Annotated in this window: 44 protein-coding genes and 1 pseudogene; 12 read left to right on the top strand and 33 right to left on the bottom strand. The window is 63.1% G+C overall.

Features of this window, described 5'->3' with window-relative positions; genetic code table 11:
- From ACGLHT_RS24540 to ACGLHT_RS24505, 8 genes are all read right to left on the bottom strand, one after another.
- Positions 1-230: GlpM family protein (locus ACGLHT_RS24540; protein WP_394520514.1), on the bottom strand; the 230-nt coding region annotated here is incomplete at its 3' end.
- Between the two features lie 26 nt (positions 231-256).
- On the bottom strand, positions 257-1585 hold the full coding sequence (locus tag ACGLHT_RS24535; protein ID WP_025340402.1) for a sigma-54 dependent transcriptional regulator: 1329 nt from the start codon (positions 1583-1585) through the stop codon (positions 257-259).
- Complete coding sequence (locus ACGLHT_RS24530; RefSeq protein ID WP_025340401.1) at positions 1582-3486, bottom strand: ATP-binding protein; 1905 nt, start codon at positions 3484-3486, stop codon at positions 1582-1584. The genes ACGLHT_RS24535 and ACGLHT_RS24530 overlap by 4 nt, the downstream gene beginning before the upstream one ends.
- A 73-nt stretch (positions 3487-3559) precedes the next feature.
- Positions 3560-4294, bottom strand: a complete 735-nt coding sequence (locus ACGLHT_RS24525) for an amino acid ABC transporter ATP-binding protein (protein WP_003258023.1) — start codon at positions 4292-4294, stop codon at positions 3560-3562.
- Entirely contained in the window at positions 4291-4962 is a 672-nt protein-coding gene (locus tag ACGLHT_RS24520) for an amino acid ABC transporter permease (RefSeq protein WP_075046155.1), read from the bottom strand. Before ACGLHT_RS24520 ends, ACGLHT_RS24525 begins: the two co-directional genes overlap by 4 nt.
- Positions 4963-5709 carry an amino acid ABC transporter permease gene (locus ACGLHT_RS24515; protein ID WP_025340399.1) on the bottom strand — a complete coding sequence of 249 codons (747 nt, stop codon included), beginning with the start codon at positions 5707-5709 and terminating at the stop codon, positions 4963-4965.
- A 142-nt stretch (positions 5710-5851) separates the two neighbouring features.
- Positions 5852-6769: a glutamate/aspartate ABC transporter substrate-binding protein gene (locus tag ACGLHT_RS24510; RefSeq protein ID WP_025340398.1), complete on the bottom strand. Its 918-nt coding sequence runs from the start codon at positions 6767-6769 to the stop codon at positions 5852-5854.
- Between the two features lie 319 nt (positions 6770-7088).
- Entirely contained in the window at positions 7089-11243 is a 4155-nt protein-coding gene (locus tag ACGLHT_RS24505) for an NEL-type E3 ubiquitin ligase domain-containing protein (RefSeq protein WP_274120320.1), read from the bottom strand.
- 211 nt (positions 11244-11454) lie between these two features.
- Here ACGLHT_RS24505 and ACGLHT_RS24500 point away from each other — a divergent pair, with 211 nt between their 5' ends.
- Together ACGLHT_RS24500 and ACGLHT_RS24495 are read left to right on the top strand one after the other, a co-directional pair.
- A complete protein-coding gene (locus ACGLHT_RS24500) occupies positions 11455-13077 on the top strand; it encodes a dermonecrotic toxin domain-containing protein (RefSeq protein WP_274120319.1) in 1623 nt (540 codons plus the stop codon).
- Positions 13078-13092: 15 nt separating this feature from the next.
- On the top strand, positions 13093-15771 hold the full coding sequence (locus ACGLHT_RS24495; protein WP_274120318.1) for an NEL-type E3 ubiquitin ligase domain-containing protein: 2679 nt from the start codon (positions 13093-13095) through the stop codon (positions 15769-15771).
- 75 nt (positions 15772-15846) lie between these two features.
- Here ACGLHT_RS24495 and glpD read toward each other — a convergent pair whose 3' ends face one another.
- The 4 genes from glpD to ACGLHT_RS24475 all read right to left on the bottom strand — a co-directional run bounded on the left by glpD (position 15847) and on the right by ACGLHT_RS24475 (position 21065).
- Positions 15847-17379 carry a glycerol-3-phosphate dehydrogenase gene (gene glpD / locus ACGLHT_RS24490; RefSeq protein WP_274120317.1) on the bottom strand — a complete coding sequence of 511 codons (1533 nt, stop codon included), beginning with the start codon at positions 17377-17379 and terminating at the stop codon, positions 15847-15849.
- Positions 17380-17631: 252 nt separating this feature from the next.
- Complete coding sequence (glpR, locus tag ACGLHT_RS24485; protein ID WP_046614760.1) at positions 17632-18387, bottom strand: DNA-binding transcriptional repressor GlpR; 756 nt, start codon at positions 18385-18387, stop codon at positions 17632-17634.
- Positions 18388-18662: 275 nt separating this feature from the next.
- A complete protein-coding gene (gene glpK, locus ACGLHT_RS24480; protein ID WP_015271569.1) occupies positions 18663-20162 on the bottom strand; it encodes a glycerol kinase GlpK in 1500 nt (499 codons plus the stop codon).
- 51 nt (positions 20163-20213) lie between these two features.
- Entirely contained in the window at positions 20214-21065 is an 852-nt protein-coding gene (locus ACGLHT_RS24475; RefSeq protein ID WP_025340393.1) for an MIP/aquaporin family protein, read from the bottom strand.
- A gap of 303 nt (positions 21066-21368) precedes the next feature.
- Here ACGLHT_RS24475 and ybaK point away from each other — a divergent pair, with 303 nt between their 5' ends.
- Entirely contained in the window at positions 21369-21839 is a 471-nt protein-coding gene (gene ybaK / locus ACGLHT_RS24470; protein ID WP_085665445.1) for a Cys-tRNA(Pro) deacylase, read from the top strand.
- A 122-nt stretch (positions 21840-21961) separates the two neighbouring features.
- On the opposite strand, the gene ACGLHT_RS24465 is transcribed toward ybaK, so the two are convergent.
- The gene (locus tag ACGLHT_RS24465) at positions 21962-23071 is read right to left on the bottom strand and encodes an ABC transporter ATP-binding protein (protein ID WP_025340392.1); all 1110 of its coding nucleotides are present in this window, start codon (positions 23069-23071) and stop codon (positions 21962-21964) included.
- The gene (argF, locus tag ACGLHT_RS24460; RefSeq protein WP_013973960.1) at positions 23068-23988 is read right to left on the bottom strand and encodes an ornithine carbamoyltransferase; all 921 of its coding nucleotides are present in this window, start codon (positions 23986-23988) and stop codon (positions 23068-23070) included. Before argF ends, ACGLHT_RS24465 begins: the two co-directional genes overlap by 4 nt.
- 397 nt (positions 23989-24385) lie before the next feature.
- Between argF and ACGLHT_RS24455 the strand changes: the two are divergent.
- Positions 24386-26361, top strand: a pseudogene (locus ACGLHT_RS24455) (molybdopterin-dependent oxidoreductase).
- A gap of 91 nt (positions 26362-26452) precedes the next feature.
- Entirely contained in the window at positions 26453-26788 is a 336-nt protein-coding gene (gene grxD / locus ACGLHT_RS24450; RefSeq protein WP_003254949.1) for a Grx4 family monothiol glutaredoxin, read from the top strand.
- 57 nt (positions 26789-26845) lie between these two features.
- Here grxD and bfr read toward each other — a convergent pair whose 3' ends face one another.
- Together bfr and ACGLHT_RS24440 are read right to left on the bottom strand one after the other, a co-directional pair.
- Complete coding sequence (gene bfr, locus ACGLHT_RS24445) at positions 26846-27319, bottom strand: bacterioferritin (RefSeq protein WP_003258014.1); 474 nt, start codon at positions 27317-27319, stop codon at positions 26846-26848.
- A gap of 201 nt (positions 27320-27520) precedes the next feature.
- The gene (locus ACGLHT_RS24440) at positions 27521-27739 is read right to left on the bottom strand and encodes a bacterioferritin-associated ferredoxin (RefSeq protein WP_003254947.1); all 219 of its coding nucleotides are present in this window, start codon (positions 27737-27739) and stop codon (positions 27521-27523) included.
- A gap of 224 nt (positions 27740-27963) precedes the next feature.
- Here ACGLHT_RS24440 and ACGLHT_RS24435 point away from each other — a divergent pair, with 224 nt between their 5' ends.
- Positions 27964-28566, top strand: a complete 603-nt coding sequence (locus ACGLHT_RS24435) for a peroxiredoxin (RefSeq protein WP_003254945.1) — start codon at positions 27964-27966, stop codon at positions 28564-28566.
- A gap of 160 nt (positions 28567-28726) precedes the next feature.
- Here the strand turns inward: ACGLHT_RS24435 and rnt are convergent, their stop codons facing one another.
- Together rnt and pyrC are read right to left on the bottom strand one after the other, a co-directional pair.
- Positions 28727-29338, bottom strand: a complete 612-nt coding sequence (gene rnt / locus ACGLHT_RS24430) for a ribonuclease T (protein WP_230388460.1) — start codon at positions 29336-29338, stop codon at positions 28727-28729.
- A gap of 59 nt (positions 29339-29397) precedes the next feature.
- Positions 29398-30444, bottom strand: a complete 1047-nt coding sequence (gene pyrC / locus ACGLHT_RS24425; RefSeq protein WP_015271562.1) for a dihydroorotase — start codon at positions 30442-30444, stop codon at positions 29398-29400.
- A 130-nt stretch (positions 30445-30574) separates the two neighbouring features.
- Here pyrC and ACGLHT_RS24420 point away from each other — a divergent pair, with 130 nt between their 5' ends.
- Both ACGLHT_RS24420 and ACGLHT_RS24415 read left to right on the top strand, forming a co-directional pair.
- Positions 30575-31492, top strand: coding sequence for an OmpA family protein (locus ACGLHT_RS24420; protein WP_274120316.1), 918 nt, complete (start codon positions 30575-30577; stop codon positions 31490-31492).
- Between the two features lie 273 nt (positions 31493-31765).
- A complete protein-coding gene (locus tag ACGLHT_RS24415) occupies positions 31766-32983 on the top strand; it encodes an argininosuccinate synthase (protein ID WP_013973956.1) in 1218 nt (405 codons plus the stop codon).
- A 57-nt stretch (positions 32984-33040) separates the two neighbouring features.
- On the opposite strand, the gene ACGLHT_RS24410 is transcribed toward ACGLHT_RS24415, so the two are convergent.
- Entirely contained in the window at positions 33041-33523 is a 483-nt protein-coding gene (locus tag ACGLHT_RS24410) for a hypothetical protein (RefSeq protein WP_274079421.1), read from the bottom strand.
- A gap of 366 nt (positions 33524-33889) precedes the next feature.
- Between ACGLHT_RS24410 and ACGLHT_RS24405 the strand changes: the two genes are divergently transcribed.
- The gene (locus ACGLHT_RS24405; RefSeq protein WP_023660944.1) at positions 33890-34510 is read left to right on the top strand and encodes a response regulator transcription factor; all 621 of its coding nucleotides are present in this window, start codon (positions 33890-33892) and stop codon (positions 34508-34510) included.
- 43 nt (positions 34511-34553) lie between these two features.
- Here the strand turns inward: ACGLHT_RS24405 and ACGLHT_RS24400 are convergent, their stop codons facing one another.
- From ACGLHT_RS24400 to metG, 7 genes are all read right to left on the bottom strand, one after another.
- On the bottom strand, positions 34554-34730 hold the full coding sequence (locus ACGLHT_RS24400; RefSeq protein WP_003258006.1) for a PA3496 family putative envelope integrity protein: 177 nt from the start codon (positions 34728-34730) through the stop codon (positions 34554-34556).
- A gap of 104 nt (positions 34731-34834) precedes the next feature.
- Positions 34835-35473: an endonuclease III gene (gene nth, locus ACGLHT_RS24395; protein WP_025340388.1), complete on the bottom strand. Its 639-nt coding sequence runs from the start codon at positions 35471-35473 to the stop codon at positions 34835-34837.
- A 4-nt stretch (positions 35474-35477) separates the two neighbouring features.
- A complete protein-coding gene (locus ACGLHT_RS24390) occupies positions 35478-36002 on the bottom strand; it encodes an NADH:quinone oxidoreductase (RefSeq protein ID WP_274120315.1) in 525 nt (174 codons plus the stop codon).
- Positions 35995-36597, bottom strand: coding sequence for an RnfABCDGE type electron transport complex subunit G (locus ACGLHT_RS24385; RefSeq protein ID WP_137164723.1), 603 nt, complete (start codon positions 36595-36597; stop codon positions 35995-35997). Before ACGLHT_RS24385 ends, ACGLHT_RS24390 begins: the two co-directional genes overlap by 8 nt.
- Positions 36594-37568, bottom strand: a complete 975-nt coding sequence (locus ACGLHT_RS24380; RefSeq protein ID WP_137164722.1) for an RnfABCDGE type electron transport complex subunit D — start codon at positions 37566-37568, stop codon at positions 36594-36596. Before ACGLHT_RS24380 ends, ACGLHT_RS24385 begins: the two co-directional genes overlap by 4 nt.
- A complete protein-coding gene (locus tag ACGLHT_RS24375) occupies positions 37565-38113 on the bottom strand; it encodes an Rnf-Nqr domain containing protein (RefSeq protein ID WP_137164721.1) in 549 nt (182 codons plus the stop codon). The genes ACGLHT_RS24380 and ACGLHT_RS24375 overlap by 4 nt, the downstream gene beginning before the upstream one ends.
- Positions 38114-38278: 165 nt before the next feature.
- Complete coding sequence (gene metG, locus ACGLHT_RS24370; RefSeq protein WP_015271555.1) at positions 38279-40318, bottom strand: methionine--tRNA ligase; 2040 nt, start codon at positions 40316-40318, stop codon at positions 38279-38281.
- A gap of 158 nt (positions 40319-40476) precedes the next feature.
- Here metG and apbC point away from each other — a divergent pair, with 158 nt between their 5' ends.
- The gene (gene apbC, locus ACGLHT_RS24365; RefSeq protein ID WP_016713757.1) at positions 40477-41571 is read left to right on the top strand and encodes an iron-sulfur cluster carrier protein ApbC; all 1095 of its coding nucleotides are present in this window, start codon (positions 40477-40479) and stop codon (positions 41569-41571) included.
- Positions 41572-41756: 185 nt separating this feature from the next.
- Here the strand turns inward: apbC and ACGLHT_RS24360 are convergent, their stop codons facing one another.
- Positions 41757-41966 (bottom strand): cold-shock protein, encoded by a 210-nt coding sequence (locus ACGLHT_RS24360; RefSeq protein WP_003254922.1) that lies wholly within the window; start codon positions 41964-41966, stop codon positions 41757-41759.
- Positions 41967-42294: 328 nt separating this feature from the next.
- Here ACGLHT_RS24360 and dcd point away from each other — a divergent pair, with 328 nt between their 5' ends.
- Positions 42295-42861 carry a dCTP deaminase gene (gene dcd, locus ACGLHT_RS24355; protein ID WP_003258001.1) on the top strand — a complete coding sequence of 189 codons (567 nt, stop codon included), beginning with the start codon at positions 42295-42297 and terminating at the stop codon, positions 42859-42861.
- Positions 42862-42954: 93 nt separating this feature from the next.
- Entirely contained in the window at positions 42955-43182 is a 228-nt protein-coding gene (locus ACGLHT_RS24350) for a hypothetical protein (RefSeq protein WP_003254918.1), read from the top strand.
- Between the two features lie 10 nt (positions 43183-43192).
- Here the strand turns inward: ACGLHT_RS24350 and pdeM are convergent, their stop codons facing one another.
- The 6 genes from pdeM to ACGLHT_RS24320 all read right to left on the bottom strand — a co-directional run bounded on the left by pdeM (position 43193) and on the right by ACGLHT_RS24320 (position 52921).
- On the bottom strand, positions 43193-43846 hold the full coding sequence (gene pdeM, locus ACGLHT_RS24345) for a ligase-associated DNA damage response endonuclease PdeM (protein WP_274120314.1): 654 nt from the start codon (positions 43844-43846) through the stop codon (positions 43193-43195).
- Positions 43843-46296, bottom strand: a complete 2454-nt coding sequence (locus ACGLHT_RS24340) for a ligase-associated DNA damage response DEXH box helicase (protein WP_274120313.1) — start codon at positions 46294-46296, stop codon at positions 43843-43845. Before ACGLHT_RS24340 ends, pdeM begins: the two co-directional genes overlap by 4 nt.
- 67 nt (positions 46297-46363) lie before the next feature.
- Positions 46364-47479 (bottom strand): succinylglutamate desuccinylase/aspartoacylase family protein, encoded by a 1116-nt coding sequence (locus ACGLHT_RS24335; RefSeq protein WP_274079428.1) that lies wholly within the window; start codon positions 47477-47479, stop codon positions 46364-46366.
- A gap of 222 nt (positions 47480-47701) precedes the next feature.
- Positions 47702-49360: an ATP-dependent DNA ligase gene (locus ACGLHT_RS24330; RefSeq protein WP_274079429.1), complete on the bottom strand. Its 1659-nt coding sequence runs from the start codon at positions 49358-49360 to the stop codon at positions 47702-47704.
- Entirely contained in the window at positions 49357-50373 is a 1017-nt protein-coding gene (locus ACGLHT_RS24325; protein ID WP_274079430.1) for a ligase-associated DNA damage response exonuclease, read from the bottom strand. Before ACGLHT_RS24325 ends, ACGLHT_RS24330 begins: the two co-directional genes overlap by 4 nt.
- A gap of 106 nt (positions 50374-50479) precedes the next feature.
- Positions 50480-52921 (bottom strand): penicillin acylase family protein, encoded by a 2442-nt coding sequence (locus ACGLHT_RS24320; RefSeq protein ID WP_274120312.1) that lies wholly within the window; start codon positions 52919-52921, stop codon positions 50480-50482.
- Between the last annotated feature and the right edge of the window lie 186 nt (positions 52922-53107).

Raw genomic sequence — 53107 nt, 5'->3', positions numbered from 1 at the left:
TACAAGGTCGCCAGGTACACGAAGTACGGAATGATCGACCACATGCCGAACAGGATGGTGGTCTTCAGGTCGGCAATGCTGCGCCCTTTGCCGACGATGTAGTGGGCAATCAGGGCGAAGGTGGGGAACAGCGGCACCAGCCCGGCGATGTAGTAATTGCGCGTCTTCGACAGCACCGCCAGCAGCACCACCACGCCAGCGCCCAGGGCAGCTTTGAATACCAGGTCCACGTTGTCTTTCCAGGTTGGGGTTGAGGTCAGCCGAGGCCGTATTTCTTCACTTTGTCGAACAGCGTGGTCTTGGCCATGCCCAGCTCCTGGCTGGCCTGGCTCAGGTTGCCGCCGGTACGTTGCAGGGCATCCCCGAGCAGGTTGCGCTCGAACGCTTCCACCGCCTCGGCAAAGCCCAAGCCTTGGCTGGCACCACCGCTGGGGCCTTTCTTGAACGCTGGCAGGCCGAGGGCGTAGCGTTCGGCGACGTTGCGCAGTTCACGCACGTTGCCCGGCCAGTCGTGGGCCATCAGGCGCGACAAGGTCTGGCTGTCCAGCACAGGCGTTTCGCGGTCGAAGCGCAGGGCCGACTGCTGCAGGAAGTGTTCGAACAGCTGCAGGATGTCTTCGCGGCGCTCGCGCAGCGGCGGCAGCTCCAGGGTCACCACGTTCAGCCGGTAATACAGGTCGCTGCGGAACTGGCCGCTCTGGCCCATGGCATCCAGGTCGGACTTGGTGGCCGCGATCACCCGGCAGTCCACCGGAATGCTCTGGTTCGAGCCCAGCCGCTCCAGGGTGCGCTCCTGCAGCACGCGCAACAGCTTGATCTGCAGGTTGATCGGCATGCTCTCCACCTCGTCGAGGAACAGCGTGCCGCCGTTGGCGTGTTCGATCTTGCCGATGCGGCGTTTGCCGGCACCGGTGAAGGCGTTGGCCTCGTGGCCGAAAATCTCGCTTTCGAACAGGTTTTCCGGCAGGCCGCCACAGTTCAGTGCCACGAACGGCTGGCCCTGGCGGCGGCTGAAGTCGTGCAGGCAGCGGGCGACCAGTTCCTTGCCGGTACCGGTTTCGCCTTCGATCAGCACGTTGGCCGAGGTATCGGCGACGTTGGCGATCAGTTCGCGCAGGTGCTCCATGGCTGGCGAGCGGCCAATGATGCGCCCCTCCAGGCTGCTTTGTTCGGCCAACTGGCGGCGCAGGGCCACGACTTCGCGCGACAGCCCGCGCTGCTCAAGGGCGCGGCGCACCACGTCGACCAGGCGCTCCGGGGAGAAGGGTTTTTCCATGAAGTCGTAGGCGCCATTGCGCATGGCGCCGACCGCCATGTCGATATCGCCGTGGCCGGTGATCAGCACCACCGGCAGGCTGCGGTCGCGGGCCTTGAGGCGGTTGAGCAGCTCCAGGCCATCGATGCCCGGCAGGCGGATATCGCTGACGACGATGCCGGCGAAGTCGTCGCCGATGCGTTCCAGCGCCTGTTCGGCGCTGCCTACGCCTTCGCAGGCGATGTCTTCCAGGGCCAACGCCTGTTGGCAGCCGAGCAGCACATGCGGGTCGTCTTCGACGATCAGGACGGTAAGAGGCGCTTGGTTCATGGGTGCTCTGCCGATTCGCTAGGGGGTGAGACCAGGGGCAGGGCCAGGACGAAGGCCGTGCCGCCGCTGGCGGGGTGCTCGACGTTGAGGCTGCCCTTGGCGGCGGCGGCAAGGCTCGCCGACAGGGTCAGGCCCAGGCCCAGGCCGTGTTCGCCCGGTTTGGTGGTAAAGAAAGGTTCGAACAGGTGCTTGCGCGCCTCGGCGTCGATGCCGTGGCCATTGTCGCGCACCTGCAAACGGTACTTGTCGCCCTGCAGCTCGCCTTCCAACCACAGTTGCGGCAGCGGCTGGGCGGCCATGGCATCCAGGGCGTTGCCGATCAGGTTGACCAGGATCTGCTCCAGGCGGGTCTGGTCGATGGCCAGCTGCTGGTCCTCGAACTGATTGTGCAGCTGCAGGTGGCAGGCGCTGATGCGGTTGGCCAGCACCTGCAGGGTAGCGTCCACCGCCTTGGCCAGCGAGGCCTGGCCGCTGTCGTCACTGCGTCGGGCGAACGAGCGCAGGCTGGCGGTGATGCGGCCCATGCGGTCGATCAGGTCGTTCATGGTGCGCAGGTTGGTGCTGGCGGTTTCCAGTGCCCCGCGCTCGAGGAAGCGCACGGTGTTGCCGGACAACGTGCGCAGCGCGGCCAGCGGCTGGTTCAGTTCGTGGGCAATGCTGGTGGACATCTGCCCGATGGCGGCCAGCTTGCCGGCCTGTACCAGTTCGTCCTGGGCGTGGCGCAGGGTCTGCTCGGCATGCCGGCGCTCGCGAATCTGGCCCTTGAGGCGTTCATTGCTGGCGCGCAGGTCGGCCGTGCGTTCGGTAATCCGTCGTTCCAGCTGGCTGTTGGCTTCCTGCAGGGCCTCGCGGGCTGCCAGGCGGGTGGCGATGACCTTGCGCCGTTCGTTCCAGGCGATGCCGAGGATCGCCAACAAGGCGAAGGCCACGCCCACCAGGATGCCCTGTACCATGGATTCGCGGCGCAGGTCCTGCAGCGGGGTCAGCAGGGTGAAATGCCAGGGCGTGTCGACCAGGCGCCGGGTCTGGGCCAGGTAGGCCATTTCGCGGGCCTTGCCCTGTGCGGTTTCGCTGTTGGCCGGGAAGGTCAGCTTTTCCACACCGTCGGCCAGGGTTTCACGGGCCAGGGGCTGCAGCTCGTTCAGCGGCCACCAGTAGTACTGCAGGCTACGGGCCAGGCGCTCCTTGATCTGCGGGGTCAGCGGGCGTACCGACTTCAGGCGCCGGGCCGGGTCGCTGGAGAGGATGATGATGCCGTTCTCGTCGCTGACGAACGCTTCCAGGCGGGCACGCTGCCAGCGCTCCTCGAGGGTGTCCAGGCGCACTTTGATCACCGCCACGCCAATGATCTTGCCGTGCTCCTCCAGGCCATGGGCCAGGTAATAGCCGGCCTCGCCGGTGGTGCTGCCGATACCGTAGAAACGCCCGGGCTCGCCGCGCACGGCGGTCTGGAAGTAGGCACGGAACGACAGGTCCTCGCCGAGGAACGAGTCGGCATCGCGCCAGTTGCTGGTGGCCTGGACCCGGCCATTGGTGTCGAGGACGAAGATGGCCCGGCTGCGGCTGCGCCGGTTCAGGCCTTCGAGGTATTCGTTGACGATCTGCCGCGAGCCGCCATCAGGGTCGGTGAGCAGGTGCGAGACGCTGTCTTCCAGCTCCAGCAGGCTCGGCAGGTAGGTGTACTTGCTGATTTCGCTCTCGACCGTGCGCGCGTGCAGCTCCAGCTGGCGTTCGCCGTTTTCGCTGAGGGTGCGGATACCGTTGCTCTCGCTGATCAGGTAGCCAGCCATACCCAGGCCGACCATCAGCAGGATGATCAGTGGCGGCAACAGCAATTGGCGGAGCAGGCGGGATTTCACGGCAGGCTTGGCAGGGAGAAGAAGCGAAGGATCGCATTTCATCACAGTGGCCTTGTCACGACCAGCGCCTGCTGCCCGAAAGGGCAGCGGCGCCGACCGCTTCAGTGAAGCAAAATCAGTGTTGCAGGATCTTGCTGAGGAAGTGCTGGGTACGCTCGTGGCGGGCGCTCGGGTTGCCGAAGAAGTCTTCCTTCTGACAATCCTCGATGATGTTGCCCTTGTCCATGAAGATCACGCGGTTGGCCACCTTGCGGGCGAAGCCCATTTCGTGGGTCACGCACATCATGGTCATGCCTTCGTGGGCCAGTTCGACCATCACGTCCAGTACTTCGTTGACCATTTCCGGGTCCAGCGCCGAGGTCGGTTCGTCGAACAGCATGACGATCGGGTCCATCGACAGGGCACGGGCGATGGCCACGCGCTGCTGCTGGCCGCCGGACAGCTGGCCGGGGTGCTTCTTGGCGTGGGCACCGAGGCCGACGCGGTCGAGCAGGGCCAGGCCCTTCTTGGTCGCTTCCGCTTCGCTGCGGCCAAGCACCTTGCGCTGGGCAATGGTCAGGTTCTCGGTGATGGACAGGTGCGGGAACAGCTCGAAGTGCTGGAACACCATGCCAACGCGCGAACGCAGCTTGGGCAGGTTGGTCTTGGGGTCGGCGATCGAGGTGCCGTCGACCACGATGTCACCTTTCTGGAAGGGCTCCAGGGCGTTGACGCACTTGATCAGGGTGGACTTGCCCGAGCCCGACGGGCCGCATACCACCACCACTTCACCCTTCTTGACCTCGGTGCTGCAGTCGGTCAGTACCTGGAAGTCCCCGTACCACTTGTTGACGTTCTTGATGGAAATCATACGGTGATCCTTTTTTGCAGGCGCTTGACCAGCCACGAAGCGGAGAAGCTGATGAGGAAGTACACGACACCGGCGAAGATCAGGAACTCATGGGAGCGCCCGATGATGTCGCCGTTGGAGCGTGCCGAGTTGAGGAAGTCCACCAGGCCCACGGTGTATACCAGCGAGGTGTCCTGGAACAGGATGATGCTCTGCTGCAGCAGCAGCGGGGTCATCTTGCGGAAAGCCTGGGGCAGGATGATCAGGCGCATGGTCTGGCCGTAGGTCATGCCCAGTGCCTGGGCGGCGCCCATCTGGCCCTTGGAGATCGACTGCACGCCAGCGCGGACGATTTCGCAGAAGTACGCGGCCTCGAACATCATGAATGCCACCACGCAGGAGGTGAAGGCACCCACCGGGGTGTCCTCGCCGGTGATCCAGCGCAGCACGAACGGTACCGCCAGGTAGAACCAGGTAATTACCAGCAGCAGCGGGATCGAGCGGAAGTAGTTGACGTAGGCGCCGGCCACGTTCGACAGCAGCTTGCTCGACGACAGGCGCATCAGGGCCAGGATGGTCCCCAGCACAATGCCGCCGACCACGCCCATGACCATCAGCTGCAGGGTCATGACCATGCCTTCCCACAGGGCAGGCAGGGCCGGGATGATTTCGCTGAAATCCATGTCCATTTATTTGCCCCCTACGGAAATCAGGCCGGGCACCGAGACTTTCTTCTCGACCATGCGCATCAGCAGCATCAGGCCCATGTTCAGGGTGAAGTAGATCAGCGTGGCCAGGGTGAAGGCCTCGAACAGGTTGGCCGAGAATTCGGCGGTCTGCTTGGTTTGTGCCAGCAGTTCCATCAGGCCGATCAGCGACGCCACCGACGAGTTCTTGAACACGTTCAGGAATTCCGAGGTGAGCGGCGGAATGATGATCCGGTAGGCTTGCGGCAGCAGCACGTTGGTGTAGATCTGCGACAGGCTGAAGCCCATGGCGCGGGCGGCGGCTTCCTGGCCGCGGGGCAGCGCCTGGATGCCGGTACGCACCTGTTCGCACACGCGGGCGGCGGTGAACAGGCCCAGGCAGATGACCACGCTGATCAGCGCCGAAGTGGTCGGGTTGAGGTCCTGCTTGAACCATTCCTGCAGGCCCTCTGGCAGCAGGTCCGGCACCAGGAAGTACCAGATGAACAGCTGCACCAGCAGCGGTACGTTGCGGAACAGCTCCACGTAGGCGGTGGCGATACCTGCTACCACACGGTTCGGCACGGTACGCATGACACCGAGGACCGAGCCCAGCAGCAAGGCGATGATCCAGGCGGAGATGGCGATGGCGATGGTCCAGCCCAGGCCGGTGACGTACCAGTCCAGATAGGTTTCGCTGCCCACGCCGGTGGACTTGAAGAACACGCCCCAGTCCCAGTTGTAATTCATCGGGATTTCCCCTCAGACGATTGTTTCACGGGCACCTTCGAGCATCCGAGAGCGCTTGGCGCCCTCGGATGAAAGGTTAGACACTAATGAGTGGCCTGCAGTATTGATTGGTGCTGTTGAGCACCAGGCCACTATCTGAGAGTCAGGACTTCTTCTCGTCCGCAGCCTTGTCGGTCGGCTCGGCGATCAGTTTCTTCAGCTCGTCGCTCATCGGGAACTGCAGGTTCAGGCCCTTTGGCGGGATTGGCTGCTGGAACCACTTGTCGTAGCTCTTGTTGACTTCACCCGACTTGAAGTAGCCGACGATGGCGTCATCGACCGCTTTCTTGAAGGCCGCGTCATCCTTGCGCACCATGCAGCCGTAGATTTCGTACGACTGCGGGGTACCGGTGATGACCCAGTCCGACGGCTTGCGAGCCTTGGCCATTTCGCCGGCGAGCAGGGCGTCGTCCATCATGAAGGCCACGGCGCGGCCGCTTTCGAGCATGTTGAAGGCTTCACCGTGGTCCTTGGCGGAAATCACGTTCATCTTCATCTGCTTGTCGGCGTTCATCGCCTTGAGGATGCGCTCGGAGGTGGTACCGGCGGTGGTCACCACGTTCTTGCCGGCCAGGTCCGGGAAGTCCTTGTATGCCGGCTGACCGTCCTTGACCTTGGTCAGCAGGCGGGTACCGACTTCGAAGATGCCGACCGAGAAGCCGACCTGCTGCTGGCGCTCGACGTTGTTGGTGGTGGAGCCGCACTCGAGGTCCACGGTGCCGTTCTGCACCAGCGGGATGCGGGTCTGGGAGGTTACGAGGTTGTAGCGGACCTTGATGTCCGTGCCCAGCTGCTTCTTCAGGGCGTCGACGACAGCCAGCTGGATGTCATGCGAGTAGCCCACGGGCTCGGGCTTGCCGGCCAGGTAGGAAAACGGGATGGAGGAGTCGCGGTGGCCCAGGGTGATGGTGCCCGAATCCTTGATCTTCTTCAGGGTGCCGGTCAGTTCTTCGGCCATGGCCGGCGAAGCGATCACAGCGGCCGCGATGGCGGCGCCCAGCAATTGACGAACGATGCGCATCAAATTTTCCTCGACGTGTTTGTTTTTTTTATGGAGCCGTTGGCGGACTCTTCGTTCAACGAATACAGAAGTAAACGATTGCATTCGGCTACCAAGTGTAGAGCATGAGTCGTGCCAAGCCCTGTGTTCGATGATAACGCCGCGAATTTGCTGGGAATCAATCTTTTTTGACCATTGTATGACGGTGAGTTTCGTGCGCATTTCCGAACGAATTGTTTTCGGCCATTCGGAAATCCGAACGCATATCTCGTCACACGCTGCCGCTACCAACCCGGTCAGGCCACGGTCCAGTCAGCCTGACCGGGGCAGCGTTCGAGGATCAGCGCTGAAGCGGGCGGCCCGCGTCAGCCGACCTGGAACGTGCCCACGCCTCGGCCGTCAAACGGCGAATCAAGGTTGATTCTTCTGCCGCCAGTTCGTGCATCAGTGAGCTGGCGCGTTCTTCGTAGTCGCCTTCCTGGCCCGCCGTGGCCTGCGCTTCGAGCGCTTCCATCCGATCGTGGTAAGGTCCGGTCATCGCCTCGAAACGCTCCGCATAGGTTTCACGCAGGTAGGTCTGCCAATAGGGGCGGGCGGCGAGCGCATCCAGCATGGGTAACGTCTCGTAGGTGCCCAGCACTTCCAGTTGTGCATCGTTCAGGTCTGCGGACGTCACATGCGCGTACGAAGCGAAATGCATTTCATCGGGCGGTACTGGCAGGTCGAGGGCGTCTGCAAGGCGCAAGCGATAGAACAGGCGGACTTCGATTTCATCCGGCCTGCGCCCTGCCTGGCGCAAGCGCTGGACATGGCGATTGGCAATGGCATCCAACAGGTCGAGACGATGCAACTGCTCCCCCAGGTGCAGCAAGCTTGTTTCTCTCATCGCAGCAGGTACGCCTTCGACGCCCTGATAAGCCATGACGCCGACTTCCATCTGGTTGAGCATCAGCAGCAGGCGGTCATCGCAGCTGCGTGGTCCATCGGCCTCGCGAAACAGCTGTTCACGCAGCGCTTCGTTGTTTTCGCAGGCTTCCAGGATATGCCAGGTGCGCCGACGATAATGGCGAGGATTGTCCTGGAAGTCCTCGCTTTGGGCGAAGTCGGCCAGGAACCGGAACATGCTTGCCGAACCAGGCTCTTCGATCAGGCGGTCCCAGGCTGCCTCGCGTTGAGCGCGCAACAGCTCGTTTCTGGAGGCTACCCAATTGGCGCGGGTGTCCTCGTCGACCACCCCGTGGGTGTAGCTGGCGCTGCCCCTGCCACCGGCATCGGTGACGCCGCGCGCTTCGTCGAGATATTCGATACTGCTTTCGCTCAAGGGGTTGTCGTGCAGGTTGAGGCGCTGCAGGCGCAGGCGCAGCCCGCGCATTTCCCGCTGTAGCTCGCTGATCCTGTTGTCGCGCAGATCCACATGGGCGCGCATCGTTATCAGCTGGTGAATCTGGCTGATGTCTGCCTGGCCCGTGGCGCGCAACTGCAGGTCACGCACATGCGGCAACGCGGACAGGTCAGGCAACCCATTGAGCGGGTTGTAACTCAGTATCAGCGTATCGAGGCGCTGCAGTTGGGCCAGGCGGTTGCTTGCCGTCTGGTCCAGCGTGATCCGGTTGTTGCCAAGGTTCACGCGTCGGAGCTGGGTAAGGCTTTCGATACCCTCGGGCACCTGGGTCAGCCGGTTGCCGCTGAGGTCCAGATCGACGATGTTGGGAAAACGCCTGAGGAATTGGGCATCGATGTGTTCCAGATGCATGTCGCGCAATGTCAGGCGGCGCACATGCCCGTATTCGATGCCGGCTGGCAACGCTGGCAGGGTCGGTACGGACTCGCCGTCTATGAACAACTCGTACTGGTCGTTGCCATCCACCAGCTTGCGCCGCCAGCTGCGGCGAATGGCATCGACGATACGGCGGCGACGGATGGCGTCGACCGGCGACTGCCAGTCGGCCTGCCAGGCCCGTAGCGTCTCGCGTAGTTCGCCAAGCTGGCGTTGCAGCATCTGATAATGGCTCCACAGGTTTTCGCCTCGCTGACGCACGGCGTTCAGGTAGGCGTCCAGTTGCAGTTCGCTCAATGTCGGGAAGATCTGATGGATGCCTTGGCGAATGGCCTGCCGGCTGCTTTCGCCGCCACCGCTGAGTGGGTATCCAAGCCTTCCATCGGCAAAGCGCCTGGGCGGCCGCAGATTGGCACCGATCCGGGGTAGCCCGAGGATTTCCGCCGTGCGTTGCCGATCCTGCACCGCGGCCACAAGGAGTTGCTGACGGAGCTGCCTGGCCTGCAAGTTGCGGTTTCCAAGCTTGGTTTTCTGCTGCTCGTCAAAGGTGCGCAGTACCGTTTCGAGCAAGGTACCGCTGGCCAGGTGATTCGCGTCATTGGCCAGCCTGTAGCCGTCTGGTTGTCGCACGATGATCGACACCTGGCTGTTCTGCGTATCTGGGCTTGCATACAACAGGCGACCTTTCTGGTGACCTTCACGCAGTTCCACACGCAATGCGGCCGGCCAGGGTGCTTGGCGCTCGATCAGCCCCATCACCAGTTTTTCGCTGTCGGCTGTACCCAGCGCCGCCAGGCGCATGCCAAGGCAAGCCCGGTCGATACGGCTGTCCCGCTCATACCAGCGGGCACGTTCCGCCATGCCCAACGGCACACGCCCGCTTGCCTGGAGTTTTTTCAGCTGTGAGGAGCTGCTGTGCTCGATGATTTCCTGGGCACCCCTCGGTGAGAGGTACCTGAAGGCATTCATCAATGTTTTCTGCTCATCGGAAACAGCCTGGCGCCGGGCGAGCAATTGCTCCTCGAAGGCCGCGCCGCGTAACCCTGGGTGGTCGGTATGCAGTGCAATACGTTCGTGGATGTCGAGCAGCCGCGCTGGCGGCGGGGCGTGTTCCAGGCACAGCTGGCGTAACTGCTCCGTGGAAAAACCGGTGACATCCTGCAGCATGCTGGCGCTCGACTCCTGAAGTTCACCCAGGTGGTTGCCTTGCAACCCCTGCAGCAGTACCGACGCGTTTTCCTCGGCTGGGAAGTAGTGAGGAGAGCGAGCCAGTTTGATTTTGCCTTCAGGAAGCGGCCTTGGCGCCAACCCATCGACAAAAGGTACCCGCCGTATTGCCTTTATCGCGCCTGCGCTGGCACCGGCGAACACCAGGCCCTGGGCCACGGTGAACAGGTGATCCAGAGCCCCTTGGCGATCACCCAGTTGCCAGTCCTGATAGCCTTCGTAGACCTCGTCCAACAGTTGCGCAGCGCTAAGCACCAGCATCAGGTCGCCTACGACGGGCACGACGAATGCAACCAGCCCCAGCAGGTCCAGCCCTGCGCCGAGCATGGCCTGCAAGCGCCTGTGCCTGCTTAGACGGTCTTCCTGATCGGTCGCTACGGCCAGGTAGGCGGCATCGTCGAAGATCCTGGTAACCAGCAAGGCCTGCACGTGGGCGAACACATCACCACTCACGGCGAGGTTGCGCCCGTCAAGTTCCGGGGCGTGCTCCTTCTGCGATGCAGCCAAAGCCCGTGAGAGCGCCTGGTCGAACTCGCTCCTGTCCTGCGCCTTGATGAAGCGCCGCAGAAAGGTCTGGAACGACCGATGTTCGAGGCGCCTGGCAAGGTCGTCGTAGAGCTCGCGCCACGAGTCGTAGAAACGCACGCTTCGGTCAGGGTCATCGGGGATCCAGACGATGATCTCATCGATGGCGGAATCCGGCAGCGGCCGCCATTCGAGCGCGATGATGCCGACCATGCACTTGCCCAGCAGATACAGTTGGCGCGGGATCAGGCTGCCTTTGCCATGCACCGGCTGGGCAGGGGTCGCAAGCACTGATAGCAACCGCAGCAGATCCTGCTCATCCAGCTGGCCCTTGAGCCTGCCTTCATGAAGCGCGGCTCGCATGCGCGAACGAATACCACGCTGAAACTGCTGTTCCACCTTGATTCGCGCCTGATCCGCTGGTTGGCCTCGGCCTGCTTTGGGTTTGAGGATGCGGTTCAGAAGGGCTTGGTATCGTCCGCCGATGTCCAGCGTGCGGCACAGGCTGGCAAAGCGCTCGAACGTCATCGCCAGGCGCCTGCCCTTTTCGTCCACCAGATGCGCCTTGCGCTGCCACCAAGGCTGGGTTTCGTGTGCTTCGAAGTTGTGTAGCGCGGCGGCTAGCAGGCTCTGTCGTGTGGTGTGAGTGATGCTGGGTTGGTAAAGCTTTTCTGCAGCAGAGGGCAACTGAAACGCTTCGCTGATGACCACGTATGTAGACCGAGGGTCGATCTCGCCAAGCCCTTCTGCAAGCAAGGCGCCTTCGAGCAGAGGGACGGCGAACTGTTCAATACCCGGTATCGAGGCAAGCAGATGCTTGAGGCTGTCGGCTGCCTGTTGCTGTTCGCTCAAGGCTTCGCGATAGGCTTCACGGTGCTGTGCGTCCGCGCGGATCAACCAGTCAGGAAGCTGCTGCGCGATCAGATGGTCGATGGAGTCGGACGGGATACTTTCGATGGGCGGCACGTGGTGATCTCCGGGGCTGAAAAAGCCACCAGAGCATCACGTTGGGAACCCGGCTTGGCGGTAGATAGTGCTGCGCTGAGCTGCCTGTGGTGCCGCCAGGGGGCAATGACGGCCAGCCGGGAAACCAAGGTTCGATCCATGAGCATTATCTAGTGCCCATGCCCGGTGCGCAGGTGTTGAGGTGGCCGCCCATTGCCGCTGGAGACACCACATGACATCCGTTGATTTCCCCCCTGACTCGGTCGATACGCTGATTGCCCGCCAGTTGCCCGATTGGCTCACGCATGCCCCAGCCGACCGGCGGAGCACTTTCCTGAAGGCCTTGCGCAAACAGGAACAGACCACCCGCAACCTGGGCGAGGTGCTACACAAGATTCCATCGCTGGAAGCGTTTGCCCGGCAACTGCTTACCGCTGGCCTGCAGCAAGCCGGGGTCAGCAATGAGCAGGCGTGGCGTTGGCAGGTGTTCCAGCAGGAATCGGAGTTCCAGCCATCCGTGCAACCGGGGATACGCAAGGCATACCCTGTCAGTTGGTCTACACGCAATTTGTTGACCGCCGCGCTGCACAACTATCACGTAAACGAGACAAAGGCTGACTCCCTGCGAAAAGCCTATTTCCTGGACGGGAATGGCAGAAGGCTGCCATTGAAGTTCGAGGTGTTCGCGAAGCTGTGCAGGCAATTGGACGTGGGTGGAAGATACCAGGCCAAGCTCGATACCTGCCTGAAGCCGAGTGATCCACAAGGCGCCGCGCCGGGGCAGGCCGAGCGCGAGGTACACAAACTGTTCGAAGACAATCAGCGCGCGCATTTTCAGGTCGCTGTGTACATGGCTTTGTTCAAGGGCGCGCTGGACGAACGCAGCTACCTGCAACTGTTGCCCGTGTTGGCTGAAACCCCGGTGGTGCCGGCAGTGCCCCAGGTGACCACGGCGCGGCAACTCTATCTGCTGGGGAAATGCATCCGCGGTGTAGTGACCCTCGAAGTGGCACAGGCAGGCGGCGATGGTATCGAGGGGGTCATTGCCTGGATTCCCGGCGATCCGATCACCCCTGTCGCTCGGTTTTCCACCTGGCAAGCGCTATACGCTGCACTGGCCGTTCGTTTGCAGAGCCCAGGCTACCGTGCATTCTTCGCTCGGTTTGTCAGTGAACGGGACCGAGGCCGCTTCTTTACCCTGTTGACCGAGCGCCTGGCGAAGAGGGCGGGTTCGGCTATCGAACTCGACGGTCGCCACCTGGCTGTCAGTGAACCGTTGTACGTACACCTGCGACGCTTGCAGATTGGCAAGATCTACGACGATGCCCGCCTGCTCGCCGTACCCACGGGCGATGAAGACCAGCAGGCGCGCAACGAGCGGTTCAATGCCTATGCATCGCTGGGGTTGGACCTGCTCAACCTGGCGGGCCTGTTCGTGCCGGTGCTTGGGGAGGCATTGCTGGCGGTGGCTGCGGTGCAGGTGGCTTCTGAAGTCTATGAGGGCTACCAGGACTGGCGTATCGGGGATCGCGAGGGTGCGCTGGACCACCTTTTTGGTGTGGCGGAAAACGTCGCCACCGGTCTGCTCCTTGCCAAGGGCGGCGCGGCAGTGATCCAAGGCTTGAAGCGAGTCGCCTTCGTCGATGGCCTCGTGCCGTTATCTGATGGCTTGGGCAAGGTAAGGCTGTGTTCGCCAAATCTCGAAGGATATGGCGTGGATGCTGCCGAGGCGAAATTGGCCGACGCTGGGGGCGCTTCCGATTACCGTCTGCTGCGCAGTGAAGAGTCGGCCTTTCAGGTCTGGGACGATCCGCAGGACGGGATACCGCGTATTCGTCACCCGGACCGCGCCTAGGCACTTGCGCCGTGGGTGGAGGACAACGGCGGTGGTTGGCATCATGCGCTCGAGCAGCCACAGCGTTGGCAGGGCGCTGCTCGCCTGATGCGGCGCCTGGCAGAAGTGCCTGATGAAACGGCGCACCAGCTGTTGCAGATCACCGGCCTGAAGCTGGAGCAGCTTCGCCGGCTGCGTGTAGAGAATGCTCCGGCTCCGAGCCGTTTGCTGGACGCCTTCGAGTTCCATCAATTGCATGAGCAGATGCCATTGTTACGGGGGGCAGCGCTTGATCGCGTCTTCACCGAGCGCCAACCCAAGCCCAGTGCCGAGGCAGCTGCCGTGCTTGTGCGTGACTTCCCCACGTTGTCTGCGCACGCGTTGGACGAGTTGCTTGGCCAGGCTTCTGGTGTGCAACTCGATAACCTGGCCCAAGGTCGGCGAGTACCGCTGGCGCTGGCGGAACGTGCGCGCTGGCTACTGCATGACACTCGTCTCGATCGGGCCTGCGCCGGCGTGCGCCTGCTGCGCGCGGCCAATGCAGACAGCGAGGCCTTGGCGTTGGGGCTTGTATCGGAAACCGCCCCGTGGCCGGAACCGGTTCGCGTGGAGCTGCGTGAGGCGCAGGTAAACGGCCGGCTCTTGATGGCTTTCGGTGCCGAGCAAACTGCTGATGTGCGTTGCATCGTCAGAGGCGAGCAGGGATACCATCTTGCTGACGCTGCCAGCCAGAACCTGGAGCTTTCACAAGCGCTGCTGCGCCTGCTCGAGGACGATCAGAAAGGGCTGCTCGGCGGTATCGAAGGGGAGCAGGGTCTGCGTGATTCCCTGGCTACCCTGGCCGCTGCCGACCGTGAACGGGCCGCGCGGCTGATCGGCTTGGCGCCGGTCGGGCAGGGATTGCGCCCGGTGCACAGATTTGCAGACGGGCGTATCGGGTACCCTCTCAGTGGCCGTGCCGAAAGCAGCCGGCAGGCAATCAGAAGCGGCATTCACCAGGTATTTCCGACGTTGACCGATGAGCAGATGGACGCTTACCTGGCGGAGCTCATGCAACATTCGACAGGGCTATGGGAACACTTCAGCCAGCTCCAGCAGCAGCTTTCCCGGTTGCGGGAGGTGTTGCATGGCTGGTGCGCCGAGGCTCCAAGTGTACTTGAGTATGCCAGGCGACGCCGGGTGGCCCGGCAGGTACGGCGAAGCTGGCGGCGGAAAATAACCAATCACGCCGGCGAATATGTTCTGACAATCGACGGAGAGCGGCTTGGCTCCCTGCCGGTGTTGCCCGCTGGGCTGGATTTCGGACACGTCAGCAGGCTGGTGCTGCGAAACATGAACTTGAGCGAAGTCGGTGCAGACTTCCTGTCACGTTTCGGCAACCTGATCGAGTTGGATCTCGCTGGCAATCGTCTCGAGCAAGTGCCTGTCGGGCTCGAGCGACTGTCGCGTCTGCTGCGTTTGAACCTTTCCGGCAACCGTATCGTGATGAATGTCGCCAGTGAACGGCGCCTGGCCAGCCTGGGGCGGCTGGCGATGCTGGACCTGAGCCACAACCCGTTGGGGCGCGCGCCTGTGCTGACCGGCTTGCACCAACTTACTGATGTTCGGCTGCGCGACGCAGGCCTGGAGACGACGCCCGCGGACGTGATCCTGCGTGGGCATGTGGACTTGAGGGAAAACCGTATTCCCCAGTTGCGCCAGGAACTGAACGGCTTGGGCGCGCGATTGCAGTCGTTCAGCCTGCATGACAACCCGCTCGATGCCCAGGGCGAGGCCGCGCTTGATCGGGCTGCCGGTGTTGACCGCGCTGGCAGCAGGGGTGGTGGCTCGTTCCGCCATCGTGCTGTTGACCAGGCTGTCCGCGATGCCTGGGTCGGCAAAGACGGCGCATTGAAAGCGCCCAGGGCCGCATTGTGGGAGTCGTTACACCAGGAGCCCGATGCGCAAGGGCTGTTCCAGTTTCTTGCGGACTTTCTCGACAGCGACGATTTTCATGAACATCCCGGTTATTTCCGTAAACGCATCTGGCGCATCCTTCAGGCATGCGAGCAACATGAACAGCTGCGGTTGCGGGTGTTTGCCGAGGTCTCGTCCCCCCGCACCTGCGAAGACCAGATGCTGTTGATTCTGGAGCAACTGGAGTTGAGCTTGCTGGCGGAGCGGGTGAGCAGCCGTGTTCCACCGGCGGAACTGGAAGGAGGGCTGGTTCGTCTGGGGCGGCAACTGGCTCGCCTGGATGCCGTCGACCAGTTCGCCGCTGCGCATATCAGGCAGTTGCGCAGAGTGGATGCGTCGATCGTGGACGATATCGAAACGAGGCTTTTTTTCAGGCTGCGCCTGCGGCAGCCGCTGGACCTGCCCATCCTGCCGGACACGATGCACTTCGAAGATTTCGCCAACGTCACCGAGCAGGATCTGCGCAGCGTTCAGAATAGTGTGCTGGAAATGGAAAACCGAGAGGACCTGATCGTCTCACTCGCCCAGCGCCCGTTCTGGGAAGTGCATGTGCGCCAGCGTTACCCGGATCGTTTCGACACGCTGCGGCAGCGCTTCGACCTGCGCCTGGAACAGATCGAGGCGGACCTGGCCGCGCAGCGCATCGATGAATGGACTCACGTACAACGCGGCAGGACGGTCATGAGTGACTATCAGGTTGCCGAACGTGACTTGCTAAGCACGTTGGCCAGGGAAGCTTATGACCGGTTGAACCTGTGACTGCAGCGGTTAAGCACCCGGTGCGCACTCACGGACGGCTTGCTCGCCGTTCCGTGGGTGCGGGCAGGCCATGGGTCACGCCGCTTGGGTGCGCGCCTGCTGCTCTCGTTGCAGATAGTCTGCAAGCGCCTGTTGCTCGCTGCTGCTGGTGAACAGGCCCAGCTTGGTGCGGCGCCAGAGAATGTCTTCAGCGCTGCATGCCCATTCGTTGTGTGCAAGGTAGTCCACCTCCCGGGCGAACAACCCACCGCCAATGGCCTGGCCCAGGTCTTCCGGCCCTTGCACGCCATCCAGCAACTGCCATACGCGGCTGCCATAGGTCAGCACCCAGCGCCTGGCGATATCGACCGGCAACCAGCCACAACGCGCCAGCACCGCATCGACCAGAGCCTGCACCGTAGTCATCTGCTCACCACCTGGAAGCGGCGCGCCAGCGGTCCAGCTGCCGCGCATCTGTGGGAAGTGTGGCTTGAGCTCGACCATGGCCGACTCGGCCAGTTTGCGGTAGGTGGTCAGCTTGCCGCCGAATACCGACAGCAACGGCGCTTGCCCTTCACTGGCGGACAGCGCCAGGGTGTAGTCGCGGGTGACCGCGGACGGATTGTCCGATTCGTCGTTGCACAGTGGGCGCACGCCGGAATAGGTGTGCACGATGTCGCTGCGGCTGATCTGGTGGTTGAAATGGGCGTTGACCACCTTGAGCAGATAATCGGTTTCCTGCTCGGTGATCGCGACTTTGGCGGGGTCGCCGCTGTATTCGCGATCGGTGGTGCCGATCAGCGTGAAGCGCTCGAGGTACGGGATGCAGAAGACGATGCGCTGGTCCTCGTTCTGCAGGATGTAGGCATGTTCGCCTTCGTACATGCGCGGCACGATGATATGGCTGCCCTGGATCAGGCGGATGCCATAGGGGGCATCGAGCTTGAGGTCATCCTTGATGAAGCTGGCCACCCACGGGCCGGCAGCGTTGACCAGCGCGCGGGCGCGAATGGTCTGCAGGCGGCCGTCAGCGTGCTGCAACTCCACCTGCCACAGGCCATCCACACGCTCCGCACGCAGGCAGCGGGTACGAGTATGGATATGGGCACCTTTTTCCCGTGCGGCCATCGCATTCAGCACTACCAGGCGGGCGTCGTCCACCGCGCAGTCGGCATATTCGAAGCCACGGCTGATTGCAGGCTTGAGCGGGTAACCAGGGCCGAAGCGCAGGCTGCGCGAAGCACCCAGGCGCTTGCGCTTGCCCAGGTGATCGTAGAGGAACAGGCCGGCGCGAATCATCCAGGCCGGGCGCAGGTGCGGGCGGTGCGGCAGCACGAAGCGCATCGGCTTGACGATGTGCGGGGCTTTGGCCAGCAGCACTTCGCGCTCGGCCAGCGCTTCACGTACCAGGCGGAACTCGTAGTGCTCCAGGTAGCGCAGGCCGCCGTGGATCAGTTTGCTGCTGGCCGACGAGGTGTGCTGGGCCAGGTCGTCCTTTTCGCAGAGGAATACCTTGAGGCCACGCCCGGCGGCGTCGGCAGCAATGCCCACGCCATTGATGCCGCCGCCGATCACGGCGAGGTCATAGCAGTCGGCGACTGGGGGCTGGGACGAAACGGGCTGGGACACGGGCAAGGCCTCCTGGGGCTGTTCACATCGAATATGAACATTGATGTTCGTTTTCGAAAATACTAGCGCAACAGAAAGCCGGTCGCCAGTCAGTCTTTATAGAAAAAACTGATCAGATGACAACGAAATGAACATTTACGAAAATTTTGAGTAATCGGTTTGAAAGGTGTGGCGCCTGTGGGATCGAGCGCGGCGCGGGCGACGCTCGATCTCACAGGCGCGACAAACCTTGCGGCATGCGCCTGTCAGCCCTCAAACCACCTCAAGCCGGATCTTGTACTGGTTCAGCAGCTGGGTGAGGGCGGGGGTTGGCGCCTGGTCGGTCACCAGGCAGTCGACCAGGCTGATCGAGCCCATGCGCACCATGGCGTTGCGCCCGAACTTGCTGGAGTCGGCGGCAAGGATCACTTGACGGGCATTGGCGATGATCGCCTGGGACACCCGCACTTCCTGGTAGTCGAAATCGAGCAGGCTGCCGTCTTCGTCGATGCCGCTGATGCCCACCAGGGCGAAGTCGACCTTGAACTGGTTGATGAAGTCGACACTGGCCTGGCCGACAACACCGCCATCACGGCGCACCGTGCCACCTGCCACCAGCACTTCAAAATCGTCCTTGGCGGCAAGGATCGCGGCCACGTGCAGGTTGTTGGTGATGACTTTCAGGTGGTTGTGGTTGAGCAGCGCCCGGGCGATGGATTCGGTGGTGGTGCCGATATTGATGAACAGCGAGGCATGGTCGGGAATCTGCCGGGCCACGGCTTCGGCGATGCGTTGCTTTTCGTCACGCATCTGGTCGGCGCGCATGGCGTAGGCGGTGTTCTCGATGCTCGAGTCGTAGGCTGCGCCCCCGTGGTAGCGGCGTAGCAGATTGAGCTCGGCCAGCTGGTTGATATCACGGCGGATGGTTTGCGGTGTGACGACGAACAGCTGCGCCATTTCTTCGATACTGACGTAACCGCGTTCGCGCACCAGTTCGAGGATTTGTTGTTGGCGAGGGGGCAGATTCATGGGCGGTCCTTTGGGGCTGCCGGACAAATGCTGCAATGATGCCGTAGGACGCGGACTACGACCAGTAGACTATCGGGGCGGCCGCGGGGACAAATGCCCTGCATCGATTCTGTGGCCTGCGCTGGCGCTTTCTGTAGGAGCGGCCTTGTGTCGCGAAAGGGCCGCGAAGCGGCCCCAGCAACATTTGCAATGACACGAAAATCCTGGGGCCGCTTCGCGGCCCTTTCGCGACACAAGGCCGCTCCTACACGTGGTGTAGCGCCTATCAGGTGGGATCAGGCCTCGTGATCTTCCCAGTCACGGGTACGGTCGACTGCCTTCTTCCAGCCGGCATACAGCTTCTCTTTCTGCGTTTCATCCAGCTGCGGGCTGAACTCGCGCTCGATGATCGCCTTGTCGCGCAGTTCGTCCAGGCCGCTCCAGAAACCACAGGCCAGGCCTGCCAGGTAGGCCGCACCCAGCGCGGTGGTTTCGCGCATCTTCGGCCGCTCCACGCAGGTGCCGAGGATGTCGGCCTGGAACTGCATGAGGAAGTTGTTGGCCACCGCACCGCCGTCCACTCGCAACTCGGACAGGCGCTGGCCGCAGTCCTGCTGCATGGCGTCGAGCACGTCGCGGGTCTGGTAGGCGATCGATTCCAGAGCGGCGCGGATGATGTGGTCCACCTTCACGCCACGGGTCAGGCCGAACAGTGCACCACGGGCATATGGGTCCCAGTACGGGGCACCCAGGCCGGTGAAGGCAGGCACCAGGTATACGCCGTTGCTGTCCTTGACCTTGCTGGCAAAGTATTCGGTATCCAGTGCGTCGTTGACGATCTTCAGTTCGTCACGCAGCCACTGCACGGTGGAACCACCATTGAACACCGCGCCCTCCAGCGCGTAGGCCACTTCGCCTCGCGGGCCGCAGGCGATGGTGGTGAGCAGGCCATGGGACGACTTCACCGCCTGGTCGCCGGTGTTCATCAGCAGGAAGCAGCCGGTGCCATAGGTGTTCTTGGCCTGGCCCGGCTCCACGCACATCTGGCCGAACAGTGCCGACTGCTGGTCGCCGGCGATACCGGCAATGGCGATGCCGCTCTTGGTGTGGCCGTAGACCTCGGAAGAAGGGCGAACCTCGGGCAGCATCTGCCGTGGGATGCCGAGGATTTCCAGGAGCTTGTCGTCCCACTGCAGGCTGTGGATGTTGAACATCAGCGTGCGCGAGGCGTTGGTGTAATCGGTGACATGCACCTTACCGCCGGAGAACTTCCAGATCAGCCAGGTATCGATGGTGCCGAACAGCAGCTCGCCGCGCTCGGCGCGTTCACGGGCGCCCTCGACATTGTCGAGGATCCACTTCAGCTTGGTGCCGGAGAAGTACGGGTCGGTGACCAGGCCGGTGGTTTCGCGAATGTAGTCCTCATGGCCGTCGCGCTTGAGCTGGGCGCAGATCTCGGTGCTGCGGCGGCACTGCCAGACGATGGCGTTGTACACCGGGCGGCCGGTTTCCTTGTCCCATACCACGGTGGTTTCACGCTGGTTGGTGATACCCAGTGCGGCGACCTGGGCGTGGCTGATGCCCGCCTGGGCCAGGGCCTCGACCATGGTTGCGCTCTGTGTGGCGAAGATTTCCATCGGGTCGTGCTCGACCCAGCCCGCTTGCGGGTAGTGCTGGGCGAATTCGCGCTGGGAGGTACCCACCACATTGGCGTCGCGGTCGAAAATGATGGCCCGCGAACTGGTGGTACCCTGGTCCAGGGCGATGATGTAGTTCTTATCCTGGGTGTCTGTCATGGTCGTAGGCCTTGCGAAAATAGGGGTTCAGGGCTGGGCGTGATGCCGGTGTCAGTTGACTTGAGTATCGCCCTGGCGATTGTCATTTGTCTCAGGGTTCACGGCGGCTGCCATTGGCAGGTTGCGGGCGATCAGGCCGCGATAGGTCGCGGCACCCAGGCAGGCGCCAAGGATCGGTGCGAACACCGGAACCAGGAAATAAGGCATGTCCCGACCGCCAGTGAAGGCGATTTCGCCCCAACCGGCCAGGAAGGTCATGAGTTTTGGTCCGAAATCGCGGGCCGGGTTCATGGCAAAGCCGGTCAACGGGCCCATGGCGCTGCCGATCACGGCGATCAGCAGGCCGATCAGCAGCGGGGCCATGGCGCCGCGCGGCAGGCCGTTGTTGTCGTCGGTCAGGGCCATGATCACGGCCATCAGGATGGCGGTGATGATCACTTCGACCAGGAACGCCTGGCCGGTGGACAGCGATGGGTGCGGATAGGTGGAGAACACCGAGGCCAGTTCCAGGCTGGCTTCGCTACCGCGCAACATGGCGTGGGCCTGTTCGAAATCGAAGAACAGGTTGCTGTACAAGGTGTAGACCAACGCTGCGCCACAAAATGCGCCGCACACCTGGGCCAGCATGTAGAAGGGCAGCTTGCGCTTGTCGAAACCGGCGAACAGGGTGAGGGCAATGCTCACCGCAGGGTTCAGGTGCGCGCCGGAAACACCGGCGGTGAGGTAGATCGCCATGCTGACGCCCACGCCCCAGATGATGCTGATTTCCCAAAGGCCGAAGCTGGCGCCCGCGACCTTGAGCGCGGCGACGCAGCCGGTACCGAAGAAGATGAGCAGGGCAGTGCCGAGGAACTCGGCCAGGCATTGGCTGGACAGCGCGGGTTGGCGTAGAGCAGTCGTCATGTATGACCTCGTTTTTTTTGTTGTGAGGCGCGTGGCGCTCGACAGCAAAGCCCGGAGTCTATCCCCGTTGACCCCAGGCAGATGTAGGAAATGCACCTTAAAAGTGCACCATTTATTCAGAAACGAAAAAATATAGACAAGAAACGCTGATGTCAAAGGTCGAAAGTGAACGGCCGGTCACGATCTGGATGCTGATTTCAGGTGCGGATCCGCGTACTAGAGGCGCGCAGTTGCGGTTCGCTGGCTGAGGTGTGGGAATTGTCCTAAAGTAGCCGCCGAGCTGTCCCCGACCGGAGCCCCCGCATGACCCCCGCCCTAGACCTGTTGAAGAAACACCGTGCCGAGCATCGTGTGCACAGTTACGAACATGACCCCAAATCGGCGTCATATGGCCTGGAGGCGGCGGAAAAGCTCGGTCTCGACCCGCAGCAGGTGTTCAAGACCTTGCTGGCGAGCAGTGAGAAGGGTGAGTTGCTGGTGGCGGTGGTGCCTGTGGTGGGTACGCTCGACCTCAAGGCCCTGGCCCATGCTGCCGGGGTGAAAAAGTGCGAGATGGCCGACCCGGCGGTTGCGCAGCGGGCCACGGGGTACCTGGTGGGCGGGATCAGCCCGCTGGGGCAGAAGAAGCGCCTGCGCACCTTCATCGATGACTCGGCGCAGAACTTTGCAACCATCCATGTCAGCGCCGGGCGGCGTGGGCTGGAGGTGGAGTTGGCGGCCGCAGTGCTGGCTGAGTACACTCAAGGCAAGTTTGCCGGGATTGGTCGGGGCTGAGATTTCTGGGGCTGCTTTGCAGCCCATCGCGACACAAGGCCGCTCCTACAGGGGGAATACGTACCCTTGTAGGAGCGGCCTTGTGTCGCGAAAGGGCCGCAAAGCGGCCCCAAAATTTCGAATCAGGTCGCTGAACTGTACCGGCGCACCCCGTTCTCCTGCCGCGGCAACTGCGCCGCCACGCTGCCCGGCACCGGGAACAGCACCAGGTGATCGGCCTTGACCGCAATCCCCACATCCTCGCCGACCTGATGGTCGTTATGGCTAGGGAAGATCGCCTCCAGCTGGCTGCCGGTCGGCAACTGCAGGCGGTACAGGGTCGATGCCCCAAGGAAGCTCTTGCCGACGATGTTCGCCTGCAGCGCGCTGCCCGGTGCGTGGACGATATCGTCAGGGCGCAGCAGCACATCCACCGAGCTGCCCGGCGCCATGATGTAGGCACGGTTGCCGCGCAGTTCACCCAGCTCGGTATTGACCGCTTCGTGGCTGATCATCTGCCCACGGATGAAATACCCCTGGCCAATGAAGCTGGCCACGAACGGCGTCTGCGGCTCGTGGTAAAGGTTGTAGGGCGTGTCCCACTGCTCCAGGCGGCCTTCCTTGAACACGCCAACCTGGTCGCTGACGGCAAAGGCCTCTTCCTGGTCATGGGTCACCAGGATGGCGCTGGTGCCGCGGCTCTTGAGAATGTCGCGAACCTCATGGCTCAGGCGCCGGCGCAGCTCCACGTCGAGGTTGGAGAATGGCTCGTCGAGCAGCAGCAGTTGCGGCTCCGGTGCCAGCGCACGGGCCAGGGCGACCCGTTGCTGTTGGCCGCCGGACAGTTCATGCGGGTAGCGCCCGCCCAGGCCGCCCAGCTTGACCAGCTCGAGCATCTCTTCGATGACCTCGGCCTGGCGCGGGTGCTTGGCGATGCCGAAGGCAATGTTCTGTGCCACGGTCAGGTGCGGGAACAGCGCGTAATCCTGAAACACCATGCCGATGCGGCGTTTTTCCGGGGCCAGGGTGAAGCCAGCTCGGGAAATGACCTCGCCAGCCAGCTGGATCTCGCCGTCGTGCACGGGTTCGAAACCGGCGATGGCGCGCAGGGTGGTGGTCTTGCCGCAACCGGATGAACCCAGCAGGCAACCGATGTCGCCTGCGTTCAGGTGCAGATTGAGGTTCTGGACGATGCGCTGGTCGCCATAGCCGCAGGCGAGGTTGCGCAGGTTGAGCAGTAGGGGTTGACTCATGCGTGGTGGTAAGCCGGTTCTACAAGGAATTCGAGAAGGGCCTTCTGTGCATGCAGGCGGTTTTCAGCCTGGTCCCAGGCGACCGAACGTGGGTCGTCGAGCAGGTCATGGCTGATTTCCTCACCACGGTGGGCTGGCAGGCAGTGCATGAACAGGGCGTCGGGTGCCGCCAGGTCGAGCAGTTCGCGGGTGACCTGGTAAGGCGCGAAATGCGCCAGGCGCCGTGCAGTTTCCTCCTCCTGGCCCATGGAAGTCCAGACATCCGTGGTCACCAGATGGGCGCCGCGCACGGCTTCCTTCGGGTCACGCACGATCTGCACGTGGTCACCACCAATGGCCATGAAGCGTGGGTCCGGCTCGTAGCCTTCCGGGCAGGCGATGCGCAGCTGGAAGTCGAACTGCCTGGCTGCCTCGATGTACGAGTTGCACATGTTGAAGCCATCGCCGATCCAGGCCACGGTCTTGCCCTGGATCGAGCCGCGATGTTCGAGGAAGGTCTGCATGTCGGCCAGCAGCTGGCACGGGTGCGACTCGTCGGACAGCGCGTTGATCACCGGCACACGCGAGTTGGCGGCGAATTCGGTCAGGGTGCTGTGGGCGTGGGTACGGATCATCACCACATCGAGCATGCTCGACAGCACGATGGCACTGTCGCCGATCGGCTCGCCACGGCCCAGCTGGGTGTCGCGCGGGGACAGGAAGATGGCCTGGCCGCCGAGCTGGATCATGCCGGCCTCGAACGACACGCGGGTACGGGTCGAGGACTTCTCGAAGATCATGCCCAGCACGCGGTTCTTCAGCGGCTCGAACAGCACGCCTCGCTTGCGCAGGTCCTTCAGCTCGATGCCGCGGCGGATCACCCCGAGCAATTCGTCGGTGGTGAAGTCCAGCAGGGAGAGAAAGTGCCTAGCGCTCATGATTGACTACCTTATCTGCAACGGTATGCAGGTCGACCGTATGGTTTTTTTTGACAACGGGAGTGACCTGCGGCGTAAGCCGCACGGGGGCGGACGAAATAGGGAAAGGCGCAATACTATAAGTAAATGTCGCCTGAAGCCAAGAGGGGAAACAGCTGCCCAGTACCAAAGGGTGTTGCAAAGGGTGTCTTTACCCGACGGGCAGTGCTGTTTTTTATTTGCTACAGAAGGTTGTACACGGCTTGCCGGCAATTTGGCAAATGGCTGTCGCAAATCGTGTGCCTGATGTCGGTGGATTCACGCCGCGAAGCGCGCTGGCCGGCGGCGGGGGCCGGGCGCATAGTCGATGTTCGACAACCCTCTACACATCCTCCATGACAACAAGACAGAGGCGGCCATGACCAAGACCCTGCATCACCGTGCCTGTCACCTGTGCGAAGCGATCTGTGGGCTGAACATCGAAGTCAGCCATGACGACGACGGGCGGGCGCTGATCAGTTCGATCAAGGGCGACCCCCAGGACCCGTTCAGCCGCGGCCATGTCTGCCCAAAGGCCGTGGCCCTGCAGGACATCCAGAACGACCCCGACCGCCTGCGCCAACCGCACAAGCGGGTGGGCGAGCACTGGCAGGCCATCGGCTGGGACGAGGCCTTTGCCCTGGCCGCCGACAGGCTGTGGGCGATCCAGCAGGCCCATGGGCGCAATGCGGTGGCGGTGTACCAAGGCAACCCGAGCGTGCACAACTACGGCCTGATGACCCACAGCAACTACTTTCTGGGCCTGCTGAAAACCCGAAACCGCTTCTCTGCCACCTCGGTGGACCAGTTGCCGCAGCACCTGGTCAGCCACCTCATGTACGGCCATGGCCTGCTGCTGCCGATCCCGGACATCGACCAGACCGGTTTCATGCTGATCCTCGGCGGCAACCCGCTGGCCTCCAACGGCAGCATCATGACCGTGCCGGACGTGGAAAAGCGGCTGAAAGCGCTGCAGGCCCGGGGTGGGCGCCTGGTGGTGGTGGACCCGCGGCGCAGCGAAACGGCGGCGATGGCCGACAGTCACCTGTTCATTCGCCCTGGAGGGGATGCGGCCTTGTTGTGCGGCTTGCTCAACACCCTGTTCGCTGAAGGCCTGGCGCGCGGCTCGCACTTGCCGGTCGCCGGCCTGCAGCAGGTGCGCGAAGCGATCGCGCCGTTCAGCGCGGAGGCCATGAGTGCGCACTGTGGCATTGCCGCGACAGACATCCGCCAGCTGGCACGGGACTTCGCCGCGGCCGACAAGGCGGTGTGCTACGGCCGCATGGGGGTATCGACCCAAGCCTACGGCACCCTTTGCCACTGGTTGGTGCAACTGATCAACCTGGTGAGCCCGTGGCGGCCTTGGCCGAGGAAATGCTGACACCCGGCGAAGGGCAGGTGCGCGCGCTGGTGACGGTGGCTGGCAACCCCGTACTGTCCACGCCCAACGGCCGCCAGCTGGATGTGGCGCTGGAGGGGCTGGAGTTCATGCTCAGCATCGACCTGTACATCAACGAAACCACCCGCCATGCCGACCTGATCCTGCCCTCCACCTCGGCGCTGGAAAACGACCATTACGACTCCACGTTCAACTTGCTGGCCGTGCGCAACGTGACCCGCTTCAACCGGGCGGTCCTGGCCAAGCCCGAAGGGGCATTGCATGACTGGGAGATTTTCGTCGGGCTGGCACAAGCGTTCGCCAAGCGCGCCGAGCTGGAGTTGAAGCCGACCTGGGCGCCAGCGCAGATGATCGACCTGGCCTTGCGCAAGGGGCGCTATGGTGAAGCGACACCCTGGCAGTTGTCGCTGGCAGCGCTGGACGAGCACCCGCATGGCCTCGACCTGGGGCCATTGCGCGCCAACCTAGCAGCGCGCCTGACGACTGCCAGCAAGGCTGTCGAAGCGGCGCCGCAGGTGCTGCTGGACGACCTGGGTCGGCTGGCGCAACAAGCCCCTCCGGCGCCGGGCGAACTGCTGCTGATCGGCCGTCGCCATGTACGCAGCAACAATTCGTGGATGCACAATTTTCATCGGCTGGTGAAAGGCAAACCGCGACATCAGTTGTTGATGCACCCGCAGGACCTGCAGCAGCGGCAGCTGCAGGACGGCCAGCGGGTTCGTATCCGCTCGCGTACCGGGGACCTTGAAGTCGAGGTGCAGGCCTGCGAGGACATGATGCCGGGCGTGGTGAGCCTGCCCCATGGCTTCGGTCACTCTCGTCGGGGCGTGCACATGCAGACCGCCCAGGCGCAACCTGGCGTGAGCGCCAACGACCTCACCGATGAGCGCCTGCGTGATCAGGTTTCCGGCAATGCCGCCCTCAATGGCGTACCCGTGCAGGTAGAGGCCGCGTAAGGAACGGTAAGGCCGAGCATGCTGCTCGGCTTTCCGTTACAATGCGTCACCGTGCCGACGACCGCGTCGGAAAGTTCAGCCGAGGTGCTACATGGATATCATCGAAACGATCAAAGAGCAGATTGCCAACAACACCATTCTGCTTTACATGAAAGGCTCGCCGAATGCCCCGCAGTGTGGCTTCTCTGCGCGTGCATCGCAGGCCGTGATGGGTTGTGGCGAGAAGTTCGCCTACGTCGACATCCTGCAGAACCCGGAAATCCGTGCGAACCTGCCAAAGTACGCCAACTGGCCGACCTTCCCGCAACTGTGGGTAGCCGGTGAGCTGGTCGGCGGCAGCGACATCATGCTGGAAATGTTCGAAAAGGGTGAGCTGCAGACCCTGATCAAGGAAGCGGCTGCCAAGGCCAAGGCTTCCGAAGCCTGAATTTCCGGCAAGCATGAAAAAACCCGCTCATCGCGGGTTTTTTCATGGGGCGAATATTTATTCTTCGCCCATCTGCGACTGCAGGTAGTTCTCGATACCAATCTTGTCGATCAGCCCCAGCTGGGTTTCCAGCCAGTCGATGTGTTCTTCCTCGGACTCGAGGATGTCTTCGAGCATGTCACGCGAGCCGAAGTCGCCAGCGGTTTCGCAATGGGCGATGGCTGCTTTCAGGTCGACCAGGCCTTTCTGTTCGATCTTCAGGTCGCACTCGAGCATTTCCTTGGTGTGCTCGCCAATCAGCAGCTTGCCCAGGTCCTGGACGTTGGGGATGCCTTCGAGGAAGAGAATACGCTTGATCAGTTTGTCAGCGTGCTTCATCTCGTCGATGGATTCCTTGTACTCGTGCTTGCCGAGTTTGTTCAGGCCCCAATCTTCGTACATGCGTGCGTGCAGGAAGTACTGGTTGATCGCGACCAGCTCGTTTCCGAGGATCTTGTTGAGATGCTGGATGACGCTTACGTCGCCTTTCATGTCGGGTTCCTGCCCTGTAGAAGTGTGCCAATACAGTGAAGTTTGAGCCCGATACTTAGGTGTGTCAAACCTAAGTTCTTGAATAATAAGTGAAAATTAATGGAAATAAGAATGTTTGTGAACCGCGTTGGAGCGCTAACTTATTGAATTGCGGGCATAAAAAAACCGGACGCAAGGTCCGGTTCTTCGAATTCTGGGTTTTCAGGCTGCGGTAAATTCCACGGGGTAGGGCAGGGCTGCCTGGCTGACCTGGAGTTCGGTCAGGGTCTCGCGGACCACCTGCTTGGCCACGCAGGCACATTTGCCACACTGGCTGGCGACATTGGTCGCGGCTCGCACTTCCTTGTAGCTGCAGCATCCTTCATAGATCGCATCGCGGATCTGTCCGTCGGTAACGCCGACACAAAGACACACATACATAAAGGCTGACCATCGTTGGTGGGCTCGATGGTGTGGAGCTTAATGTTAATGAGAATGCTTGTCAAAGGAGTTTCTGAAAGGGCCGTGCTTGAGCGACCGGCGGTTGCTTCGTCGTTGGAGTCGGCCTGTCACCAGAAGCCGTGTATGATGGTCGGCCTTTGTTGGATGTCGGGCAAGCCCGTCTGGCCCGGCAAACGGTTTTTCACCCTCATCAGGAGATTACAATGAGCGTACTCGTTGGTAAGAAAGCCCCCGATTTCACCGTTCCGGCCGTGCTGGGCAATGGCGAGATCGTCGACAGCTTCAACCTGGCTTCGGCCATCAAGGGCAAGTACGGCCTGGTGTTCTTCTACCCGCTGGACTTCACCTTCGTCTGCCCGTCCGAGCTGATCGCCCTGGACAACCGCATCCCTGACTTCCAGGCGCGCAACGTGGAAGTGATCGGCGTGTCGATCGACTCGCACTTCACCCACAACGCCTGGCGTAACACCCCGGTCAACAACGGCGGTATCGGCCAGGTCAAATACACCCTGGCTGCCGACATGACCCACGAAATCTGCAAGGCCTACGACGTCGAGTCCGAAGGCGGCGTGGCCTTCCGTGGTGCCTTCCTGATCGACACCAACGGTGTTGTCCGTTCGCAGATCGTCAACGACCTGCCACTGGGCCGCAACATGGACGAGCTGCTGCGCCTGGTCGACGCCCTGCAATTCCACGAAGAGCACGGCGAAGTCTGCCCTGCCAACTGGAAAAAAGGCGACAAAGGCATGAACGCTTCGCCGGAAGGCGTTGCTGCCTACCTGAGCGAGAACGCTGGCAAGCTGTAATTGCCGCGTGCATGAAAAAACCGGCCCTTGTGGCCGGTTTTTTTTGTGCCGTCCTGTGCCGGCCTCTTCGCGGGTAAACCCGCTCCCACAGGTATCCCACGGGCCTCAGTCATTGTGCGATCCCTGTGGGAGTGGGCATGCCCGCGAATGCTCTTTCAACTCAATCGTTGAAATCGCGCCAGCCGCCCATCTCTTTCCAGCGGTTGACGATGCCGCAGAACAGCTCGGCCGTCTTCTCGGTGTCATAACGCGCCGAATGCGCCTCACGCCCGTCGAAGTCGATGTCGGCGCTCTGGCAGGCCCGCGCCAGTACGGTCTGGCCGTAGGCCAGGCCCGCCAGGGTAGCGGTGTCGAAGCTGGAGAACGGGTGGAACGGGTTGCGCTTCAGGTCATTGCGCGTTACCGCCGCATTGAGGAAGCCCAGGTCGAAGCTGCTGTTGTGGCCGACCAGGATCGCCCGCTTGCAGCCATTGGCCTTGAGCGCCTTGCGTACGCCGCGGAAGATGTCGGTCAGCGCACTTTCCTCGCTGACCGCCATGCGCAGCGGGTGGTCCAGCTTGATCCCGGTGAACTCCAGCGCGGCCGCCTCGATGTTGGCGCCCTCGAATGGCTCCACCCGGTGGAAGTAGGTGTGCTCGGGGAACAGGAAGCCCTTTTCGTCCATGCCGATGGTGACAGCGGCAATTTCCAGCAGGGCATCGGTAGCGCTGTTGAAGCCGCCGGTTTCAACATCCACTACTACCGGCAGATAGCCGCGGAAGCGCTCGGCCATCGGGTGGCGCGAGCCGCTGCTGCCTTGGGTGTCCAGGTCGTCTTCGTAGAGGTCTTCGCTCACGCGTTTTCCTCCAGCAGGCGCCAGCGCAGTTTTTCGCCGGCGCGCAGCGGGACCACGGTCTGCTCGCCAAACGGCAGGCTGTCCGGGGCGGTCCATTCTTCGCGGACCAGGGTAATGGTGTCGGTGTTCGCCGGCAGGCCGTAGAACGCCGGGCCGTGCAGGCTGGCGAAGCCTTCCAGCTTGTCCAGCGCGTTACGCTGCTCGAATGCTTCGGCGTACATCTCGATGGCTGCGTAGGCGGTGTAGCAACCGGCACAACCGCAGGCGGCTTCCTTGGCGTGACGGGCGTGCGGGGCCGAGTCGGTACCCAGGAAGAACTTCGGGTTGCCGCTGGTGGCCGCGTCCAGCAGCGCCACCTGGTGGGTGTTGCGCTTGAGGATCGGCAGGCAGTAGAAGTGCGGGCGAATGCCGCCAACCAGCATGTGGTTGCGGTTGTACAGCAGGTGCTGCGCGGTGATGGTCGCGCCGACGTTGGCCGGGGCCTCGGTGACGAACTGCGCGGCATCGCTGGTGGTGATGTGCTCGAACACCACCTTCAGCGTGGGGAAGCGCTCGACCACACGGCGCATGTGCTCGTCGATGAAACGCTTCTCGCGGTCGAACACGTCGATCTCGCTGCGGGTCACTTCGCCATGCACCAGTAGCGGCATGCCAACTTCCGCCAGCGCCTCGATGGCCGGGAAGATGTTGTCGATGCTGGTCACGCCCGAGTCGGAGTTGGTGGTGGCGCCGGCAGGGTACAGCTTGGCGGCGTACACGAAGCCGCTGGCCTTGGCCGCGCGGATGTCCTCGGGGCTGGTGCGGTCGGTGAGGTACAGCACCATCAGCGGCTCGAAGCGGCTGCCAGCCGGGCGGGCGGCCAGGATGCGCTCACGGTAGGCGCCGGCCTCGACGGCATTGCGTACCGGCGGAACCAGGTTGGGCATGATGATGGCACGGGCGAAAGTACGCGCCACGTCGCCAACGGTGTGGGGCAGGACGGCACCATCGCGCAGATGGATGTGCCAGTCGTCGGGACGCAGGAGGGTCAGGCGATCGGACATTGGGGATTCCAGGCGGGTCGAACTCAAGCCCCAATGCTACCGGAAAACCCTGGGTGGAGCACGGCTATCAAGTTTTCCGGCAGGCGTCCGATAGCCTGCAGGTAAGCCGTCAGAATTTGTGGAGCCGCCCGTGCGCCAGCGTTACCTAGCCCTGTTGACCCTGTTCGCCAGCCTGCCGGCCGGCGCGCTGACCTTCCAGACGCGCATGGAGAACATCGCCTGGAAGGTCGAGGGTGACCAGTTCGAGTGCCGGCTGATCCAGCCGATCGACGGCTTCGGCAGCGGCGAGTTCGTGCGCCGCGCGGGCGAGCAGCCGGTGTTCCAGCTGCGTTCGGACAGCAATGTACTGGGTGCGGGCACGGCCACCTTGCTGGCAGCCGCTGCGCCGTGGCAACCCGGGCGCAGTGATATCAACCTGGGCAGCGTGCGCATGGCTCGCACCGGGGTGCTGTTCAGTTCGTCCCAGGGCCAGGCCAGCCGCCTGATCAACGGCCTGCTCGATGGGCGCAGCACGGTGGTACGCAATTACACCGGCGAGGCGGGCAGGCCGATGGAAGTGCGTGTGCTACCGGTCAGCTTCGCCAAGGCCTACAGCGACTATCAGGCCTGTGCCGGCAAGCTGCTGCCGATGAATTACGACCAGGTGCGCCAGACCCAGGTGGGCTTCCCCGGGGGCGGCTTCGAGCTGGATGGTGCGGCCAAGGCACGGCTGGATGTGATCCTCGACTACATGAAGGCTGACCCGACGGTGAACCATGTCGAGCTCAACGGTCACTCCGACAACAGTGGCAACCGCCTGACCAATCGCGACATGTCGCGCCGCCGGGCACTGGCGGTGGCCGACTACCTCAAGGCCCATGGCGTTCCGGAAGAGCAGATTACCGTGCGTTTCCAAGGCGAGCGTTACCCGTTGGCGAAGAACACCAATGCTGCCAACCGGGCGCGTAACCGTCGGGTGAATATTGAACTGGATCGGGTGACGGTGATCGAGAAGCCGGTGGAGAAGCCTGTCGAAAAGGCCCCTGAGCCAACACCTGCCAAGTCCTGAAGGTTGCGGAGCTTTCTGTAGGAGCGGCCTTGTGTCGCGATGGGCTGCGCAGCAGCCCCGGCAGTTTTCGCTGCATTGCTGAGATCCAGGGGCTGCTGCGCAGCCCATCGCGACACAAGGCCGCTCCTACACGGCATTTCATACTTTCCGACGGTAAGTCGCCCTTCCGAAACTTCCTGTCGCTTTGTCGTCAGAAGCTGTCGCCCCACTGTAAATTTATCCGTAACGTCGTTAGAATCGATCCCTTTCCGTACAACCCCGTGGAGTGATGGCATGGCGGACGTAAAAAAGGTCGTACTGGCGTATTCCGGCGGCCTTGATACTTCGGTGATTCTCAAGTGGCTGCAGGATACCTACAACTGCGAAGTGGTGACCTTCACCGCTGACCTGGGTCAGGGCGAAGAGGTCGAGCCGGCTCGTGCCAAGGCCCAGGCAATGGGCGTTAAAGAGATCTACATCGACGACCTGCGCGAAGAGTTCGTGCGTGATTTCGTGTTCCCGATGTTCCGCGCCAACACCGTATACGAAGGCGAGTACCTGCTGGGTACTTCCATCGCCCGTCCGCTGATCGCCAAGCGCCTGATCGAAATCGCCAACGAAACCGGCGCCGACGCCATTTCCCACGGCGCCACCGGCAAAGGCAACGACCAGGTGCGTTTCGAACTGGGCGCCTACGCCTTGAAGCCAGGCGTCAAGGTAATCGCCCCATGGCGTGAGTGGGACCTGCTGTCCCGCGAGAAGCTGATGGACTACGCCGAGAAGCACGGCATCCCGATCGAGCGCCACGGCAAGAAGAAGTCGCCGTACTCGATGGACGCCAACCTGCTGCACATCTCCTACGAAGGCGGTGTCCTGGAAGATACCTGGACCGAGCACGAAGAAGACATGTGGCGCTGGAGCGTCTCGCCCGAGAATGCCCCGGACCAGGCTACCTACATCGAGCTGACCTACCGCAACGGTGACATCGTTGCCATCGACGGTGTCGAGAAGACCCCGGCCACCGTCCTGGCCGACCTGAATCGTATCGGTGGTGCCAATGGCATCGGCCGTCTGGACATCGTCGAGAACCGTTACGTCGGCATGAAGTCGCGTGGCTGCTACGAGACCCCAGGCGGCACCATCATGCTCAAGGCCCACCGTGCCATCGAGTCGATCACCCTGGACCGCGAAGTCGCTCACCTGAAGGATGAGCTGATGCCGAAGTACGCCAGCCTGATCTACACCGGCTACTGGTGGAGCCCGGAGCGTCTGATGCTGCAGCAGATGATCGACGCTTCGCAGGTCAACGTGAACGGCGTGGTACGCCTGAAGCTGTACAAGGGCAACGTCACCGTTGTCGGCCGCAAGTCGGACGACTCGCTGTTCGATGCCAACATCGCTACCTTCGAGGAAGATGGCGGCGCCTACAACCAGGCGGACGCAGCGGGCTTCATCAAGCTCAACGCCCTGCGTATGCGCATTGCTGCCAACAAGGGCCGCTCGCTGCTCTGATCGCTGGCATGTGCAGCAAGAACCCCGGCCTAGGCCGGGGTTTTTTTATCTGTGATATCAATGGCCGTCGCTCGCCTGCTGTCCATCAAGCGCGCTGATCGATAGTTGTGCGCACTGGCGTCTATCCAGGTTGCAAAAGCGCCACGTGCGCGCTTGCTGCGGCGGTTGGGCAAGGGCGGACAGCAATTGCTGCTCCATCATGCGATAGGCATCGGGGCCGGAAAACATGAATGTGACAGGCTCGCCCTGCAGCGCTTCGCTGGTATTACCGGGCATTGCATGTTTGGCCACATCGCTCTGTGTCGACGTGTTGTCATTTGCCGTCCTGTTTGATGAAGGGTCGTAGAGCGACTTGTAATTGAAGTTGAGCGTGAGGAAGAACAGTGCCGTCAGGAAGAATGGGAAGCCCACCAGGAACCAGGTATAGAGCTTTTGGCTGGATTCGCTGAGAAACGGCAATGTGGCAAGGGCGGAGGCTTCGATAATCCCTGCGAAGATGGCAATGATCGTCAGCGGGGCGACAGGTTGTACTTGGTGCATATGGGGTCGTCTCCAGCGATTTTGCACATCTTTACCTTACGGCGATGCTCAACTAAAGGCTGGATTGTTTCCCGGGTGAGAATAATCGCTCGGAATCCTGATGACGGTGTTTGTTCAGCGCATTTGAACTGAGTATTTCCCGAGGTTTCGGCCGGTTTTCAACTGGTGCACTTTTAGCGGCTGGTGATACCGTTCATTCGGTAGCAGGGAATTTGATTGTTACAAGTGCGTCAGTTGAGTGTAGGAAATTTCTGTAAGTGTTGTAGGTTCTATCTGTTCATATATTTCGTCGGTAAATCACCGCGCCAGTAAGCGTTCTGTAGGTTATCTTGGCGGGCCATAGCAAAAGCAATGAATGGATATCGCATGAATAAAGTGCTTATCGTGGATGATCATCCGGTCATACGCCTGGCCGTACGCATGCTGATGGAGCGGCATGGGTATGACGTCGTGGCGGAAACCGACAACGGGGTGGCTGCGCTGCAACTCACACGGCAACACCTGCCGGATATCGTGGTGCTCGATATCGGTATCCCCAAGCTGGATGGCCTGGAGGTTATCGGTCGCATGACAACTTTCAGCCCGGGCAGCAAGGTGCTGGTGCTGACATCGCAGGCCCCAGGCAACTTCTCGATGCGCTGCATGCAGGCGGGGGCGGCGGGGTATGTGTGCAAGCAGCAGGAACTCACCGAGCTGCTGAGCGCCATCAAGGCCGTACTGTCGGGCTACAGCTACTTCCCCAACCAGGCCTTGCATGTGTCACGTGGCAGGGGCGGAAGCGAGACGGATATGGTCAACCGCCTCTCGGCGCGCGAGATGACCGTGTTGCAACAGCTGGCGCGAGGGCGTTCCAACAAGGAGATTGCCGACAGCATGTTCCTCAGCAACAAGACGGTCAGTACCTACAAGTCGCGCCTGTTGCTCAAGCTCAATGCGCGCTCGCTGGTCGACCTGATCGAGCTGGCGCAGCGGCAAGGGTTGAACTGACCGCCAAGGCCGTAAAGCCTCCAGCCAGGAGGCTTTGCCAGGGTTACAGATCGTAGTCGAAGTCGGCCAGCTGCTTCTGCAGGCGCCTTTCTTCCAGCATATTGTCGATGGTGCGGCGCTTGCTCAGGTTGGTCTTTGCGGTTTCCACCTGGGGTTCCGCTTCGTCATCCGCGGCAACAAAATCATCTTCGATCGACAGGTCGTCTTTATCGCTACTCATGAGTCGCTCCAAGCCAAGGGGCCATTGGCCGTCCTTATAACCAGAAAGCAGACGCTGGTAAAAAAGATTTTTTCAATCGCTGCAGGTGGTTTCCAGCTATCGACTCAATCGTCGGAGGTCTTGTGCTTGTACTCGCACAGGTCTTCGATCCGGCAACTGCCGCAGCGCGGCTTGCGTGCCTGGCACACATAGCGCCCGTGCAGGATCAGCCAGTGGTGGGCGTCGAGCAGGTAATCCTTCGGCACGAACTTGATCAGCTTTTTCTCCACTTCCAGCACCGTCTTGCCTGGCGCAATGCCCGTGCGGTTGCTGACCCGGAAGATATGGGTATCCACCGCCATTGTTGGCTGGCGGAACGCCGTGTTGAGCACTACGTTGGCGGTCTTGCGGCCCACGCCGGGCAGCGCCTCCAGGGCTTCGCGGGTTTGCGGTACCTGGCTGCCATGGCGTTCGATCAGCAGCCGGCAGGCTTCGATGACGTTCTTGGCCTTGCTGTTGTACAAGCCAATGGTCTTGATGTACTCGCTCAGGCCTTCGACGCCCAGCGCATAGATGGCCTCGGGGGTGTTGGCGACCGGGAACAGGCGTGCGGTGGCCTTGTTGACGCCGACATCGGTGGACTGCGCAGACAGTGTCACGGCGACCAGCAGTTCGAACGGGGTGGTGTAGGCCAGTTCGGTCTTCGGGTCGGGGTTGTCTTCGTGCAGCCTGCGAAAGATCTCCAGGCGTTTGGCGGCATTCATGAAATCAGAGCTTTCCTTGACGACGTGGTTGGGCGGGGCCCGGGCGCAGGCGATTGTACAAGGCCAACAGCAGTCCGAGCAGTAGCAAGGCGCCCGGGGCCAGGCTGGCCAGGTGCAGGCCGGTACCGTCGGCCAACCATTGGCGGCTGGCGCCGAGCAGCAGGCATGTGGCAAGCAGTGCGCAAAGGTGGCCGGCGAGCAGGCGCCAGCGCCCTTGATCGGGCAGCAGGTGGTCAGTGGCCAGGCATTGCAGGCACAGCAGTGCGGGATAGTGGCCGAGGGCAAGTGCCACTGGCAGCAGCCAGGCACGCAGTGCCAGTTGCAGGCAACTGGCCAGGGCCGCCAACAGCAGCAGGCTGGCCAGCACATAGCTCCAGGTGGCAAGCCGCTGGCGCAGGGGCGCCAGCAACAGCTGGTGAAGGCTGCTCATCAGCACCGCACACACGCCGATGGTGGCGCCTTCGCTCAGTGTTCGGGTGGCACCCAACAGGGGCACAAGGCTTGCGCCGAGCAGATAGAACCTATTCATGAGAGCCGCCCTCCAGCAATACGCTGCGCTGCTCATCGAAGTAGCTCAGCGCCTCCTGCAGCGCGCCCATCACCGCCCGTGAGGTCACGGTTGCGCCAGCCAACTGGTCAAAGTCGCCCTGGTCGCGCTTCAGCGCCCAGCGATCGCCCAGCTGGCGGTTGGCAAATTGCCCAAGCCAGTTCAGCTGCGGATCACCCAGGCGTGCACCCAGCCCGGGGCTTTCCTGTTGCTCGACTACCTGGCTGCCGATCAGCCGGCCGTCCGCGGTGATGGCCACGCTCAGCACGATCGGCCCGGCATAGCCCTGGGCCTGGGTGACCAGGATGATGGCGGCCGGCTTTCCCGCCAGCGTCGCCCGGTAAGCTGCCAGGATACGGCTGTTTGGCCGCTGTGCGGCGGGCCTGGGCAGCGGGCTGTCCAAGGGCTGGTTGTCGTAACTGCCTTCTGGCAGCACTGCCAGCCGCTGACGGCTATTCAGTTGTTTCTCGGCGTCGACGATGGCCGCGCTGGTCCAGTGTCGCCAGGCCAGGGTGGCCGATAGTGCCAGTACCCCGGTCAGTAGCAGCAGGCCCACATCACGTACCAGGCGCTTCATCGTGCAACCTGCTGGCGCTGCAAAGCCAGGCGTTCGAGGCTCGGCGCCATGAGGTTCATCAGCAGGATGGCGAACGCCGTACCGTCCGGGTAGCTGCCCCAGGTGCGGATCAGGTAGATCAGCAGGCCCGCCCCCAGGCCAAACCCCAGCTTCGCCCACTCCTGCCGGGGGCCGGATACCGGTTCGGTGGCAATGAAGAACGCCGCCATCATGGTCGAGCCGGAGAACAGGTGCAGCAGGGGGGAGCCGTTGGAGTCCGAACCCGAGCCATTCCAGCCCAGCAGGCTGAACAGTAACAACCCTGCCAGCAGGCCAACCGGCGCATGCCAGCTGATCACCTTGCGTTGCAGCAAAAACAGGCCGCCCAGCAGGAACGCCAGGTTGACCCATTCGCTGCCCCGTCCTCCGATGCTGCCGAAGCCCGGGTGGCTGGCGAACAGTTCATCGATGGTCAGGCTGCGGTTGTGGCGCAGGCCGTCGAGCAGTGTCGGCCGGGCCCATGCATCGATCTGCTCACCGCCGGCGAACACCAGCTGCAGGCTGTCGAGCAGGCCTGGTGCCGGCCCTGGCCAATGGTTCATCTGCAACGGGAAGCTCAGCAGCACGAAGGCGTAGCCGACCATGGCCGGGTTGAACAGGTTACGCCCGACCCCGCCAAAGGCCTGCTTGCCGATGCCGATGGCAACACTGGCTGCGACCACAGGCAACCACCAGGGCGCCAGGGTGGGCAGGGCGGCGGCCAGCAGCACGGCGGTCACCAGCGCGCTGCCGTCGTTCAGCGCCGTGCGCAGCGGTTGTGCTCGCAAGGTAACCAACAGCGCCTCGCACAGCAGCGCGGCGCTGGCGCACAGCAACAGGTTCAGTAGCAAACTCCAGCCATGCAGCCAGAACAGCGCCAGCAGGCCAGGTACGCAGGCCAGCAACACCAGGCCCATGCTGGTGCGTAGCCGCGGGTCGGGCTTGGCGGTCATTGGGCGAACAGCCCGTTGAAGCCGGAAAACGCCATGGCCATTACCCCGGCCCCAAGCAGTTCGATGGGCAGGCCGCCCATTGCCCCCGGGACGTCGGCATGAGCGCTGCGCTGGCGCAGGTCGGCGAACAGCACCAACGCCAACCAGAAGCCGCCGCCGGCCAGCAGGCCTTGCAGCAAGGTAGCGAGCCATGTGCTGTCGTCGCTTGCCTGTTGCAGGGCCAACCCCAGTACTACCGCGTTGCTCAACAGCAGCGCGGGCAGTTGCGTCACCGGCCAGCTCGGGCGCCATCTTGTCAGCAGCCATGGCACGCCCCAGGCGAGCACGGCCAGCCAGGGCAACAACAGGAACAGAGCAAGGTCCTGGGCGTGCAGCGGGGCAAGCACACCGCGCACCAGTAGTTGTGCGCCGATCACACCCAAGGCAATGCACAGTGCGCAGGCGAGGCCGTGCACGTGGAGGTGCAGCCTGGGGAATGGCTGTTGTTGCAGGCACAGGTGATTGACCAGCGCAGCGCTGATCAGAACCAGGATGTAGTCGCTCATGAGATGACGATAGCCGGGAATCGGGGCGATTGTCCGGGTTTGGCATCAAGGTGCCGGAGTCATTGTGGGAGCGGGCGTGCCCGCGAACACCGGCAACGCCGGTGCCATGCACCGCGTAGTCCGTTTCGCGGGCACGCCCGCTCTCACAAGGTCCAGCAGGTTTTGTTACTTGATGCGCTGGCCTGGCTTGGCACCGCTGTCCGGGCTCAGCAGGTAGATCTCTTCACCGCCAGGCCCGGCCGCCATGACCATGCCTTCGGACACGCCAAAGCGCATCTTGCGTGGCTTGAGGTTGGCCACCATCATGGTCAGGCGGCCTTCCAGCTGGGATGGGTCGGGGTAGGCCGACTTGATGCCGGAGAACACGTTGCGGCGCTCGTCACCGATGTCCAAGGTCAGTTGCAGCAGCTTGTCGGCACCCGGCACGGCCTCGGCCTTGACGATCAGTGCCACGCGCAGGTCGACGGCTGCGAAGGTGTCGAACTCGATTTCCGCCGACAGCGGGTCCTTGGCCAGCTCGCCGTTGCCGGCCGGGGCCTTGGCTTCGGCGGCCAGCAGGTCTTCCTTGCTGGCGGCGACCATGGCTTCGACCTTGGCCGGTTCGATACGGCTCATCAGCGCCTTGAACGGGTTCAGCTGGTGGTTTTCCAGGCGCGACAGGTGGTCGTTCCAGGTCAGCGGTGCCACGTTGAGGAAGGCCTCGGCGTCGGCGGCCAGCACTGGCAGGACAGGCTTGAGGAAGATCACCAGTTGGCGGAACAGGTTGATGCCCTGGGCGCAGATGGCCTGCACTTCATCCTGCTTGCCTTCCTGTTTGGCCAGCGACCATGGTGCCTTGTCGGCGATCCAGGCGTTGGCACGGTCGGCCAGCGCCATGATTTCGCGCATGGCACGGCCGAAGTCGCGGCCTTCATAGGCGTCGGCGATCGACGGGGCGGCCGCCAGGAAGGCTTCGGTCAGCTCCGGTGCGGCATCGCCAGCCACCATCACGCCTTCGTTGCCCTTGTGAATGAAACCGGCGCAGCGGCTGGCGATGTTGACCACCTTGCCGACCAGGTCGGAGTTGACCTTCTGCACGAAGTCTTCCAGGTTCAGGTCCAGGTCATCGACGCCACGGCCCAACTTGGCCGCGTAGTAGTAACGCAGGTATTCCGGCTGCAGGTGGTCGAGGTAGGTGCGGGCCTTGATGAAGGTGCCGCGCGACTTGGACATCTTGGCGCCGTTCACGGTCAGGTAGCCGTGCACGTTGACCGCGCTCGGCTTGCGGAAGCCGGCGCCTTCGAGCATGGCTGGCCAGAACAGGGCGTGGAAGTTGACGATGTCCTTGCCGATGAAGTGGTACAGCTCGGCCTTGGAGCCTTCGTTCCAGAACGCGTCGAAGTCCAGCTCCGGGCGGCGTGCACAAAGGTTCTTGAAGCTGGCCATGTAGCCGATTGGTGCATCCAGCCACACGTAGAAGTACTTGCCTGGCTCGCCTGGGATCTCGAAGCCGAAGTACGGCGCGTCGCGGGAGATGTCCCATTCCTGCAGGCCCGAGTCCAGCCATTCGGCCAACTTGTTGGCTACCGCGTCCTGCAGCGTGCCGCTACGGGTCCACTGCTGCAGCATGGCCTGGAAGTCCGGCAGCTTGAAGAAGAAGTGCTGGGAATCACGCAGTACCGGGGTGGCGCCGGAGATCGCCGACTTGGGGTTCTTCAGCTCGGTGGGCGCGTAGGTGGCGCCGCATTTTTCGCAGTTGTCGCCGTACTGGTCTTCGGCCGCACACTTGGGGCAGGTGCCCTTGATGAAGCGGTCGGCGAGGAACATGCCCTTTTCCGGGTCGAAGTACTGGGTCACCGAACGGGTGGCGATGTGCCCGGCGTCACGCAGGCGCGCGTAGATCAGGCCCGACAGCTCGCGGTTTTCTTCGCTGTGGGTGGAGTGGAAGTTGTCGAAGTCCACCAGGAAGTCGGCGAAGTCGCTGCTGTGTTCGGCCTGGACGTTGGCGATCAGCTGTTCCGGGGTGATGCCTTCCTTCTCGGCGCGCAGCATGATGGCCGAACCGTGGGCGTCGTCGGCGCAGACGTAGATGCACTGGTTGCCGCGCAGCTTCTGGAAGCGGACCCACATGTCTGTCTGGATGTACTCGAGCATATGGCCAAGGTGGATCGATCCGTTGGCATAGGGCAAGGCGCTGGTGACGAGAATCTGACGTGGCTCGGACATGGTGGCTCGGCTACTTATCTGGCGACGGGGTAAAAATGAGGTTGATCGGCCACTATAAAGGGCTGGCGAAGATATTTCACCCCGCATGCGCATCTGCTGACGATTGACGGGTTAGGATAGGCGTCTGTTTTACATTCAGTTTGCCATTGGGAGTCTCCATGAGTGCCGTCACCCGTGCCGCCGTCGAAGGCGTGCTTCGCCAGTACACCGACCCCTACCTGAACCAGGACCCGGTCAGCGCCGGCTGCGTGCGCGCCATCGATATCCAGGGCGGGCAGGTCAGCGTGCAGTTGCAGCTGGGTTATGCCGCAGGGCTGTTCAAGAACGGCTGGGCCCAGGTGTTGCAGACCGCCATCGGCAACCTCGAGGGCGTCAGCAGTGCCCAGGTGTCGATCGACTGCGTGGTGGCCGCGCACAAGGCCCAGGCCCAGGTGCCGGCAATGGCCAATGTCAAGAACATCATCGCCGTGGCCTCGGGCAAGGGCGGTGTGGGCAAGTCGACCACCGCGGCCAACCTGGCCCTGGCGCTGGCCCGCGAGGGTGCGCGGGTGGGTATTCTCGATGCCGATATCTATGGCCCCAGCCAGGGCGTGATGTTCGGCATCGCCGAAGGCACCCGCCCGCAGATTCGCGAGCAGAAGTGGTTCGTGCCGATCAAGGCCCATGGCGTGGAAGTCATGTCCATGGCGTTCCTGACTGACGACAACACGCCGATGGTATGGCGTGGCCCGATGGTTTCCGGCGCGCTGCTGCAGCTGGTGACCCAGACCGCCTGGGACGACCTGGATTACCTGGTGATCGACATGCCGCCGGGCACCGGTGACATCCAGCTGACCCTGGCGCAGAAGGTACCGGTGGCCGGTTCGGTGATCGTCACCACCCCGCAGGACCTGGCCTTGCTGGATGCCAAGAAGGGCGTGGAGATGTTCCGCAAGGTCAACATCCCGGTGCTGGGCGTGGTGGAGAACATGGCTGTGCACATCTGCTCGAACTGCGGCCATGCCGAGCACCTGTTCGGCGAAGGCGGTGGCGAGAAGCTGGCGAGCCAGTATGGCGTCGACCTGCTGGCGTCGTTGCCGCTGTCGATGCTGATCCGCGAGCAGGCCGATAGTGGCAAGCCGACGGCGATCGCCGAGCCGGAAAGCCAGATTGCCATGGTCTATCAGGAACTGGCCCGCCAGGTGGGCGCGCGGATCGTGCTGCAGGAAGCTGCTGCGCCGGCGATGCCTAGCATTACCATCAGCGAAGATTGACTGGCAGACCGAGTCGCCTGCTTCGCGGGTAAACCCGCTCCCACAGGTACAGCGCAGCCTTCAAGTACCGCGCTGTCCCTGTGGGAGCGGGTTTACCCGCGAAGAGGTCGACTCGGTCTTTCGGCCAGGCATAAAAAAACCCGCCGGAAGGCGGGTTTTTTGAAAGCTAGGAAGCTTCGATCGACTTAGGCGATCTGAACTTCTTCAGCCTGCATGCCTTTCTGGCCGCGGGTAGCGACGAAAGTAACAGCCTGGCCTTCTTTCAGGGTTTTGAAGCCGTCAGCTTGGATGGCTTTGAAGTGCACGAACAGGTCGTCGCCCGACTGAGGGGTGATGAAGCCGTAGCCTTTCTCATCGTTGAACCACTTAACAACACCGGATTGACGGTTGGACATTTTTCTGTCTCCTTGGACAATTTGATAACGGTCAGGAAAAACCCTGGCCGGGACTGAGCGCAAAGAGAGCAGAAAATTCAGCGATGGGCCGATCAGGATCGTGCATCAAACTAGAGATTCTCGGTGTCACGTGCAGCACAGTGGCGCCACCTTACCCCACTTTCCGCAACCTGCCAATGGTCAGAAGGCGCTTTACGCAAATTCGGATCGACGGCGGCTGCAGCCCCCGCCCGGCGCGGGATGAGGCATGGAACTTTAACCTGGGCGCCGGGACCGGTAAGATGCGCGTCTCGAATTTTCACCTCGCAACTCTTCAGGACACCCCGCCATGAGCATCAAATCGGACAAGTGGATTCGCCGCATGGCGCAGGAACACGGCATGATCGAACCGTTCGTCGAGCGCCAGGTGCGCGGCGAACAGGACAGCCGGGTGATCTCCTTCGGCGTCTCCAGCTACGGTTACGATGTGCGCTGCGCCGACGAATTCAAGGTGTTTACCAACATCAACTCGGCCACCGTCGACCCGAAGAACTTCGATGCCGGCAGTTTCGTCGACATCAAGAGCGACGTATGCATCATCCCGCCGAACTCCTTCGCCCTGGCGCGCACCGTCGAGTATTTCCGCATTCCGCGTGATGTGCTGACCATCTGCCTGGGCAAGAGCACCTACGCCCGTTGCGGCATCATCGTCAACGTCACCCCGCTCGAGCCCGAGTGGGAAGGCCATGTGACACTGGAGTTCTCCAACACCACCACGCTGCCGGCGAAGATCTACGCCAACGAAGGTGTGGCCCAGATGCTGTTCCTGCAGTCCGACGAAGAATGCGAAGTGTCGTACAAGGACCGTGGCGGCAAGTACCAGGGCCAACGCGGCGTCACCCTGCCGCGTACCTGAGCCGACGAGCGCGGGGAATTCCCCGCGCCTTTGGCACTCCAACTGGATAACGCCGGTGCGCATGATGCGCAGTGGCCTTGTCAGGAGCAGCCAATGAAACTCCACCCCGCAATCAGTGCCAAGCTGGCAGGTCTGCAGCCCAACCACGTCGGGTTGCTGCCATGGTCACTGCTGGCACACCCGCTGCCCATGCAGGCGGGCGGCGTGCCCCACCAGCCTGACCCGGATACCCCGCAACCGCCGGAGCCCGGTGAAACACCACCCATGGAACCGGGCGAGCCAACCTTGCCTGATGAGCCTCCTCCGGCGCCTGTAGCCTGAGTTAACTCCGCTAGAGCGCCCAGACACGGTCTGCCCCTGCCAGGTACACCCGGCTGGCGCTCGTGGGCGTGATTTCCCACCCCCCGGTGAATTCACCGAACGCCGGCAACAGGCTGACCTGGCCATCGATCAGGAAGCAGGGCAGTCGCAGGCGTTGCCGAGCCTTGCCACGCAGTACAAATACCGGATGTACATGGCCTGCCAGTACCGGGTGGCTGGGGTGCGGTTCGGGTTCGTGCTGGAGCGCGAAGGGTTCCAGCAGCCAGGGTTCGTTCATGACTTCTATTTCGAGCGACACGGGTGGATCACCGGCGTTGCGATCATGATTGCCGCGTATCAGCACGATTTTCAGGGCCTTGTGCCGTTCCCTCCATGTCTGCAGCCTGGTGAGCGTTGCTGGCGCCCGCGCTGTTCGTGCATGCAGGAAATCGCCAAGAACGATCAGTTGCTCGCAATCATGCGCGGCCAGCAATGCATCCAGGCGCTCGAGTGTCGCTTCGGTGGTGCCGCGTGGCACCGGTTGGTGCAGGGCGCGATAGCTTGCTGCCTTGCCGATGTGCACATCGGCCACCAGCAGGGCACGACGGGCCGGCCAGTAGATGGCCTTGTCCGAAAGCAGCCAGAGCACCTGGCCATGGTGTTCGATGGATAGGAAGTTGGTCATTCCGTAGCGTCCGCTGCACTGTTCAGCTCCGCGACCATCCTGGCAATCCGGTCCGCCAGTTTCTCGGTGCTCAACGTTTCGCGCATGCCTTCCACCAGCAAGGCAAATGCCAACGGCCCGGGCCGTTCAAGCTGTCGCAGCTCCAGCCGTAACTGCCCCATTTTCAGCAATTGCCGGTGCAGCCGCTCGATCTCCAGTTCCTCATTCAGCACTTCGTCCCGAGCCTGGGCTAGCAGCAAGTTGCCGGCGTCGTGCTTGCGAAATACCTCATAGAACAACCCGCTGGAGGCCTGGATCTGCCTCAGGCTTTTCTGCGCCGCCGGATACCCGCCAAACACCAGCCCGGCAATCTGCGCGATCTCGCGAAAACGGCGCAATGCCATTTCTCCTGCATTGAGGCTGGCCAGCACATCCTCCAGCAGGTATTCGGTACCCAGCGCCTGTGGCAGATGCGTTGCCCAGTCCACGTTGCCCGGGCTGAGCAGTTCGAACCCGTAGTCATTGACGGCAATCGAAACCGAAAGCGGCTGCACGCGGCTCACTCGCCAGGCAATCAGGTTGGCCAGGCCAAGGTTGGCCATGCGTCCGGCGAACGGGTACAGGAACAGGTGCCAACCCTGGCGCGACTTGAAGGTCTCGGCCAGCAGCTTGCCGGGGGTGGGCAGCGCCGACCATAGCGCCTGCAAGGTCAGCAGAGGGCGCACTGCACGCATCTCCGGGCCTTGGAAGCGCCCTTGGGATGCTGCGCCAAGCTGTTCGACCAGTGCGTCGGCCAGTTCGCTGGAAAGCGGCATGCGGCCACCATTCCAGCGAGCGACCGCTGCCTTGCGCGCGGTGCTGCGGCGTACGTAGGCGGTCATGTTTTCCACGCGCACCAGTTCCAGCACTCGCCCGGCGAACACCAAGGTATCGCCAGGGCGCAAACGGGCAATGAACGCCTCTTCGACGCTGCCCAGCACCTTGCCTCCGCCGCCCTTGCTCCAGTACTTGAGCTGCAGGCTGGCGTCGCTGACGATAGTACCGATACTCATGCGGTGGCGACGTGCCAGGCGTTCGCTGGCAACCCGGTAAGCACCGTCGGCCTGGCGCTCGACGCGCTGGTAGTCCGGGTAGGCGCTGAGTGAACTGCCGCCATGGCAGACGAAGTCCAGCGCCCATTGCCACTGGCTGTCGCGCAACTCGCGAAAGGCCCAGGTGCTGCGCACTTCGGCCAGTAACTGCTCCGGGTGAAAGCCACTGCCCAGGGCCATGCTGACCAGGTGTTGCACCAGCACGTCCATGCACAAGCGCGGCGAATGACGGGCCTCGATGTGCCCGGCTGCCAAGGCCTGCCTGGCGGCGGCTGCTTCCACCAGTTCCAGGCTGTGGGTGGGCACCAGAGTAACCCGGGAGCGCCGCCCCGGCGCGTGGCCGGAGCGCCCGGCCCGTTGCACGAGGCGGGCAATGCCCTTGGCGGAACCGATCTGCAGTACTCGCTCCACGGGCAGGAAGTCCACCCCCAGGTCCAGGCTGGAGGTGCAGACCACTGCCTTCAGGCTGCCTTGCTTGAGGCTGCGCTCGACCCAGTCACGGGTATCGCGGGCCAGTGAGGCATGGTGCAAGGCAATCAGCCCGGCCCAGTCGGGGCGTGCTTCGAGAAGGGCCTGGTACCAGAGTTCGGCCTGCGCCCGCGTGTTGGTGAATACCAGGCAACTGGTGCTGGCATCGATCTCCCGGCTGACCTGGTCGAGCATCTTCAAGCCCATGTGCCCTGCCCAGGGGAAGCGCTCGATGGCCGTTGGCAGCAGGGTATCGACCTGCAGCGGCTTGTCTTGTCTGCCTTGTACCAGCAAGCCGCCTTGTGGCAGCAATACGTCCAGCGCATGTTGAAGATTGCCGAGGGTGGCGGACAGGCCCCATGTCGGCAGGCTCGGGTGCCAGTGGCGCAGGTGGGCCAGCGCCAGTTGCAGTTGTACCCCGCGCTTGTTGCCCAGCAGTTCGTGCCATTCGTCCACCACTACCAGGCGCAGCGTGGCGAAGTCTTCGCGGGCTTGTGCCCGGGTCAACAGCAGCGTAAGGCTTTCAGGGGTAGTGACCAGTACGCTGGGCAGGCGCCGTGCTTGCCGGGCACGTTCGGCGCTGCCGGTGTCGCCGCTGCGAACGCCCACGCTCCAGGGCAGGCCCAGCTCGTCCAGCGGCATCTGCAGCGCGCGGGCGGTGTCGGCGGCCAAGGCACGCATGGGGGTAACCCACACCACCTGCAGGGGTGCAGCATGACGCCCCTGGGCTTCGGCCTTGAAGGCCCGCAGCGCGGCGAGCCATACCGCGTAGGTCTTGCCGGCACCGGTACTGGCATGCAGCAAGCCGGATTCGCCCCGGTCCACGGCCGCCCATACACGGCGCTGGAAAGCGAAAGGCTTCCAGCCACGCTTGGCGAACCAGGCCTTGGCGAGGTCGGTGGCGGCGGGCATGGGGCATAGGGTCCTTCGGTGGCTGTGTTTCTACAGACAACCAGCCAGGCGCAATGGTTTTACCGAATCAGTTTGCCAGCAGATAGCCGCTGCGGCACACCTGCTCGCCTGCGACGTGGGCGATGACCATGCCTGCGGTAGCCATGCGCCGTACGTTACGTGCATACAGCAGGCCGGGCTGGCTGTTGCGGATGGCCGTCACCCGGTCGCTGAGCGGGTCGATGACTTCAGCGATCAACTGGCCCGCATCCAGGTGCTGGCCTGGCCGGGCGTGGTACACCAGCAACCCGCCCAGTGGCGTTATCACCGGTTCTACTGCGGCCAGCGGCGTGGCCGGGCAGCGCAAGGCGGGCAGGGCCGGGCTTGCGCCTTCGATGACCCCCGCATGGGTAAGGAAGTCGAGGATCGCCTGACAGTCCTTGCTGGCCAGGTCATGGCTGACATCGGCCTGGCCGCGCAACTCGACGGTGACCGAGCAGCAGCCCAGCGGAATCGGGAAACGTTTGCCGAAGCGTTGTTGCAGCTGCCACCAGACCAGGCTGAAGCATTCATCGAACGACTGCCCGCCAGAGTCGGTGGCAAGCAGGCTGGCTTGGGCACCCAGGTAGCGGGCCAGCGGTTCGATCTGCGGCCAGGCGTCTGGCGTGGTGTACAGGTGCTCGACCGCCTCGAAGTCGCAGTGCAGATCCAGCACCATGTCGGCATCGCAGGCAAGGCGCTGCAATATCAGGCGTTGGGCCTGCAGCGGTGTGCGCGCCGGGTGTGCGTCCAGCCCCCGCCGCAGATATTCGCGGATCAGCGCGAGGTTGTGTGCCGGGTCGTCGGTCAGGTGTTCTTCGATCTGGTCGCCGATGCTGTCGGAAAGATCGACGAAGTTACGGTTGAAGTTCTCGCCGCTTTGCAGTTCGAAACGCCCCAGCGGCGCGTCCAGCAGCACTTGTTCCAGGCCGACCGGGTTGGCCACCGGCACCAGGATGATCTCGCGCTGCAGGCGGCCTTGCTGTTCCAGTTCACCCAGGCGGCGCTTGAGGTGCCAGGCCACCAGCATGCCGGGCAGCTCGTCGGCATGCAGCGAGGCCTGAATATAGACTTTGCCGCCACTGCGAGGTCCGAAGTGGAAGCTGTGCAACTGGCGGGTAATGCCCGGAACGGGCGAGAGCAGGTCGTGAGTTGAATGGTGCATGGTGGTCCTGGGTGCGTGGCGAAAACGGTCTGCGACACAGTCGGCACAGAGATGGAAGCACAGTTTTCGGGCTTGCGCCTGCATCGGTGCCCTCCTGGCCACCGCGCTGGCCTCTTCGCGGGTAAACCCGCTCCCACAGGGATCGCACAAAACTCAGCTTTTGTGCATGACCTGTGGGAGCGGGTTTACCCGCGAAGAAGCCAGCACGGTCCAGAAATTGTTTCAGGCCAGCAGCGCCTGCAATGTAGCCAGGTCATCCGCTTCTTCCACTGGCTTGTCCAGCCGCCAGCGCAGCATCCGCGGAAAGCGCACGGCAATGCCGCTCTTGTGCCTCCTGGACAGCGCGATGCCCTCGAAGCCAAGCTCGAACACCAGCGTCGGCGTCACGCTGCGTACCGGCCCGAAGGTTTCAACCGTGGTCTTGCGGATGATGGCGTCGACCTTGCGCATCTCTTCGTCACTGAGCCCTGAATAGGCCTTGGCAAAGGGGACCAGTGCCCGCCCCGGCGTACCGGCTGGCGCGTCCCACACGGCGAAGGTGTAGTCGCTGTACAAGCTGGCCCGCCGGCCGTGGCCGCGCTGGGCGTAGATCAGCACGGCATCGACGCTGAACGGGTCGATCTTCCACTTCCACCAGGTGCCCATGTCCTTGGTGCGCCCCACGCCATACAACGCCTCGCGCTGTTTCAGCATCAGCCCTTCCACCCCCAGGCTGCGGGAATGTTCGCGCTGGCAGGCAAGGTCGGCCCAGTCCCGGCCTTCGAGTAGAGGCGAGAGCAACACCGGGGCCAATGGGTGCTGCTCAAGCACGTGTTCCAGCTGTTGGCGGCGTGCATGCTGCGGCCGGCTGCGCCAGTCCTCGCCTTGCCATTCCAGCAGGTCGTAGGCTTGCAGCACGACCGGCGCGTCGCTCAGCAGCTTCTTGCCCAAGGTCTTGCGACCCAGGCGCTGCTGCAACATGGCAAAGGGTTGTACAGCCAGTTCAGCCGCTGAGCCGCCGGGTTTCCACACCAGGATCTCGCCATCGAGCACGACACCGTCGGGTAGCGTCTGCGCCAGGCTGTGCAATTCGGGGAAGCGTTCGGTGACCAGTTCCTCACCGCGTGACCAGACCCACAGTTGGCCTTCGCGCTTGACCACCTGGGCGCGAATGCCATCCCATTTCCATTCGATCTGCCATTCGCTTGGCGGCCCGAGCAGTGCATCGAGCTGTTCGGTTGGTACCTGCAGGGGGTGGGCCAGAAAAAACGGGTAGGGCTGGCCGCCACGCTGGCTATGTTCATCGTCTGATTCCGGGGCTATCAGCCGTTGATAGCTGGCTGCCGTCGGGCGGTGGCTGATGTCGGTGTAGCCAACCAGGCGCTGGGCCACGCGTTTGGCATCCAGCCCGGCCAGTTGCGCGAGGGCGCGAGTGACCAACAGCTTCGATACCCCCACGCGAAAGCTGCCAGTGATGAGTTTCAGGCAGAGCATCAGGCTGGGGCGGTCCAACTGCGCCCAAAGAGGCGGCAGGCGTTGCTGGATCTCCTCGACCGGCAGGCCACGCAATGGCAACAGATGGGCTTCGACCCAGCGGGCGAGGCCGTCGTCGCCAGGGTGGTGGCTTTCCGGTACCAGCAGGGAGATGGTTTCGGCCAGGTCGCCAACGGCCTGGTAGCATTCCTCGAACAGCCAGTCAGGCAGCCCCGCCAACCTGCCAGCCAGCTCCCGCAGCACGCGTGTAGGCACCAGTTGGCGAGGGCGGCCACCTGCCAGGAAGTACACCGCCCAGGCGGCATCCACAGCCGGGGCGGTGCTGAAGTAGTCGCGTAGCGCCGTGAGCTTTGCAGTGCTGGAGGTGGTCGCATCCAGCCTCAGGTACAGCTCGGCGAATGCCTTCATGCGTCTGGCTCCGCAGCTACCACGTCATCTTCCTCGCCGTACTCGGTCACGAAGGCGCGGGCATCGAGGCCTTGTTCGATAAGGTAGCGCACCAGCACATTGACCGAGCCATGGGTGACCATCACGCGTTCTGCGCCAGTCTGGCCGATGGCCCAGAGCAACCCCGGCCAATCGGCATGGTCCGAGAGCACGAAACCTCGGTCTACCCCGCGCCGGCGGCGGGTGCCGCGCAACAGCATCCAGCCACTGGCAAAGGCATCGCTGTAGTCGCCGAAACGGCGCATCCAGCTGCTGCCACCCGCCGAAGGCGGTGCCAGGACCAGTGCCTGGCGCAGCAGCGGGTCGTTGCGTGGGATATCGCCGACATAGCGGGTTTGCGGAAGGTAGACGCCAGCGTCCCGGTACACCCGGTTGAGTGGTTCGACAGCGCCATGCACGAGGACAGGACCAATGTTGGCGTCCAGCCCATGGAGGATTCGCTGGGCCTTGCCGAAGGCATAGCAGAACAGCACGCTGGCTTTGCCGTGTTCGCTATTGGCGCGCCACCAGGTATTGATGCCGGTGAAGATCTCGCCCTGGCTGGGCCAACGGTAGATGGGCAGGCCGAAGGTCGATTCGGTGATGAACGTGTGGCAGCGCACCGGTTCGAACGGCGTGCAGGTGCCGTCGGGTTCCACTTTGTAGTCGCCGGAGGCGACCCAGACCTCGCCCTGGTACTCCAGGCGCACTTGCGCCGAGCCCAGTACATGCCCGGCCGGGTGCAGGCTCAGAGTTACGCCATGGTGCAGCAGGCGTTCGCCGTACGGCAGGGTTTGCAGGTCGATGTCCTGGCCCAGGCGGCTGCGCAGGATGCCGGCGCCTGGGGCGGCGGTGAGGTAATGGCGGTTGCCGACGCGGGCATGGTCGCCGTGGCCGTGGGTGATGACGGCACGCTCCACTGGCCGCCAGGGGTCGATGTAGAAATCACCGGGCGGACAGTACAGGCCTTCGGGGCGGGCGATGACGAGGTCCATGGCATGGGCGCTGGCTTGGAGTTACCAGTTAGGAACCATGGTAGGTGCGGGAAGTTCGACTGGAGATGGTTGGGGCACAAAGTGGCCCCAACAAAGGCACCATTGTTTATTTCCCAGGCACCAACGTCAAACGCTGGTTGCCATACGCCCGCCCGAAGTTCTGCTGCTGCAGTGGCAGGCTCATGAAGCGCCCTTTGAACCAGGCATCCAGCCCGTCGCTGTAATGCGTGCTGGCCGGGTTGCCGGATTGCCCGCTGCTGGTCAGCACCTGCAATGGCTCGGCCTGGCCGAAGTCGACGATCATCCGCGCCGAGGCCGGCAGGCGGGTGTCGAAGTCGCTGCCCCAGGTGTATGGCGTCAGGGCCAGGGTGGTGAAGTCGCCACCGGCAGCCAGCGGCGAGCGGCCGAGGGCGTCGCCCAGACCATGGTAGGCCGGTGCAGGCCAGCGGTATTGGTGCAGCTTGCCCCACTGCCAGGCGCGGCGGTCGGCGCCCAGTTGCGCGGTGCCGGCATCCACCGCGCCAGCCAGGCTGCGGGCGAGAATGGCCGGCTTGTCTTCTGTCTGCGGCGTGCTGCGGTCATCCCAGAACGGGCTGTCGTCGCGGCCCAGCAGGTGGTCGGCCTGCGCCGAGAACGACAATCTCGCATTGCTGACGAAAGCCTGCCAGGCCGGGCCGGATTCCGGGCCCAGGTCGTCGAGGAAGGTTTGCCGGGCCACTTCCTGGAGGAACAGTTCGTACAGTGCGGCATCGGCCGATACCGGGCTCAGGCGGCCATCGAAGGCCTTGATCCGGGCCAGCGCGTCGCTGGCCTTGTCGCGCTGTGCGGCGGGCAGGGCGTCGATCGCCTGCTTGAGCGGCTGGGCCATGCCCGGGGCGTCGAACATCTGCTTGAGCTTGTCGGCCAGCAGGGTGGTCTGGTCGTTCTGCAGGGCCATCAGGCTGCGGCTGTCGTGGCGGCCATTGCCGGCCAGCTGGGCCAGGCGCTCGGCGCGCTCGGGGTAGTACCAGGTGCTGGACAGCTGCATGCCATAGCCACGCGGCAGGCTGCGCTGGTTGGCGTGGCCGATCCAGCCGGCGGGCGGGTCCTGGTCGTAAGGGTGCAGCATCGGGTCGGCATAGCCGTCCCAGTCGTAGCGCCCGTCCCAGCCCGGCGAGGGCAGCAGGCCCTGGCCTTCGCGGCGGTTGGGGTAGCGGCCACTGACTTGCCAGCCGATGTGCTCGGGTTCGGCGAAGACGAAGTTGAGGGCGGCGGCGGTCACTTCACGGGTGCTGTCGAAGGCACGCTCCACGCTCTTGGCACGGGTCAGGTCGAACAGCGCATCCAGGCTGCGGTCGCCCTTGAACTGTGGCAGGTTCAGCGCCAGGCCCAGGCTGGCATTGCCTGGCTGGGCCAGCAGGGTGCCGTGGCGGGTGTCGTACATCACCTCGCGCAGCGGGCGCTGGCCGCGGACGAAGAAGGTTTCGCTACGGGCGCGGGCCGGCAGCCATTTGCCTTCGGCCAGGTAGCTCAGCTGGCTGCCCTGGTGGCGCAGTTGCTCCAGGTACAGGTCCTGGTTGTCGGCCATGACCGCGCTGCTGCTCCAGGCCAGCTTGCCGTTGTAGCCGGCCAGCACGATTGGCAGGCCGGGCAACGACAGGCCGGCGACCTGGTACTTGCCGGTGTGGATCTGTACCGGGCTCAGGGCCCAGGCGGCTCGGCTGTCGCTGGCCAGCAGGCTCTTGCCGCTGCGGCTGCGCTGCGGCGCCAGGGCCAGGTTGGCCGAGCCCGGGCTGCCCAGAAGGTCGAGGTCGGCCAGCTTCTGGCTGGCAGCTGCCAGGGCCGGCAGCCCCGGCAACTGGCTGGCCAGGTTCAGGCCCTTGAGCTTGTCCACTTCGGCTTCGGCCAACGGCTCGTCCGGGGCACCGGGCAGCAGCCAGGCCAGCTTGTCGCTGCCGGCTTTCTGCGCCAGGGTCAGGGCGCTCAGTTCTTCCTGCAGGTTCACCGACTGGCTGAACGCATACAGGCTGAAGATCAGCGCCGAGTCCTCGGGCTTCCAGTATTCGGGGCGGTAGCCACTGCTGGCCAGGCCGGCGGGCAGCTTGTCGCGGTAGCGGAACAGGTAAGCGTTGACCCCGCGTGCATACACTTCGAAGAAGCGCTTGAGCCTTGGCGAGGCGTCGGCGTACTGCTGGGCGGCGCTCTGCTTGAGGTTGGCCGCGCGCATCAGGCGGTCGATGTCCAGCGCTTCGCTGCCGGCCAGTTCGGCCAGGCGGCCCTGGGCCAGCAGGCGCATGGCGACCATCTGCTCGATGCGGTCGCCAGCATGCACATAGCCCAGGCTGAACAGGGCGTCATGGAAGCTGCTGCTTTCGATCAGTGGTGCGCCCATTGCGTTGCGCCGTACCGAGACGTTCTGCGCCAGGCCCTTGAGCGGCTGCACGCCGCTGGTCGGTGGCACGCTGCCCTGGTAGCCGCCCGTCTGGCAGCCGGCCAGCCCGAGCATGCCGAGCAGCGTGGCAGCGGTTGCGAACCGCGGGCGGAATGGAGGAAAGGCGGAGGCGGCCATGACAAGGGCTCCTGCAAGGCGTGGCGGGTTTCGAAAGGCGCTAAGGTAGTGAGCGCGCAGGCGCCGTGCAAGGTCCCTGGGCGCTTTATTTTTTGTGCCTGGCGTGGGTTGTGTGGCGCCTGTGAGATCGAGCGCCGCCCGCGCGGCGCTTCGCAGCACAAGGCTGCTCCTACATCTGTTTCGGGC

This window comes from Pseudomonas sp. PsB, assembly GCF_043658375.1.
GTDB lineage: Bacteria > Pseudomonadota > Gammaproteobacteria > Pseudomonadales > Pseudomonadaceae > Aquipseudomonas > Aquipseudomonas putida_Z.
The sequence above is the reverse complement of the archived record's forward strand: the minus strand, read 5'-3'. Positions and strand labels throughout refer to the sequence as shown.

Bases quoted from the DNA above. Each gene is read 5' to 3' on its own strand.
- ACGLHT_RS24535 (WP_025340402.1), bottom strand. From the start codon at position 1,585: ATGAACCAAGCGCCTCTTACCGTCCTGATCGTCGAAGACGACCCGCAT.
- dcd (WP_003258001.1), top strand. From the start codon at position 42,295: ATGAGCATCAAATCGGACAAGTGGATTCGCCGCATGGCGCAGGAACAC.
- ACGLHT_RS24360 (WP_003254922.1), bottom strand. From the start codon at position 41,966: ATGTCCAACCGTCAATCCGGTGTTGTTAAGTGGTTCAACGATGAGAAA.
- metG (WP_015271555.1), bottom strand. From the start codon at position 40,318: ATGTCCGAGCCACGTCAGATTCTCGTCACCAGCGCCTTGCCCTATGCC.
- ACGLHT_RS24340 (WP_274120313.1), bottom strand. From the start codon at position 46,296: ATGCCCGCCGCCACCGACCTCGCCAAGGCCTGGTTCGCCAAGCGTGGC.
- ACGLHT_RS24500 (WP_274120319.1), top strand. From the start codon at position 11,455: ATGACATCCGTTGATTTCCCCCCTGACTCGGTCGATACGCTGATTGCC.
- ACGLHT_RS24440 (WP_003254947.1), bottom strand. From the start codon at position 27,739: ATGTATGTGTGTCTTTGTGTCGGCGTTACCGACGGACAGATCCGCGAT.
- ACGLHT_RS24405 (WP_023660944.1), top strand. From the start codon at position 33,890: ATGAATAAAGTGCTTATCGTGGATGATCATCCGGTCATACGCCTGGCC.
- ACGLHT_RS24390 (WP_274120315.1), bottom strand. From the start codon at position 36,002: ATGAATAGGTTCTATCTGCTCGGCGCAAGCCTTGTGCCCCTGTTGGGT.
- argF (WP_013973960.1), bottom strand. From the start codon at position 23,988: ATGAGCGCTAGGCACTTTCTCTCCCTGCTGGACTTCACCACCGACGAA.
- ACGLHT_RS24530 (WP_025340401.1), bottom strand. From the start codon at position 3,486: ATGAAATGCGATCCTTCGCTTCTTCTCCCTGCCAAGCCTGCCGTGAAA.
- ACGLHT_RS24520 (WP_075046155.1), bottom strand. From the start codon at position 4,962: ATGGACATGGATTTCAGCGAAATCATCCCGGCCCTGCCTGCCCTGTGG.
- ybaK (WP_085665445.1), top strand. From the start codon at position 21,369: ATGACCCCCGCCCTAGACCTGTTGAAGAAACACCGTGCCGAGCATCGT.
- ACGLHT_RS24400 (WP_003258006.1), bottom strand. From the start codon at position 34,730: ATGAGTAGCGATAAAGACGACCTGTCGATCGAAGATGATTTTGTTGCC.
- glpK (WP_015271569.1), bottom strand. From the start codon at position 20,162: ATGACAGACACCCAGGATAAGAACTACATCATCGCCCTGGACCAGGGT.
- grxD (WP_003254949.1), top strand. From the start codon at position 26,453: ATGGATATCATCGAAACGATCAAAGAGCAGATTGCCAACAACACCATT.
- ACGLHT_RS24475 (WP_025340393.1), bottom strand. From the start codon at position 21,065: ATGACGACTGCTCTACGCCAACCCGCGCTGTCCAGCCAATGCCTGGCC.
- bfr (WP_003258014.1), bottom strand. From the start codon at position 27,319: ATGAAAGGCGACGTAAGCGTCATCCAGCATCTCAACAAGATCCTCGGA.
- ACGLHT_RS24335 (WP_274079428.1), bottom strand. From the start codon at position 47,479: ATGCACCATTCAACTCACGACCTGCTCTCGCCCGTTCCGGGCATTACC.
- ACGLHT_RS24415 (WP_013973956.1), top strand. From the start codon at position 31,766: ATGGCGGACGTAAAAAAGGTCGTACTGGCGTATTCCGGCGGCCTTGAT.
- ACGLHT_RS24385 (WP_137164723.1), bottom strand. From the start codon at position 36,597: ATGAAGCGCCTGGTACGTGATGTGGGCCTGCTGCTACTGACCGGGGTA.
- ACGLHT_RS24375 (WP_137164721.1), bottom strand. From the start codon at position 38,113: ATGAGCGACTACATCCTGGTTCTGATCAGCGCTGCGCTGGTCAATCAC.
- pdeM (WP_274120314.1), bottom strand. From the start codon at position 43,846: ATGACCAACTTCCTATCCATCGAACACCATGGCCAGGTGCTCTGGCTG.
- ACGLHT_RS24410 (WP_274079421.1), bottom strand. From the start codon at position 33,523: ATGCACCAAGTACAACCTGTCGCCCCGCTGACGATCATTGCCATCTTC.
- ACGLHT_RS24435 (WP_003254945.1), top strand. From the start codon at position 27,964: ATGAGCGTACTCGTTGGTAAGAAAGCCCCCGATTTCACCGTTCCGGCC.
- ACGLHT_RS24325 (WP_274079430.1), bottom strand. From the start codon at position 50,373: ATGGACCTCGTCATCGCCCGCCCCGAAGGCCTGTACTGTCCGCCCGGT.
- ACGLHT_RS24510 (WP_025340398.1), bottom strand. From the start codon at position 6,769: ATGCGCATCGTTCGTCAATTGCTGGGCGCCGCCATCGCGGCCGCTGTG.
- ACGLHT_RS24465 (WP_025340392.1), bottom strand. From the start codon at position 23,071: ATGAGTCAACCCCTACTGCTCAACCTGCGCAACCTCGCCTGCGGCTAT.
- ACGLHT_RS24350 (WP_003254918.1), top strand. From the start codon at position 42,955: ATGAAACTCCACCCCGCAATCAGTGCCAAGCTGGCAGGTCTGCAGCCC.
- ACGLHT_RS24380 (WP_137164722.1), bottom strand. From the start codon at position 37,568: ATGACCGCCAAGCCCGACCCGCGGCTACGCACCAGCATGGGCCTGGTG.
- glpR (WP_046614760.1), bottom strand. From the start codon at position 18,387: ATGAATCTGCCCCCTCGCCAACAACAAATCCTCGAACTGGTGCGCGAA.
- ACGLHT_RS24320 (WP_274120312.1), bottom strand. From the start codon at position 52,921: ATGGCCGCCTCCGCCTTTCCTCCATTCCGCCCGCGGTTCGCAACCGCT.
- apbC (WP_016713757.1), top strand. From the start codon at position 40,477: ATGAGTGCCGTCACCCGTGCCGCCGTCGAAGGCGTGCTTCGCCAGTAC.
- ACGLHT_RS24515 (WP_025340399.1), bottom strand. From the start codon at position 5,709: ATGAATTACAACTGGGACTGGGGCGTGTTCTTCAAGTCCACCGGCGTG.
- ACGLHT_RS24330 (WP_274079429.1), bottom strand. From the start codon at position 49,360: ATGAAGGCATTCGCCGAGCTGTACCTGAGGCTGGATGCGACCACCTCC.
- pyrC (WP_015271562.1), bottom strand. From the start codon at position 30,444: ATGTCCGATCGCCTGACCCTCCTGCGTCCCGACGACTGGCACATCCAT.
- ACGLHT_RS24525 (WP_003258023.1), bottom strand. From the start codon at position 4,294: ATGATTTCCATCAAGAACGTCAACAAGTGGTACGGGGACTTCCAGGTA.
- rnt (WP_230388460.1), bottom strand. From the start codon at position 29,338: ATGGCCGAGCGCTTCCGCGGCTATCTGCCGGTAGTAGTGGATGTTGAA.
- nth (WP_025340388.1), bottom strand. From the start codon at position 35,473: ATGAATGCCGCCAAACGCCTGGAGATCTTTCGCAGGCTGCACGAAGAC.